General features: G+C 68.6%; 58 protein-coding genes, 1 tRNA gene and 1 riboswitch. Of the genes, 33 read left to right on the top strand and 26 right to left on the bottom strand.

Translation table 11 applies throughout. The features are described 5' to 3' along the window. Nucleotides 1-11: 11 nt before the first annotated feature. Both Q5H91_RS10855 and Q5H91_RS10850 read right to left on the bottom strand, forming a co-directional pair. Complete coding sequence (locus tag Q5H91_RS10855; protein WP_305173425.1) at nucleotides 12-1838, bottom strand: AsmA family protein; 1827 nt, start codon at nucleotides 1836-1838, stop codon at nucleotides 12-14. Between the two features lie 82 nt (nucleotides 1839-1920). After that, entirely contained in the window at nucleotides 1921-2082 is a 162-nt protein-coding gene (locus Q5H91_RS10850) for a DUF1674 domain-containing protein (protein ID WP_305173424.1), read from the bottom strand. Between the two features lie 75 nt (nucleotides 2083-2157). Between Q5H91_RS10850 and Q5H91_RS10845 the strand changes: the two genes are divergently transcribed. From Q5H91_RS10845 to purH, 4 genes are all read left to right on the top strand, one after another. Then, complete coding sequence (locus Q5H91_RS10845; RefSeq protein ID WP_305173423.1) at nucleotides 2158-3402, top strand: RsmB/NOP family class I SAM-dependent RNA methyltransferase; 1245 nt, start codon at nucleotides 2158-2160, stop codon at nucleotides 3400-3402. Nucleotides 3403-3567: 165 nt separating this feature from the next. Then, nucleotides 3568-4227, top strand: coding sequence for a ribulose-phosphate 3-epimerase (gene rpe / locus Q5H91_RS10840; RefSeq protein ID WP_305173422.1), 660 nt, complete (start codon nucleotides 3568-3570; stop codon nucleotides 4225-4227). After that, nucleotides 4224-5960, top strand: a complete 1737-nt coding sequence (locus tag Q5H91_RS10835) for a heparinase II/III family protein (protein WP_305173421.1) — start codon at nucleotides 4224-4226, stop codon at nucleotides 5958-5960. The genes rpe and Q5H91_RS10835 overlap by 4 nt, the downstream gene beginning before the upstream one ends. Nucleotides 5961-5979: 19 nt before the next feature. Then, on the top strand, nucleotides 5980-7575 hold the full coding sequence (gene purH, locus Q5H91_RS10830) for a bifunctional phosphoribosylaminoimidazolecarboxamide formyltransferase/IMP cyclohydrolase (RefSeq protein ID WP_305173420.1): 1596 nt from the start codon (nucleotides 5980-5982) through the stop codon (nucleotides 7573-7575). Nucleotides 7576-7732: 157 nt separating this feature from the next. On the opposite strand, the gene Q5H91_RS10825 is transcribed toward purH, so the two are convergent. The 3 genes from Q5H91_RS10825 to Q5H91_RS10815 all read right to left on the bottom strand — a co-directional run bounded on the left by Q5H91_RS10825 (nucleotide 7733) and on the right by Q5H91_RS10815 (nucleotide 12959). Further along, entirely contained in the window at nucleotides 7733-9247 is a 1515-nt protein-coding gene (locus tag Q5H91_RS10825) for a lipopolysaccharide biosynthesis protein (RefSeq protein WP_305173419.1), read from the bottom strand. Nucleotides 9248-9495: 248 nt separating this feature from the next. Next, nucleotides 9496-12261, bottom strand: coding sequence for a DNA polymerase I (gene polA / locus Q5H91_RS10820; protein WP_305173418.1), 2766 nt, complete (start codon nucleotides 12259-12261; stop codon nucleotides 9496-9498). Between the two features lie 368 nt (nucleotides 12262-12629). Further along, a complete protein-coding gene (locus Q5H91_RS10815) occupies nucleotides 12630-12959 on the bottom strand; it encodes a glycine zipper 2TM domain-containing protein (protein ID WP_305173417.1) in 330 nt (109 codons plus the stop codon). Nucleotides 12960-13103: 144 nt separating this feature from the next. Between Q5H91_RS10815 and Q5H91_RS10810 the strand changes: the two genes are divergently transcribed. Then, on the top strand, nucleotides 13104-14075 hold the full coding sequence (locus Q5H91_RS10810; protein ID WP_305173416.1) for an esterase-like activity of phytase family protein: 972 nt from the start codon (nucleotides 13104-13106) through the stop codon (nucleotides 14073-14075). Nucleotides 14076-14291: 216 nt separating this feature from the next. Here the strand turns inward: Q5H91_RS10810 and rpmB are convergent, their stop codons facing one another. Further along, nucleotides 14292-14594, bottom strand: coding sequence for a 50S ribosomal protein L28 (gene rpmB / locus Q5H91_RS10805; RefSeq protein WP_305173415.1), 303 nt, complete (start codon nucleotides 14592-14594; stop codon nucleotides 14292-14294). Nucleotides 14595-14744: 150 nt separating this feature from the next. Between rpmB and Q5H91_RS10800 the strand changes: the two genes are divergently transcribed. Further along, nucleotides 14745-14963 (top strand): hypothetical protein, encoded by a 219-nt coding sequence (locus Q5H91_RS10800; RefSeq protein ID WP_305173414.1) that lies wholly within the window; start codon nucleotides 14745-14747, stop codon nucleotides 14961-14963. Nucleotides 14964-15021: 58 nt separating this feature from the next. Continuing rightward, nucleotides 15022-15450, top strand: coding sequence for a nucleoside deaminase (locus Q5H91_RS10795; RefSeq protein WP_305173573.1), 429 nt, complete (start codon nucleotides 15022-15024; stop codon nucleotides 15448-15450). A 69-nt stretch (nucleotides 15451-15519) separates the two neighbouring features. Here Q5H91_RS10795 and Q5H91_RS10790 read toward each other — a convergent pair whose 3' ends face one another. Next, a complete protein-coding gene (locus Q5H91_RS10790; protein ID WP_305173413.1) occupies nucleotides 15520-16194 on the bottom strand; it encodes a YiaD family glycine zipper/OmpA-like lipoprotein in 675 nt (224 codons plus the stop codon). 137 nt (nucleotides 16195-16331) lie between these two features. Here Q5H91_RS10790 and Q5H91_RS10785 point away from each other — a divergent pair, with 137 nt between their 5' ends. From Q5H91_RS10785 to Q5H91_RS10775, 3 genes are all read left to right on the top strand, one after another. Continuing rightward, entirely contained in the window at nucleotides 16332-17633 is a 1302-nt protein-coding gene (locus Q5H91_RS10785) for a hemolysin family protein (protein WP_305173412.1), read from the top strand. Between the two features lie 122 nt (nucleotides 17634-17755). Then, a complete protein-coding gene (locus tag Q5H91_RS10780; protein WP_305173411.1) occupies nucleotides 17756-18325 on the top strand; it encodes an SAM-dependent methyltransferase in 570 nt (189 codons plus the stop codon). A 91-nt stretch (nucleotides 18326-18416) separates the two neighbouring features. Beyond that, nucleotides 18417-18806: an NUDIX domain-containing protein gene (locus Q5H91_RS10775; RefSeq protein WP_305173410.1), complete on the top strand. Its 390-nt coding sequence runs from the start codon at nucleotides 18417-18419 to the stop codon at nucleotides 18804-18806. A 90-nt stretch (nucleotides 18807-18896) separates the two neighbouring features. Here Q5H91_RS10775 and Q5H91_RS10770 read toward each other — a convergent pair whose 3' ends face one another. Further along, complete coding sequence (locus tag Q5H91_RS10770) at nucleotides 18897-19448, bottom strand: hypothetical protein (protein ID WP_305173409.1); 552 nt, start codon at nucleotides 19446-19448, stop codon at nucleotides 18897-18899. A 264-nt stretch (nucleotides 19449-19712) separates the two neighbouring features. On the opposite strand from Q5H91_RS10770, the gene Q5H91_RS10765 reads away from it, so the two are divergent. The 7 genes from Q5H91_RS10765 to Q5H91_RS10735 all read left to right on the top strand — a co-directional run bounded on the left by Q5H91_RS10765 (nucleotide 19713) and on the right by Q5H91_RS10735 (nucleotide 27005). Further along, the gene (locus tag Q5H91_RS10765; RefSeq protein ID WP_305173408.1) at nucleotides 19713-20534 is read left to right on the top strand and encodes a sterol desaturase family protein; all 822 of its coding nucleotides are present in this window, start codon (nucleotides 19713-19715) and stop codon (nucleotides 20532-20534) included. Continuing rightward, complete coding sequence (locus Q5H91_RS10760; RefSeq protein ID WP_305173407.1) at nucleotides 20491-20889, top strand: DUF2141 domain-containing protein; 399 nt, start codon at nucleotides 20491-20493, stop codon at nucleotides 20887-20889. The genes Q5H91_RS10765 and Q5H91_RS10760 overlap by 44 nt, the downstream gene beginning before the upstream one ends. Nucleotides 20890-20959: 70 nt before the next feature. Further along, nucleotides 20960-21832 (top strand): MipA/OmpV family protein, encoded by an 873-nt coding sequence (locus tag Q5H91_RS10755; protein ID WP_305173406.1) that lies wholly within the window; start codon nucleotides 20960-20962, stop codon nucleotides 21830-21832. A 204-nt stretch (nucleotides 21833-22036) separates the two neighbouring features. Then, nucleotides 22037-23089 (top strand): ferritin-like domain-containing protein, encoded by a 1053-nt coding sequence (locus Q5H91_RS10750; RefSeq protein ID WP_305173405.1) that lies wholly within the window; start codon nucleotides 22037-22039, stop codon nucleotides 23087-23089. 58 nt (nucleotides 23090-23147) lie between these two features. Then, entirely contained in the window at nucleotides 23148-24176 is a 1029-nt protein-coding gene (locus tag Q5H91_RS10745) for a ferritin-like domain-containing protein (protein ID WP_305173404.1), read from the top strand. A gap of 90 nt (nucleotides 24177-24266) precedes the next feature. Next, nucleotides 24267-24375, top strand: a riboswitch (TPP riboswitch). Between the two features lie 54 nt (nucleotides 24376-24429). Further along, on the top strand, nucleotides 24430-26298 hold the full coding sequence (gene thiC / locus Q5H91_RS10740; RefSeq protein ID WP_305173403.1) for a phosphomethylpyrimidine synthase ThiC: 1869 nt from the start codon (nucleotides 24430-24432) through the stop codon (nucleotides 26296-26298). A gap of 239 nt (nucleotides 26299-26537) precedes the next feature. Further along, a complete protein-coding gene (locus Q5H91_RS10735; RefSeq protein WP_305173402.1) occupies nucleotides 26538-27005 on the top strand; it encodes a hypothetical protein in 468 nt (155 codons plus the stop codon). 277 nt (nucleotides 27006-27282) lie between these two features. On the opposite strand, the gene Q5H91_RS10730 is transcribed toward Q5H91_RS10735, so the two are convergent. Next, nucleotides 27283-27621 carry a Txe/YoeB family addiction module toxin gene (locus tag Q5H91_RS10730; protein WP_305173401.1) on the bottom strand — a complete coding sequence of 113 codons (339 nt, stop codon included), beginning with the start codon at nucleotides 27619-27621 and terminating at the stop codon, nucleotides 27283-27285. Beyond that, complete coding sequence (locus Q5H91_RS10725; protein WP_305173400.1) at nucleotides 27587-27835, bottom strand: type II toxin-antitoxin system prevent-host-death family antitoxin; 249 nt, start codon at nucleotides 27833-27835, stop codon at nucleotides 27587-27589. Before Q5H91_RS10725 ends, Q5H91_RS10730 begins: the two co-directional genes overlap by 35 nt. 134 nt (nucleotides 27836-27969) lie before the next feature. Between Q5H91_RS10725 and Q5H91_RS10720 the strand changes: the two genes are divergently transcribed. Beyond that, a complete protein-coding gene (locus tag Q5H91_RS10720) occupies nucleotides 27970-28653 on the top strand; it encodes a hypothetical protein (RefSeq protein ID WP_305173399.1) in 684 nt (227 codons plus the stop codon). 26 nt (nucleotides 28654-28679) lie between these two features. Here the strand turns inward: Q5H91_RS10720 and ung are convergent, their stop codons facing one another. Together ung and Q5H91_RS10710 are read right to left on the bottom strand one after the other, a co-directional pair. After that, the gene (ung, locus tag Q5H91_RS10715) at nucleotides 28680-29375 is read right to left on the bottom strand and encodes a uracil-DNA glycosylase (protein ID WP_305173398.1); all 696 of its coding nucleotides are present in this window, start codon (nucleotides 29373-29375) and stop codon (nucleotides 28680-28682) included. 213 nt (nucleotides 29376-29588) lie between these two features. Next, nucleotides 29589-31028: a S41 family peptidase gene (locus Q5H91_RS10710; protein ID WP_305173397.1), complete on the bottom strand. Its 1440-nt coding sequence runs from the start codon at nucleotides 31026-31028 to the stop codon at nucleotides 29589-29591. A gap of 137 nt (nucleotides 31029-31165) precedes the next feature. Here Q5H91_RS10710 and Q5H91_RS10705 point away from each other — a divergent pair, with 137 nt between their 5' ends. Further along, nucleotides 31166-31540: a hypothetical protein gene (locus tag Q5H91_RS10705; protein ID WP_305173396.1), complete on the top strand. Its 375-nt coding sequence runs from the start codon at nucleotides 31166-31168 to the stop codon at nucleotides 31538-31540. A 151-nt stretch (nucleotides 31541-31691) separates the two neighbouring features. On the opposite strand, the gene Q5H91_RS10700 is transcribed toward Q5H91_RS10705, so the two are convergent. From Q5H91_RS10700 to ftsE, 4 genes are read right to left on the bottom strand one after another with little or no spacing between them, the layout of a single operon-like run. Then, a complete protein-coding gene (locus Q5H91_RS10700; RefSeq protein WP_305173572.1) occupies nucleotides 31692-32375 on the bottom strand; it encodes a lysophospholipid acyltransferase family protein in 684 nt (227 codons plus the stop codon). Beyond that, nucleotides 32375-32908, bottom strand: coding sequence for a YdcF family protein (locus tag Q5H91_RS10695; RefSeq protein WP_305173395.1), 534 nt, complete (start codon nucleotides 32906-32908; stop codon nucleotides 32375-32377). Before Q5H91_RS10695 ends, Q5H91_RS10700 begins: the two co-directional genes overlap by 1 nt. Next, nucleotides 32909-33799: a cell division protein FtsX gene (locus Q5H91_RS10690; RefSeq protein ID WP_305173394.1), complete on the bottom strand. Its 891-nt coding sequence runs from the start codon at nucleotides 33797-33799 to the stop codon at nucleotides 32909-32911. It abuts the gene before it with no gap. Then, a complete protein-coding gene (gene ftsE, locus Q5H91_RS10685; protein ID WP_305173393.1) occupies nucleotides 33796-34500 on the bottom strand; it encodes a cell division ATP-binding protein FtsE in 705 nt (234 codons plus the stop codon). The genes Q5H91_RS10690 and ftsE overlap by 4 nt, the downstream gene beginning before the upstream one ends. A 132-nt stretch (nucleotides 34501-34632) precedes the next feature. Between ftsE and Q5H91_RS10680 the strand changes: the two genes are divergently transcribed. The 3 genes from Q5H91_RS10680 to Q5H91_RS10670 all read left to right on the top strand — a co-directional run bounded on the left by Q5H91_RS10680 (nucleotide 34633) and on the right by Q5H91_RS10670 (nucleotide 37098). Continuing rightward, nucleotides 34633-35493 (top strand): MJ0042-type zinc finger domain-containing protein, encoded by an 861-nt coding sequence (locus tag Q5H91_RS10680; RefSeq protein WP_305173392.1) that lies wholly within the window; start codon nucleotides 34633-34635, stop codon nucleotides 35491-35493. A gap of 108 nt (nucleotides 35494-35601) precedes the next feature. Further along, nucleotides 35602-35688, top strand: a tRNA-Leu gene (locus tag Q5H91_RS10675). 123 nt (nucleotides 35689-35811) lie between these two features. After that, a complete protein-coding gene (locus Q5H91_RS10670; RefSeq protein ID WP_305173391.1) occupies nucleotides 35812-37098 on the top strand; it encodes a DNA/RNA non-specific endonuclease in 1287 nt (428 codons plus the stop codon). Nucleotides 37099-37371: 273 nt separating this feature from the next. On the opposite strand, the gene Q5H91_RS10665 is transcribed toward Q5H91_RS10670, so the two are convergent. Together Q5H91_RS10665 and fghA are read right to left on the bottom strand one after the other, a co-directional pair. After that, nucleotides 37372-38598 (bottom strand): NAD(P)/FAD-dependent oxidoreductase, encoded by a 1227-nt coding sequence (locus tag Q5H91_RS10665; RefSeq protein ID WP_305173390.1) that lies wholly within the window; start codon nucleotides 38596-38598, stop codon nucleotides 37372-37374. After that, nucleotides 38595-39434, bottom strand: coding sequence for an S-formylglutathione hydrolase (gene fghA / locus Q5H91_RS10660; RefSeq protein WP_305173389.1), 840 nt, complete (start codon nucleotides 39432-39434; stop codon nucleotides 38595-38597). Before fghA ends, Q5H91_RS10665 begins: the two co-directional genes overlap by 4 nt. A gap of 66 nt (nucleotides 39435-39500) precedes the next feature. On the opposite strand from fghA, the gene Q5H91_RS10655 reads away from it, so the two are divergent. The 9 genes from Q5H91_RS10655 to Q5H91_RS10615 all read left to right on the top strand — a co-directional run bounded on the left by Q5H91_RS10655 (nucleotide 39501) and on the right by Q5H91_RS10615 (nucleotide 46346). Continuing rightward, nucleotides 39501-40112: a TetR/AcrR family transcriptional regulator gene (locus tag Q5H91_RS10655; RefSeq protein ID WP_305173388.1), complete on the top strand. Its 612-nt coding sequence runs from the start codon at nucleotides 39501-39503 to the stop codon at nucleotides 40110-40112. Between the two features lie 120 nt (nucleotides 40113-40232). Further along, nucleotides 40233-40631, top strand: a complete 399-nt coding sequence (locus Q5H91_RS10650) for a hypothetical protein (protein ID WP_305173387.1) — start codon at nucleotides 40233-40235, stop codon at nucleotides 40629-40631. Between the two features lie 45 nt (nucleotides 40632-40676). Beyond that, on the top strand, nucleotides 40677-41267 hold the full coding sequence (locus Q5H91_RS10645) for a cysteine hydrolase family protein (RefSeq protein WP_305173385.1): 591 nt from the start codon (nucleotides 40677-40679) through the stop codon (nucleotides 41265-41267). Nucleotides 41268-41342: 75 nt separating this feature from the next. Beyond that, nucleotides 41343-41810 (top strand): hypothetical protein, encoded by a 468-nt coding sequence (locus tag Q5H91_RS10640; RefSeq protein ID WP_305173384.1) that lies wholly within the window; start codon nucleotides 41343-41345, stop codon nucleotides 41808-41810. A gap of 49 nt (nucleotides 41811-41859) precedes the next feature. Then, nucleotides 41860-42873, top strand: a complete 1014-nt coding sequence (locus tag Q5H91_RS10635) for a LacI family DNA-binding transcriptional regulator (RefSeq protein WP_305173383.1) — start codon at nucleotides 41860-41862, stop codon at nucleotides 42871-42873. Between the two features lie 54 nt (nucleotides 42874-42927). Continuing rightward, nucleotides 42928-43767 carry a 5-dehydro-4-deoxy-D-glucuronate isomerase gene (gene kduI, locus Q5H91_RS10630; RefSeq protein WP_305173382.1) on the top strand — a complete coding sequence of 280 codons (840 nt, stop codon included), beginning with the start codon at nucleotides 42928-42930 and terminating at the stop codon, nucleotides 43765-43767. After that, nucleotides 43764-44519, top strand: a complete 756-nt coding sequence (gene kduD / locus Q5H91_RS10625; protein ID WP_305173381.1) for a 2-dehydro-3-deoxy-D-gluconate 5-dehydrogenase KduD — start codon at nucleotides 43764-43766, stop codon at nucleotides 44517-44519. Before kduI ends, kduD begins: the two co-directional genes overlap by 4 nt. A gap of 162 nt (nucleotides 44520-44681) precedes the next feature. Continuing rightward, nucleotides 44682-45689: a sugar kinase gene (locus Q5H91_RS10620; RefSeq protein WP_305173380.1), complete on the top strand. Its 1008-nt coding sequence runs from the start codon at nucleotides 44682-44684 to the stop codon at nucleotides 45687-45689. A gap of 141 nt (nucleotides 45690-45830) precedes the next feature. Next, on the top strand, nucleotides 45831-46346 hold the full coding sequence (locus Q5H91_RS10615) for a YciE/YciF ferroxidase family protein (protein WP_305173379.1): 516 nt from the start codon (nucleotides 45831-45833) through the stop codon (nucleotides 46344-46346). Nucleotides 46347-46477: 131 nt separating this feature from the next. Here Q5H91_RS10615 and Q5H91_RS10610 read toward each other — a convergent pair whose 3' ends face one another. Then, nucleotides 46478-46888, bottom strand: a complete 411-nt coding sequence (locus Q5H91_RS10610) for a DUF1810 domain-containing protein (protein WP_305173378.1) — start codon at nucleotides 46886-46888, stop codon at nucleotides 46478-46480. A gap of 73 nt (nucleotides 46889-46961) precedes the next feature. Here Q5H91_RS10610 and Q5H91_RS10605 point away from each other — a divergent pair, with 73 nt between their 5' ends. Next, nucleotides 46962-47465: a hypothetical protein gene (locus tag Q5H91_RS10605; protein ID WP_305173571.1), complete on the top strand. Its 504-nt coding sequence runs from the start codon at nucleotides 46962-46964 to the stop codon at nucleotides 47463-47465. 10 nt (nucleotides 47466-47475) lie between these two features. Continuing rightward, the gene (locus tag Q5H91_RS10600; protein ID WP_305173377.1) at nucleotides 47476-48108 is read left to right on the top strand and encodes a YbhB/YbcL family Raf kinase inhibitor-like protein; all 633 of its coding nucleotides are present in this window, start codon (nucleotides 47476-47478) and stop codon (nucleotides 48106-48108) included. Nucleotides 48109-48746: 638 nt separating this feature from the next. Here the strand turns inward: Q5H91_RS10600 and Q5H91_RS10595 are convergent. The 7 genes from Q5H91_RS10595 to Q5H91_RS10565 form a co-directional block, all read right to left on the bottom strand. Continuing rightward, the gene (locus Q5H91_RS10595; protein ID WP_305173376.1) at nucleotides 48747-49772 is read right to left on the bottom strand and encodes a GGDEF domain-containing protein; all 1026 of its coding nucleotides are present in this window, start codon (nucleotides 49770-49772) and stop codon (nucleotides 48747-48749) included. A gap of 90 nt (nucleotides 49773-49862) precedes the next feature. Continuing rightward, nucleotides 49863-50144, bottom strand: a complete 282-nt coding sequence (locus tag Q5H91_RS10590; RefSeq protein WP_305173375.1) for a hypothetical protein — start codon at nucleotides 50142-50144, stop codon at nucleotides 49863-49865. Nucleotides 50145-50248: 104 nt separating this feature from the next. Then, entirely contained in the window at nucleotides 50249-51610 is a 1362-nt protein-coding gene (locus Q5H91_RS10585; protein ID WP_305173374.1) for a transporter, read from the bottom strand. Between the two features lie 11 nt (nucleotides 51611-51621). After that, nucleotides 51622-52353, bottom strand: a complete 732-nt coding sequence (locus tag Q5H91_RS10580) for a hypothetical protein (RefSeq protein ID WP_305173373.1) — start codon at nucleotides 52351-52353, stop codon at nucleotides 51622-51624. A 2-nt stretch (nucleotides 52354-52355) separates the two neighbouring features. Continuing rightward, nucleotides 52356-53075, bottom strand: coding sequence for a C39 family peptidase (locus tag Q5H91_RS10575; protein WP_305173372.1), 720 nt, complete (start codon nucleotides 53073-53075; stop codon nucleotides 52356-52358). A gap of 11 nt (nucleotides 53076-53086) precedes the next feature. Beyond that, the gene (locus tag Q5H91_RS10570) at nucleotides 53087-53449 is read right to left on the bottom strand and encodes a hypothetical protein (RefSeq protein ID WP_305173371.1); all 363 of its coding nucleotides are present in this window, start codon (nucleotides 53447-53449) and stop codon (nucleotides 53087-53089) included. A 77-nt stretch (nucleotides 53450-53526) separates the two neighbouring features. Further along, a partial coding sequence (locus Q5H91_RS10565) for a hypothetical protein (protein WP_305173370.1) occupies nucleotides 53527-54690 on the bottom strand: 1164 nt, incomplete at its 5' end.

Here is a 54690-nt window from a genome sequence, read left to right as displayed (position 1 = left end):
GGCGATGCCCCTCACCGCAACGCCGCCCGCGCCAGCCCCGCGCAGTCGGCGTCGGTCGCCACCGGGCCGCTGTTGCCGCTGATGCGTCGTCCGATCGCCTTCAGGATATTGCCGAACGACTTCATCTGCGGCGGGACGACCAGCTCGGGCTCGCGCAGCGTGCCGGTGACCGAGACGGTGCCGGGAATGCGCAGGATGACGTCGCGCTTGGGCGCGCCGGTCAGCGTCAGGGCGAGGCGTTCGGCGGGGAAGGACAGCGTGCCGGTGCCGCGCATCCGGCTGATCGCGGTATCGACGGTCAGCGGGTCGACGCGGGCGGTGCCGTCCTTCACCGCCAGCTCGGCGATCATGCAACGAAGCGCAGCGCGGTCGTCGCGCCCGGCCAGCAGCGCGCGGCCCGCGTCGAAGCCGAGCGCGGCGGCATAGCGGGCGGGCAGGCGACCGTCATGGACGACGAAGCCGATCATCCCGCGCGACCGGCCGACCGCGGCACGGATCGTCTCACCGCGCCCGGTCAGCCGCACGCGCGCGGCCATGCGCCCGGTAAATGCGCCACCCTCCGCAAAGGCGGCGACGTCACCCCCGGTCAGCCGCAGGTCGAGCGTGACGAGCGGCGCCGGCGCGCCGTCATGCTGGTCGACGACTGCGCGCCCGGTGACCACGCCCTGCGACAGCGTCAGCCGCAGCGGCGCGAGCGTCAGGCGGCGATGGTCCATCACGAGGGTGCCGGCCAGCCCCAGCACCGGCGGCGCGCTGGTACCGATGATGCGGCCGACGGTGAAGGTCAGGCGGCCGTCGGTGGTGTCGATCTTGCCGATGTCGATACGCGTGTCGGGCACCAGCTTCGGGCCGATCCGCGCCTCCAGCGCGGCGGATCGGGCACGCCCCTCGGCAGAGGTCAGGTCGTTGAAGTCGAACGCCTTTGCCGCGAGGCGACCGTCGATCTTCGACCGGCCGTCGACCTTCAGGACGGTCAGGTCACCGGACAGGTCCGACCGGCCGATGCGGCCCTTCAGCGCCGCGATGCGCCACTGGCCGGGATCGTGGCGGACCTGCGCGGTCAGCGTGACCGGGCGGGTGCGGAACAGCCCCGCCTCGATCACCGCGTCGATCAGCTTCAGGTCGGCGGCGCGAGCGGTGACGGCGAGGGACATGGCGTCGGTATCGAGCGGGCGGTCCATGCTGCCCTTCGCGCGCATCGCCAGGTCGGCGCCGGCGATGCGCGCGGCGAAGGGCCAGGCGCTGCCCGCGACCGGCGGCGCGCCGGCGACGGCGAGGCGGACCGGGGTGCCGCGGATCGTGCCGACGCCGTAGGCGCGCAGGCCGGCGGCGTCGATATCGACCATCATGCGGACGGCGCGGTCCTGCTTCGCGTCGGTGTAGGTGATCGTCGCGTCGCGGATGGCGAGCCCGGCGAGATCGGGCGCCGCGCCGCCGCTTTCCTGCTTGCCGGGGCGCTGCCAGTTCGTGCGGCCGTTCGCGTCGCGGGCGAGGGCGAGGTGGAGGCCGTCGACCGTGACCTCGCGCGGATCGATGCGGCCGAGGAGGAGCGGCCAGACCGGCAGGCGCAGCGTCACCGCGCCGATGCGGGCGAAGTCGCCGGTGCCGGCCCAGTCGGCCTGCGCGATACGGACGTCGCGGATCGCGAGCCGCGGCATTAAGCCGAACCGGTCGAGCCGCTCGACGCTGCCGATCGCGACAGGACGACCGAACCGCTCCCCCGCTTCCCGCGCGACGATGCCGGCAAGCAGGCCCCAGGGAAAGGCGGCGAGGACGAGCAGCAGCAGGGCGACGATGCCGCCGGTGATTGCCAAGCCGATCCGCCATCTGCGCGTCATGGAGGCGGGACGATCGGTGGTCGTTCCGGTTCCGTCAGGAGCGCGCCGATTATCTCCCCGCCATCGCGGGAGCACGGGAGCGTCAGAAATCGACCGCGACGCCTTTCAGCTCCCAATCCCCGTAGCGGGTCGGGTCACGGTCGTCCGGGTTCGCCGTGCTGGGTTCGAGCGGCTGGGGCTCGGGGACCGGCGGGTTGGGGGAGAGGTGCGCGGGCGGCTTCAGATGGGCGGGGCGCTGGGCCATGATCGTCTCCGACGCCCCGATTGCCTGTTGGGGGCCAAGAGGCCACATAGGCGCGATGAGGACCGATCCCAAGTAATGGCGCGCACCGACACCGTTCATAGCCATGCGCCCGAGCCGCTCGGCGTGCCGACGCGGCGCGCGGCGATCAAATTGCTCGACGCGGTGTTGCGCCGGGGCGAGGCGCTGGAGGCGGCGCTGCCCGCCGCGACGCGGATGGTGCACGGCCCTGACCGCGGACTGGCGCACGCCATTGCCGCCGAGACGCTGCGCCGGCTGCCCGATCTCGACGCGCTGATCGACGGCGCGACCGAGCGGGTGCTGCCGCCCGATGCCAAGGCACGCATGGCGCTCCGCATCGCGTTGGTCCAGGCGCTGGTGCTGGGCACGCCGGCGCACGCGGCGATCGCGACGGTGCTGCCGCTGGTCGATGGTGGCCCGCGCAAGCTGGTCCATGGCGTGTTCGGCACGCTGATCCGCGGTGGTCAATTGCTGCCCGAGGTGCCGGCGCTGCCCGCCGATGTCGAGGCGCGCTGGGCGGCGGCGTGGGGCGAGGCGATGGTCGAGGAGGCGGAACGCGCCATCGCCGCGCCGCCGCCGCTCGACATTACCCTGGCCGATCCCGCGCGAACCGACGAGTGGCAGGGGGTGCTGGGCGGGACCAGCCTGATGCCCGGCCATCTGCGGCTGGACGAGCATGCGCCGGTGCCGGACATGGCGGGATTTGGCGAGGGTGCGTGGTGGGTGCAGGATGTCGCCGCGTCGCTGCCCGCGCAGCTGTTGGGCGCGGGGGACGGCAGGACGGTGCTGGACCTGTGCGCGGCGCCGGGCGGCAAGACGATGCAGCTGGCCGCCGCCGGCTGGCGCGTCACGGCGGTCGACCAGTCCGGGAGCCGGATCAAGCGGCTGCGCGAGAACCTGTTCCGCACCCGGCTGAAGGCGGAAGTGGTGCAGGCGGACGTGCTGGCCTTTGCGCCCAACGCACCGGCGGACGCGGTGCTGGTCGATGCGCCGTGCAGCGCGACCGGCATCTTCCGCCGGCACCCTGACGTGCTGCACCGGGTACATCCGGCGCTGATCGCCGATCTGGCCGCCTTGCAGGGACGCATCCTGAAACGCGCAGCGGACTGGGTGAAGCCCGGCGGGCGACTGGTGTTCGCGACCTGCTCGCTAGAGCCGGCAGAGGGCGAGGCGCAGCTGGCTGCGTTCCTGGAGGCGCGGCCGGACTTTGCAGTGGCGGATGCGGCCGACCGGGTGCTGCCGGGCCGGTATGCGGGTGGGAATGACGGGTTCTTCGTCGTCGGGCTGGTGCGGGCGGGGTAAGGACGCACCAGACCCCGCGCGTCATCCCGGCGTTCGCCGGGATGACGATGAAGGAAAGTCGTACCGTTCTTCAGGACCACAATGATGGCAAGACCTTAGCCGCCGCCCGATAATTATGGTGAACGCGCATCTTGCCGCGTTCATCTTCGCTGGTAATGACGGATCATGCAGCCTGTCCGTATCGCACCCTCCATTCTCTCCGCAGACTTCGCGAAACTGGGCGACGAAGTGCGCGCGATCGATGCCGCCGGGGCGGACTGGATCCATATCGACGTGATGGACGGGCATTTCGTGCCCAACATCACGATCGGTCCGGCGGTGGTGAAGGCGCTGCGCCCGCACACCGCCAAGCCGTTCGACGTCCATCTGATGATCGCGCCGGTCGACCCGTATCTGGAGGCTTTCGCCGAGGCGGGGGCCGACTGCATCACCGTGCATCCCGAGGCGGGGCCGCACGTCCACCGCACCGTCCAGCACATCAAGTCGCTGGGCAAGCGGGCGGGGGTGGTGCTGAACCCGGCGACGCCGGCCAAGATGCTCGACTATCTGATCGACATGGTCGACCTGGTGCTGGTGATGAGCGTCAATCCCGGTTTCGGCGGGCAGAGCTTCATCGACAGCCAGCTTAAGAAGATCGCGGCGATCCGGCGGATGATCGAGCAGTCGGGCCGCGCTATCGACCTGGAGGTCGATGGCGGGGTCGATGCGGTCCATGCCCGTCGCTGTATCGAGGCGGGGGCCGACGCGCTGGTCGCGGGAACGGCGGCGTTCCGGGGCGGGCCGGACTGCTATGCCGCCAACATCGCGGCGCTGCGAGGCGGATGAGGGACGAGGGCGCCATCGCTCCCGGCGCCGACGGGATCGACGAGGGTAAGCGGCTGGTGCGCGTCGGCGGCGACAAGGGGCTGTCGCTGGCCGAACGCCTGTCGGAACGGCTGTACCGGCTGACATGGCGCACGCCGCTCCACGCGATGCGGCTGAAGGGCCGCTATCCCCTGAAGCTGATCGCGGTGCCGGACGACCCGATGATGGGCGACGTCGCGCGCGGGCGGGCGCTGATGAGCGGGACGCTGAACGTCCGCGGCGAGGTGCGCGCGGTCCATGCGCTCGACCTGAACCGGCCCGACTGGAGCCCGGCCTTCTCGCACTATCTGCACGGGTTCGACTGGCTGCGCGACCTGTCGACGGTGGCGACGCGGGCGGAAGGCGCTCCCCGCGCCGAGGCGCTGATGGCCCGCTGGCTGGCCGCGCATGGCGAGCGGGTCGACGGCGTCGCCTGGGCGCCCGACCTGTGGGGGCGGCGCATCCTGGCCTGCACAGCACACGCGCCGCTGATCCTGTCGTCCACCGACCTGATCTATCGCAGCCGCGTGCTGAACGCACTGGCGCGCGGCGCGCGGCACTTGGACCGGGGGGCGGACAAGGCGCCGCCGGGCGCGCCGCGGATCGCGGCCTGGTGCGGGATCGTCGCGGCCGGGCTGCTGATCCCCGGCGGCGAGCCGCGCCGTGCGTTCGGCGAGGGTGGGCTGGCGCGCGCGATCGCGGGCGGGCTGTTCGAGGATGGCGGATCGGTGTCGCGCAGCCCGGCGATGCTGATGGACACGATCGTGCTGCTGTCGTCCCTGCGCGCCTGCTACGCCGCACGGCGCATGGCGATGCCCGAGGTGGCGAGCCACGCGCTGGCCAAGATGGTGCCGGCGCTGATGGGGGTGATGCACGGCGACCGCGCGCTGTCGAGCTGGCAAGGTGCCGGCCCCTCCACGCCCGAGCATGTCGCCGCAGTGATCGCCGCCAGCGGGGTGCGAACCCGCCCCCTTCGCCAGTCGCGCGAATGGGGATATCAGCGCCTGGCCGCGGGCGGTGCGGTGCTGATCGTCGACGCCGCGCCGCCGCCGATCGCGCGGCTGGTCGAGGGTGGCTGCGCCTCGACATTGGCGTTCGAGTTTTCCGATGGCGAGCAGCGCCTGGTGGTCGGCTGTGGCGGTGCGCGCGAGGCGGCGGCGCTGCCACTGGCGCTGCTGGAGGGGCTGCGCACCACGGCGGCGCACTCGACCCTGGTGGTCGGCGACAGCAACTCGACCGCGATCCACGGCGACGGGATGCTGGGGCGCGGCGTGTCGGCGGTGGAGCTGTCGCGCCAGGAATCGGACGCCGCCAGCCGGATCGAGGCGAGCCATGACGGCTATGCCCGGCGCTGGGGCTTCCTCCATCGCCGCCAGCTGGTGCTGACCGGCGACGGGCGCGAGTTGCGCGGCGAGGATGCGCTGCTTCCAGCCGGGCGGCGCTTTCGCCGGGGCGGGCGGACGCCGTTCGCGGTGCGCTTTCACCTGGGCGTCGGAGTGCAGGCGTCGCCCACCGCCGACGGGCAGGCGGCGCTGCTCAGGCTGCCGGGCGGGGCGCTGTGGCAGTTCCGCTGCCGGGGCGGCGCGCTGGGCATCGAGGAGAGCCTGTGGATCGACGGCGCGGGCAAGCCGCAGCCGATCGCGCAGCTGGTCGTCACCGGCGAGGCGCCCGCCGGCGGCGCCAGCGTCAGCTGGGCCTTGAAGCGCGCGCTGTGACGCGCCACAGGGCGCGGCCATGACCCCAATCTCCGACTCCGTCATTCCCGTGACTCGCGCCCTCCTGTCGGTTTCCGACAAGACGGGCATCGTCGACCTCGCCACGGCGCTCAGCCGCCACGGCGTCGAGCTGGTATCCACCGGCGGCACCGCCCGCACCCTGCGCGAGGCGGGTCTGGCGGTGAAGGACGTCGCCGAGCTGACCGGCTTTCCCGAGATGATGGACGGCCGCGTCAAGACGCTCCACCCGACCGTGCATGGCGGCCTGCTGGCGGTGCGCAACGACCCGGCGCATGTCGCATCGATGCGCGAACACGGGATCGGCGCGATCGACCTGGTGGTGGTGAACCTCTATCCGTTCGAGGCAACCGTGGCCAAGGGCGCCGCCCGCGAAGAGGTGATCGAGAATATCGACATCGGCGGCCCCAGCATGGTGCGCTCGGCGGCGAAGAACCACGCCTCGGTCGCGATCCTGACCGATCCGGCGGATTACGGCGCGGTGCTGGCCGAGGTAGCGGCGGGCGGCACGACGCTCGACACAAGGCGGCGACTGGCGGCGAAGGCCTATGCGGCGACCGCCGCCTATGACGCGGCGATCGCGCAGTGGTTTGCCTTTGCCGACCAGGGCGAGCATTTTCCGGCGACGCTGCCGCTGGCGTTCGCGAAGGCCGCCGACGAGTTGCGCTATGGCGAGAACCCGCATCAGGCGGCGGCGCTCTATCTGCCGCGCGGGCCGCACGCGCGCGGGATCGCGCAGGCCGACCTGATCCAGGGCAAGGCGCTGTCGTACAACAATCTGAACGACGCCGACGCCGCGCTGGAGCTGGTGTCCGAGTTCCGTGACGGCCCGCCGACGGTGGTGATCGTGAAGCATGCCAACCCGTGTGGCGTGGCAACGGGCGAGACGCTGCTCGACGCCTATCGCGCCGCCTTCGCGTGCGACACGGTGTCGGCGTTCGGCGGCATCGTTGCGGTCAACCGCCCGCTCGACGGCGAGACGGCGGAGGCGATCGCCGCGATCTTTACCGAGGTGGTGGTGGCACCCGACGCGGATGATGCGGCGAAGGCGGTGTTCGCGAAGAAGAAGAACCTGCGGCTGATGCTGACCGGCGCACTGCCCGTTCCGGCGCGGCCGGGCCTGATGGTGAAGTCGATCGCGGGCGGGCTGCTGGTCCAGTCGCGCGACAATGGCACGCCGGGCGAACTGAAGGTGGTGACGCAGCGCGCGCCGACCGAGCGGGAACTGGCGGACTGCCGTTTCGCCTGGACGGTGGCCAAGCACGTCAAGTCGAACGCGATCGTCTATGCCAAGGACGGCAGCACCGCGGGGATCGGGGCGGGGCAGATGAACCGGCTCGAGTCCGCGCGCATCGCGGCTTGGAAGGCGAAGGACGCCGCCGACAAGGCCGGCTGGGCTGAGCCCCGGACGATCGGCTGCGCGGTGGCGTCGGACGCGTTCTTCCCGTTCGCCGACGGGCTGCTCGCGGCGGTCGAGGCGGGGGCGACGGCGGTGATCCAGCCGGGCGGCTCGATCCGCGACGACGAGGTGATCGCTGCGGCGGATGCGGCCGGGCTGGCGATGGTGTTCACCGGCATGCGGCACTTCCGACACTGACCGAAAATCCTCCCCTGCAAGGGGAGGGGGACCGCCCGGCGCAGCCGGGTGGTGGAGGGGTGTCGCCGGTGGTTGGGGTAGGCTGCAGTCCCGACCGGGGACACCCCTCCGTCATGGCTGCGCCATGCCACCTCCCATTGCAGGGGAGGATTTAGGATCAGCGGATCGGCGCGCCGACGTTTGGCAGGGTGGCGTCCTGGGTCTTGGGCACACTCCCGAACAGCGCCCGATCGGCCGGTCCGAACGCCCAGCGCCACAGGATGAACAGATAGGTCGCGGCGATCGCCGGTTCGCCGATCAGCAGCTCGGCCCATTCGTAGCGCTTGGGCAGCGCGGTGAAGGCCCCGCCGACCGCCAGTGCGGCCAGCCCCGCCCAGAGCAGCGGCCAGCGCAACGGCGACACCGGCGCCTTCAGGATATGGCGCAACAGCCGAGCCTTGATGATCGAGGTCAGTCCCAGGCTGATCGCCAGCGCCACCGCAACCCCCGCCGCCTGCCACGTCACCGGCCAGGCGAGCGCGCGCATCCCCAGCACCAGCGCGAAGCTGAGCCCGATCTGCACCCCCAGCATGAAGATCGAGATCAGCAGGTTGCGGTGCCGCGCGGTATAGACCAGCGCCGATTCACACACCGCGCCGGGCGAGGCCAGCACCTCGCCCGCGAGCAGGAAGGCGAGGGCAGCGGTGCCCGCGACGAACTGCGGCCCGACGACGCCCATGACCGCCTCTCCCGGGATCGCGCCCATCAGCGCGAGCAGCCCCTGCGCGGCCATGATCCAGAAGGCGACCTGGCGCACCTGCTGCGCGACGGCGGCGCGGTCGCCTTCCGCCAGCGCGCGGGTGATGACCGGCCCCAGCACGGGGTCGAAGCTGGTCTTCAGCTTCTGGGGCAGCGACGACACCTGCTGCGCCATGTAGTAGATGCCGACCACGCCCGGCGTGAACAGCAGGCCGAGGATGAAGCGGTCGACGTTGCGGCTGCCCCATTCCAGCGCGTCGGCACCGGCGAGCGGCGCATTTACCCGCGCCATGCGGACGAGCACGCGCAGCTGCGGCGACCAGCCATGCGGCAGGCCGTAGCTGCGCAGGAACGGCACGATGCTGGCGATCAGCGCCGCGGTCATCGACGCGACGTAAGAGAGGACAAGCCCGTCGCGGATCGTGAAGAACGAGAAGACGTACGCCGCCGCCGAGATCGTCCACGGCTCCACCACGGCGCGCGCGGTGACCGCCGCCTTGACGTTCAGGCGGTACGCCAGCGCCGCCAGGCTGACGTCGGACCAAGCGATCGCGACGACGATCAGCGGCAGCCAGCGGTCGAGCCCGGTGATCGGCGTGTTGGGGTACATGATCTGCGGGAACGCGCAGAGCAGCGCGCTGGCGAGCAGCGAGGCGATCAGCGCCATCGCCATCGCGTCCCACACGACATGGACGTGCGGGCGGTCAGTCTCCGACAGGGCCTGCGCGAGGCCCCGCTTCAGCCCGAGCGTGGCGAGCAGCGCGGCGAGTTCGACCACCACGACCGCGATGGCGAAGCGCCCGACCAGATCGGGTCCATAGGCGCGGCCGGCGATGAACAGGAACGGGATGCGCGCGGCGAGGCGCAGGATGAACCCGGCGATGTTGGTCCGCCCGCCCTTGGCGAGCGCGTCGATGTCCTTGGTCTGGGTCACGTCAATTTCGCAGAAGCCATACGCTTTTCGCGCCTGCCTTCCGAAGGCCAAGTTTGCCTGATTTCCTCAATGAGTCTGCGGCCCACCGGATATCATACTGCCAAGTGTAGAAAGCGTCGCCTACTTCTACGATATCGGCCTCGTGGTTGGCCCATACCCTTTTGACAACGTCGAGGATTGAGCCCTCACCGCCCAGCTCGGCGAGCGCCTCACGCACCCAGAGCTGAAGTTTTTCCCGGTAATGCATTTTAGTGCGCCGCTCCCCAGCTCTGGCCGGTGCCGATCTCCACGCCGAGCGGTACCGACAGCTTCACCGCCGGTTCCGCCGCCGTCTCCATCACCCCGCGGATCACCGCGCTCGCCGCCGCGACGTCGTCCTCGGGCAGTTCGAACACCAGTTCGTCATGGACCTGCAGCAGCATCCGGACATGGCCTAGGCCCGCCGCCGCCAATGCCGGTTCCATGCGGACCATCGCGCGCTTGATGATGTCGGCGCTCGTTCCCTGGATCGGAGCGTTGATCGCGGCGCGCTCGGCGCCTTGGCGCTCGCCCTGGTTCTTCGACTTGATGCGCGGGAACCAGGTCTTGCGACCGAACAGCGTGGTGGTGAAGCCTTGGTCGCGCACCGCCTCCAGCGTCTCGGCCATGTAGCGGTTGATGCCGGGGAACCGCTCGAAATAACGGTCGATCATCGCCTGCGCTTCGTCGGGCGTCACCTCCAGCCGGCCGGCCAGACCCCAGCGGCTGATGCCGTAGAGGATCGCGAAGTTGATCGTCTTGGCGCGCGCGCGGGTATCGCGGTTGACCTCACCGAACAGCTCGGTCGCGGTCAGGCTGTGGATGTCGTCGCCATTGGCGAAGGCATCGCGCAGCGCCGGTACGTCGGCCATGTGCGCGGCGAGCCGCAGCTCGATCTGCGAATAGTCAGCAGCGAGCAGGACGTTACCCGGCTCCGCCACGAACGCCTCGCGGATCTGGCGGCCGACCTCGGTGCGGATCGGGATGTTCTGGAGATTGGGCTCGGTCGAGGACAGGCGGCCCGTCTGCGCGCCGGTCAGCGAGTAGCTGGTATGGACGCGGCCCGTGCCGGGGTGGATCTGTGCCTGGAGCGCGTCGGTATAGGTGTTCTTGAGCTTGGTCAGCTGGCGCCAGTCAAGCACCTTGCGCACGATCTCGGCCCCCGGCCCCTTGTCGCGGGCGAGGCGTTCGAGTTCGGTTACATCGGTGGAATAGACACCCGATTTACCCTTGCGCCCGCCCTTCAGGCCCATCCGCTCGAACAGGATATCACCCAGCTGCTTGGGGCTGCCGATGGTGAAGGGGGTGCCGGCGAGCGCGTGGACCTCCGTCTCCAGCCCGGCGATGCCGGCGGCGAACTCGGCCGACAATGCCGCCAGCCGCTCGCGGTCGACGCGGATGCCGTGGCGCTCCATCCGCGCGATGACGGGGACGAGCGGGCGGTCGACCATCTCGTACACCCGCGTCGCCTGCTCGGCCGGCAGGCGGGCGCGGAAGCGCTTCCACAGCCGGTACGTCACGTCGGCATCCTCGGCGGCGTAGCGGGTCGCCGCCTTCAGGTCGATCTCGTGGAAGCCGCGCTGACTCTTGCCGGTGCCAACCACGTCCTTGAACGCGATGCAGCTGTGCGAGAGATGGGTCGCCGCCAGCTCGTCCATGCCGTGGCCGTGCAGCCCGGCATCGAGGTCGAAGCTCATGACGATGGTGTCGTCGTGCGGGGCGACATCGATCCCGCGCATGCCGAGCACGATCATGTCGAATTTCAGATTGTGGCCGATCTTCAGGACCGACGGATCCTCGAACAGGTCCTTCAGCCGGGACAGCGCGGCGTCGCGGTCGATCTGGACCGGCACCTCGGCGAGCAGGTCGGTGCCGCCATGGCCGAGCGGGATATAGCAGGCGAGGTTGGGGTGGAGCGCCAGGCTGACGCCGACCAGCTCCGCCTGGGTCGCGTCGGTCGAGCTGGTCTCGGTATCGATCGCGATCCAGCCCTGGTGACGCGCGATGGTGATCCAGCGGTCGAGCGCGTCCAGATCCTGCACCGTCTCGTACCCGTCGAGGTCGCAGGGCGGGTCGGCCTCCATCGGCTCGGCCGGCGTGCCGGTCGGGGCGGCAGGCACGGGCGCGTCGGCAACCTGACCGAGCTTCGTCAGGAGCGAGCGGAAGCCGTGATGCTCGAGGAAGGCGCGCAAGGGCGCATCAGGAATACCCTTGAGTTCCAGGTCGTCGAGCGGCTCGGGCAGGGCGACGTCGCAGCGTAAGGAAACCAGCTCGCGGCTGAGGCGCGCCATGTCGGCATGCTCGATCAGGTTGTCGCGCAGCTTGCCCTTCTTCATCCCCTCGGCTGCGGCGAGGACGGACGTCAGGTCGCCATGCTCCAGGATCAGCTTGGCCGCGGTCTTGGGTCCGACGCCGGGGACGCCGGGGACGTTGTCGACGCTGTCGCCCATCAGCGCCAGCACGTCGCCCAGCTGCGTCGGGGCGATGCCGAAGAATTTCTCGGCGACATGCTCCGCACCCAGACGCCGGTTGTTCATCGTGTCGTAGAGGTCGAGCCCCGGCTCGATCAGCTGCATCAGGTCCTTGTCGGACGACACGATCGTGACCTGCCACCCCTGCGCCAGTGCCGCCTTGGCATAGCAGGCGATGATGTCGTCGGCCTCCAGCCCCTCGGTCTCAATACAGGGTAGCGAGAAGGCGCGGGTGGCGTCGCGGATCATCGGGAATTGCGGGACCAGATCCTCCGGTGGCGGTGGGCGGTGCGCCTTGTACTGGTCGTACAGCTCGTTGCGGAAGGTCTTGGACGATTTGTCGAGGACGACCGCCATGTGGGTCGGCCCCTCTGCGGCGTGAAGCTCGTCGACCAGCTTCCACAGCATCGTCGTATAGCCGTACACCGCGCCGACCGGCTCGCCATGCTTGTTGGTGAGCGGCGGCAGGCGGTGATAGGCGCGAAAGATATAGCCGGAGCCGTCGACGAGATAGAGATGGGGCATGGTGGCGGCCGATGTAGCGGTTTACGCGGGCGACGGCATCCCCCTGCTTGGCGAAGGAATGTTCGCGCGAAGGCGCTAAGACGCGAAGAGAAGAACGGGTTCACGCGGAGACGCGGAGCCGCGGAGGATGTATCGTGCGCGGCAGCGCACCTGCATTATCATCGGCCAGCGATTAAGGGCCGCTGCCGCGGCGAGGCGCAACCCCTCCGCGCCTCCGCGCCTCCGCGTGAACAATCTCTTCTTCCTTAGCGTCTTCGCGCCTTAGCGCGACTATTCTCGCCTGCAGCGCGACCCATGAACAAGAGGACCGGCGCCTCGCGGCACCGGCCCTCCGCCCTCGTTACGCTACGCGAGGGAACCCTGAAACCTTAGCGGCAATAGCCGGGGCGCTCGCCGCGCTCGACGGCGCGGCCGGCCAGCGCGCCGGCACCGGCGCCGAGCAGCGTGCCCATCGTGCGGTCGCCGCGGGTGTCGATCGTGCGGCCCAGCAGGCCACCCGCGATCGCGCCGACGACGGTGCCGGTGCTGCCGATGCCCTTGCGGCGGCACGCGTCGCGATAGTCGCGCCGGTCGTACCGCTGCTCGTAGCGGTCACCGTGCCAGTGGCGACGCGGACGCGCATCGGCGGCACTGACGGGGACGACGGCCGAGGCGGTCATGGCGACGGCGGCGGCGGCGAGGGTGAAAGTCTTGAACATGCTGGTTCTCCCGATCCTGCTCGGCGGCGGGAAACCCGTCGTCGATGAAAGCCTTCTCGCCGATTCGCGTTGAGCCGAGCCTGAATGTGTCCGTTATCGGCGGTTCAGCCTTTTCGCCGCGCCGCCCGCCCCTATGAGGAGCGCGTGAAGCGTGCCGCCGCCCTGTTGTCCGCCGTGCTGCTGCCGCTGCTGCTGGGCACCGGCTGGGCAGGCGAGGAGCGGCGCAAGCTGCTGCGCGCCGTGCCTGATATGACGGTGACGCCGGTAGCACTCGACGCCGGCGATCCGGCGCGGCGGCGGCTGGGAGCGTTGATGTATCTGGGCGGCGCGGTGCTGACGAGCCGCGACCGGGCGTTCGGCAGCTTCTCCGCGCTGGCGGTGGAGGGAGACCGATTTCTCCTGGTCAGTGACGGCGGCCACGTCGTCCGGTTCCGGATGGGCAGCGACTGGCGTGCGAGGGATGTGCGCTTCGCCGAGCTGCCAAGCGGTCCGCGCACCGGCTGGGAGAAGCGCGATCGCGACGCCGAGTCGCTGGCGCGCGACCCGGCGACCGGGCGGACCTGGGTGGGGTTCGAGAGCGTCAACCAGATCTGGCGCTACGGACCGGGGGGTACGCGGATGGCGGCACCCGCGGCGATGGCGCGGTGGCGATCGAACGGTGGGGCCGAATCGCTCGCCCGGCTGGCAGACGGGCGCTTCGTGGCGCTGAGCGAATCGCCACCCTATGGCACGGCGATGCGGGTCGGCCTGGTCTGGGCGGGCGATCCGACCGAGCGGCCGGAGCCGGCCTTCCGGTTCTCCTACATCCCCGCGCCAGGCTATGACCCGTCGGACCTGACCGAGCTGCCCGACGGGCGGCTGCTGGTGCTGGAGCGGCGGCTGGCGCTGCCCTTCACCTGGTCGGCGCGGCTGGTGGTGGTGGAGCGCGGGGCGATCCGGCCGGACGCGACGGTACGGGGACGCGAGATCGCTATGCTGGCCGCGCCGGTGCTCGCGGAGAATTTCGAAGGCGTCGCTGTGGTGCGTGAGAGCGGCGCCACGATGCTGTGGCTGGTGTCGGACGACAACTGGCTGCCGATCCAGCGGACCTTGTTGCTGAAGTTCCGTCTGGATTGAGCGTCGGCGGCGGAGGGGCCCGGACCGATCCCGTCATTCCCGCGCAGGCGGAAACCCATAAACGCCGACGTTCACGGCCAGAGTCGCGGTGTCAGCGTGTCTGGATCGCCACCTGCGCGCGGATGACGGACAGGAAGGGGCGGGCGAAGGCAAGAACACCAAAACCCCCGCCGATGGCTACCGGCGGGGGTCTGGAAACCCGGCAGAGACGGTCGCTTAGGCCGCGACGGCGGCGGTGGCGGCGCGCTTCTTCAGGATGTCGCGCTTCAGGCGGCGGCAGCGCAGCGACAGCTTGTCGTCGCTGGTCTTGGCCAGCCAGTTGTCCAGCCCGCCATTATGCTCGACCGAGCGCAGGCCGTGGGTCGACACGCGCAGGCGCACGCCCGTCTCCAGTGCGTCCGACAGCAGGGTCACGTTCTGCAGGTTGGGCAGAAAGGTGCGCTTGGTCTTGTTGTTGGCGTGGGAAACGTTGTTGCCCACCTGCCGGCCCTTGCCGGTCAGCTCGCAAATGCGCGACATGGTCTATATCCTGGTTTCAGGCGGATGCCCGGAAAGGCCGCGCGCTTAAACAACGGTGTGGCCCACGTCAACCGCAAGTCGATGCAACGGGTCGGTGCGAGCGGCGTTGTTACGCCAGCGAATCGCTTCAGCAATGAAAAAGGAACGGACATGCGCGCGCTTCTGGTCATCCTCGCCCTGGTCGTGCTGGTCGCGGCGGCGGCGATGCATTTCGGCTTCCTGTCGATCGACCAGACCCGGCCCGGGGTGGTGCAGGCCCCCGCCTTCCAGGCCGATGTCGCGCGGGTGTCGGTCGGCACCGAGAACAAGACGGTCGCCGTGCCGACGCTGCAGGTCGAGCGCCCGGCGAACGCCCAGGGCACGAACTGAGCTTTACGGCTGCGCGCCGCAGGGGCATCGCGGGACGGTGATCCCGCTGCCCCTGCCCATGCGCCACGCGCTCGACGCCGCTGCCGCCGCGGGCCGGGCTGGCGAGGTGCCGGTGGGCGCGGTGGTGATGCGGGGCGCCCGGGTGCTGGCGGTCGCCGGCAACGCGCCGCGCACCCTGCACGATCCGACCGCCCATGCCGAGATGCTGGCGATCCGCGCGGCCGCCGCGGCGTTGGGGGCGGAGCGGCTGGAGGATTGCGACCTCTACGTCACGCTGGAGCCGTGCGCCATGTGCGCAGGCGCGATCGCGCACGCGCGCATTCGGCGCCTGTTCTACGGCGCCAGCGATCCCAAGGGGGGCGGGGTGGAACACGGCGCGCGCGTCTTCGCGCAGCCGACCTGCCACCATCGGCCTGAGGTGTACCCGGCGATCGGCGAGGGAGAGGCGGGGGCCTTGCTGCGCGACTTCTTCGCGGCGCGGCGATAGGGGTACCCGCAGCATTCCGCCCTGTCCGTCATCCCCGCCTGCGCGGGGATGACGGGAGTGGGGTAACTCCTACCCCCGAACGTCGTTCTGCGTGACCGGCACGATCTTCACCTCGACCCGGCGGTTGGCGGCGCGGCCGTCCTCGGTGTCGTTGGAGGCGATCGGCTGGGTTTTGCCATAGCCGCGGGTGCCGATGCGCGCAGTCTGGACGCCGTGCCCCGCCAGATAGTCGGCGACCGCCGTCGCACGGCGTTCGGACAGCGCCTGGTTGTACGCGTCGCTGCCGGTCGAATCGGTGTGGCCGTACACGTCGATATAGGTCTGGTTATATTCGGACAGCGTCGCGGCGACCTGGTCGAGCGTGCGCTGGAACTGCGGCTGCACCGCCGCGCTGTCATAGGCGAAGGTGATGCCCGACGGGATATTGAGCACCAGATCGTCGCCACGGCGGATCACCTGGACGTCGGTGCCGGCGGTACGGGCGCGCAGGTCGCGCTCCTGCTTGTCCATGTAAGCGCCGATGCCCGCCCCGGCGAGGCCGCCGATCCCGGCGCCGACGATCTTCTCGGTCCGGTCGCGCCGCCCGCCGACGACGTCGCCGAGCAGATAGCCGCCCAGCGCCCCGCCGATGCCGCCGATCGCGGCCTTGGAGATGCGGCGCTGCCCCGTCTCGGGATCGGTGGTGCAGCCCGACGCGGCGAGCGTGGTCGCGGCCAGCGCGGCGATGAGGAGGCGGTTCGGCATGACATTCCCTTTCGTCTGACCGGAACAACCCGGCAGGGCGGCTCCTGTTCCGGCAGCGTATCGACTGGCGGAGCCGAACAGGAGCAGATGGAAGTTGTGGCGCGGCGCATTTGCCGCCATTAGGAGGGGGCACGCCAATGGCACCGCTCCCTCCCTTTCCCTGGATCGACGTCGCGATCATCCTGGCGCTGGTCGCGCTGAACGGCGTCTTCGCGATGAGCGAGTTGGCCGTCGTCTCGTCGCGCAAGGCGCGGCTGGAGGCGATGGCGCGCAGCGGCCGGCGCGGCGCGCGCGCGGCGCTGGAACTGGGGGCGGATCCCGGCAAGTTCCTGTCGACCGTGCAGATCGGCATCACCCTGATCGGCATCCTGGCCGGCGCCTATTCGGGCGCCAGCCTGGGCACGCCGACCGCGGCACGGCTGCAAGCCGCGGGCGTGCCGGCGGACACCGCCGAGACGCTAGGTTTCGTGCTGGTGATCGGCTTGACCACCTATGCCTCGCTGATCGTCGGCGAGCTGGTGCCCAAGCAGTTCGCGCTGCGCGCGCCGGAGACGGTCGCCTCGTTCGTCGCCGGGCCGATGCGCCGGCTGGCGTGGCTGACCGCGCCGATCGTATGGGTACTCGATTCGTCCAGCGCGCTGATCTTCCACCTGCTCCGCCTCGACCGCGAGAACGAGGAGCAGGTGACCGCCGAGGAATTGCAGCTGATCGTCGCCGAAGCGTCGAAATCGGGTGTGATCGAGGAGCATGAGCGCTCGATCATCTCGGGCGTGGTGCGGCTGGCCGACCGGCCGGTGCGCGAGATCATGACGCCGCGGACCGAGGTCGACTGGCTCGACTGTCGCGCGGGCGAGGACGAGATCCGCGCCAAGCTGGCGGCGACGCAGCACACCCGGCTGCCGGTCGGCGACGGCTCGATCGACAGCGTCGCCGGCGTGGTGCAGGCGCGCGACATCGCCGCGGCGCTGCTGCGCGGCGAACCGCTCCACCTGCCCGCGCTGATGCGCAAGGCGCCGGTGGTGATCGACCGCATCGACGCGCCCGACGCGCTCCTGGCACTACGCGGGGCGGAGGTGCCGATGGCGCTGATCCACGACGAGTACGGCCATTTCGAAGGGATCGTGACCCCGGCCGACCTGCTGGCGGCGATCGGCGGTGCCTTCGCCTCCGACGCCGACCCGGACGAGGCGCCCGACGTGGTGACCCGCGACGACGGATCGCTGCTGGTCGCGGGCACCATGCCGGCCGATGGCCTTGCCGAGCGGCTGGGCATCGACCTGCCCGAGGACCGCGACTATGCCACCGTCGCCGGACTGGCGCTGGCCGTGCTCCGCCGGCTGCCGCAGGAAGGCGAGAGCTTCATCGAGCAGGGCTGGAAGTTCGAGATCGTCGACCTCGACGGCCGCCGCATCGACAAGCTGCTGGTGAGCGTGGTCTGATCCAGGCGGGACGGTCGTTTGTGCTGCCCGCTGCTTTCCCTTTACCCCGTGTCGATCAGGCCGTTTCAGGATGATGCAATCGGGAACAGGTTTCGGGAAAGCGCAGGTCGCAGGCGTCCATCGTGCTATTAGCGCAGGAGGCTTCTCGTAACTGGTTCGCTTTTGGAAGCGATCCGTACTCCCCAGCGCAGACCGATCGTGGCAATGACGGCCACCGATCGGAGGTGGCAATGACATTCACGATAGAACCCATAGGCCATGTTCGAGGCGGCCGCGCCGATCCCGTCGATGACGATTGGGGAAGCAGCCGGACCACGATCGAGCTGGACGCGACGCAGGTCGGGGCCGACGCGCTGGCGGGGTTGGATGCGTTCAGCCACGTCGAGATCATCTTCCTGTTCGATCGTGTGCCCGAAGAGAAGATCGAGCGCGGCGCACGTCACCCGAGAGGCCGTGAAGATTGGCCGCTCACCGGCATCTTTGCGCAACGGGGCAAGAACCGTCCCAATCGGCTCGGCGTGACCGTCTGCCGCGTGCTGAGCGTGGAAGGTTCGCGGCTGAGCGTCGAGGGGCTGGACGCCATCGACGGAACGCCCGTGGTCGACATCAAGCCGGTGATGCGCGAGTTCCTGCCTCGCGGCGAGGTTCGCCAGCCCGAGTGGGTGTCCGAGCTGATGGCTGCTTACTGGTAGCTGGCATCCTGATATTCGATCCCCGCGCGATGGCTTTTCCGTAACGATTACCGTGCCATAAGCGACGTGATGCCGGATGCCGGAGGATTTGATGGCTGATGTGGTCGGCGCAATGCTCGTGCGAAACGGTGAGATCCTGCTTGGATTAAGGGCCGCACACAAATCATTTGCCGGTGACTGGGACATCATCGGGGGGCACATCGAAAGCGGGGAGACGGCATGGTCGGCTCTTCGCCGCGAGTTGATTGAGGAGATTGGGGTAGAATGTGTCGCTGGCGATCACCTTGGCACTCTGAACATCGGTAGCGATCCGTCCGTCCTGCACGTCTATTCCGTGTCATCGTGGGAAGGAGAAGCATCGCTTCGAAACGACGAGCATACGGAGATTCGATGGTTCAGATTGGATGACGCCGAGCGCCTTCCGAACCTCGCCACCCCGCTCTACCGAGCAATGTTTGCATCGTTATGCTGCCGATCGTAGCCGTTACGGCACTTTCCCAATATTCGATCCCTATTATGAAGGCCAATTTAGTTGTATCCGCATCCACACTGATTGGACGCCAAGAAAACCTCACTTTTCCTTGACCGTCACACGCACTGCCTTTTCACTCCAGCCCACATAAGACCATCGGTAACTATTGTGGCCGGTACTCTGTAGAATTGTCAGATTTCCTCCAAAAGTATCTGGCGCAGGAAGATATGAGATGCCAATCACCGGCTTGGCAGATTCTAAGATGGAAAATTGCGGAACGGTATCGCCGAGTCTGTAAGCCGCAATCATGGAGTAGCCGTCTCGAAAGCGCCAAACACCAACCTGCCAGTTTTCGACAGAAATCGAGGCCGATGCAATGAACTTGGCGTTCTTCATTGCTGGGCCAACAGGAACCTCAGGCCGCTCTGTCGTGGTGCCGACAGCTACGATAGTGCCGCCGACCGGTCGAATCACGCGACCATCAGACAGCAGGCCATTGTTGCTACCGCCGATAAGCGAGACAGAGCAGCCTTTAATGGGCCAGTCGACATCAGTACTGTTTAGCGGATCAAGCCCTTCTGTAAGGGGCTTAATGCCCATTGCAGCGAAAGACGCTGACCGTCTCAGAGCCACTGTTGCTGCGTCGGGCACCGATCCTTTAGGATAGTCCGGCCATGTGGAGCGATTAACGCTTTGAACGTGAGCAGCCGCGACGATCTTCTGGGTCGAGCAAATCTCAGTAGATGTGAGCGGCGAAGCAAGGGTGACTAGCGGTAGCATGGCTTAACCCAATACCTGATGGATTCCCAATATTCGATCCTGTCTGGGAAAATTCGAGCGGTAGCGCAGACACGCAAACGTCCCGATCGACCATCCCCGTTCCCGCCGCCCCCGCAATCGGGTACACCGCCCGTGATGCTCCTTGCCATCCTCCTGTCCGCGCTGGCGATGACCGTGATCGTCGGGGTCCGCTATCTCCTCGTGTCCGGCGCATTCGCAGCGGCGACGCGGTGGCGGTATCCGGGCTTGTACGGTGGGCTCGATCCGCAGATCCGGCGCGAGGTGCTGTGGAGCCTGGCGTCCGCGGCGATCTATGGCGTGCCGGCGGGCGTGCTGGCGTGGGGATGGCAGAACCGCGGCTGGACGCGCGTCTATAGCGACGTGCACGCGTACCCAATCTGGTGGCTACCGGTGTCGGTGCTGGTCTATCTGCTGGCACACGACACCTGGTTCTACTGGACGCATCGTTGGATGCACTGGCCGCGGCCATTCCGCCTCGCCCACGCCGTCCACCATGCCAGCCGGCCGCCGACCGCGTGGGCGGCGATGGCGTTCCATCCGATCGAGGCGCTGAGCGGGGCTGTGGCAATTCCGCTACTGGTTCTGCTGATTCCGATCCATGTCGGCGCACTGGGCTTCGTGCTGGCGGTGATGACGGTTATGGGGGTGACCAATCACATGGGATGGGAGATTTTCCCCCGGTTCATGTGGGCCGGGCCATTGGGGGGCTGGCTGATTACCGCGAGCCATCACCAGCGGCATCATGAGCAGTACGGGTGCAACTATGGCCTATATTTCCGCCACTGGGATCGGCTCTGCGGCACCGACCGCGGCATCGGCGATTTCGCGCGCAGCCATGAACGCGCCCGGGCCCGCGCGGCGCATCGCGGCGGTGGCAACGCTGGGCGCGGCGATGCTGGCGACGCTAGGCGGCGCGGCGCCGATCGGGCGGCTTGACGTCGCGGTCGACCGGATGCGCTCGTCGAAAGGCATGATCCGCGTCTGCCTGACCGCCGACCCCGCCAACTTCCCGGCCTGTGTCGACGACGCCGACGCGGTGACCCGCTCGGTGCCGGCCAGCACCCGCACCGTCCATTTCACCGGGCTCCCCTATGGCGGCTATGCGGTGGCGGTGATCCATGACGAGAACGGCAATTCCAGGCTCGACACCTTTGCCGGCATCCCGCGCGAGGGGTTCGGTTTCTCGCGCAATCCGGTGGTGCGGTTCGGGCCGCCGCGCTTCTCCGCGGCCCGTTTCCAGCTGGCGAGTGATGCGGAAACGCAACAGGTGAACATGCGCTACATCTTCTGACCGGTCGCTGCGGGAGCCAAAGCCGCGCAGCAGGCGTTGCGCGGCCGTAACTGTTCCGGAGTACCAGCCTGTGCGTTCCTTTTTCCTGGCCACCGCCATCGCCGCCGCGGTCGTCACGCTGCCGTCGTCCGCGCTGGCACAGGGGCAGACCCCGCCGACCAGCCCGCCGGGCGATCCCGCGCCCGACACCGGCGGCAACCGCATCACAGTGGGCGTCGGCGTCGCCAGCCTGCCCGATTACGAGGGTTCGTCGGACAACCAGTTCATCCCCGGCGCGATCGCGGTGGGAACGGTCGGCGGCTTCGACTTCTTCACCCGCGGCACCCAGCTCTATGTCGATCTGGTACCAGATGCCCCCGGGCCGGGGATCAAGTACGAGGCGGGGGTGATCGGCGGCGTGCGGCTGGACCGGACGAACAGGGTCGACAATCTTCAGGTCCGCGCACTGGGCGAGATCGACACCGCGTACGAGGTCGGCGGCTTCGTCGGCATCGGCAAGACCGGGGTCATCACCAGCGACTACGACACGCTGACCGCGCGCGTCGGCGTGGTGCAGGACGTGTCGAAAACCTATCGCAGCTACGTCGTCACGCCGCAGATCAACTATACGACGCCGCTGTCCTATACCACGCTGGTGTCGCTGGGCGCGTCGGCGGACTATGTCGGCAAGGGCTATGGCCGGACCTATTTCAGCGTCACGGGGCCGCAGTCGCTGGCGAGCGGCCTGCGTGCCTATGATGCGGCCGATGCCGGGTGGAAGCGGTTCAACCTGTCCTTCTTCGCGGTCCAGAGCCTGTCGGGCGACCTGCGCCGCGGCCTGGGGGTCGGTGCGGGCGTCCTCTACGGCAAGATGCTCGGCCGCTACAAGCGCAGCCCTATCGTCGAGGACGTGGGCGATGCCGACCAGTGGTCGTTCGCCGCGGGGCTGACCTACACGTTCTGAGCGCGATCACGCCCCCACCTCGTCCGAAAGGCTGGGTGGGGAGCAACCCCGGCATATTGATCGATTTTATTTTCCGCACCCCGCGTCCATTTGCATCGGCCCGTCGTTCCTTCCCCCGATGTCGCGTTCCCACCCTCTTCGGGCGGTGCGCGGCGATAACGCCGCCGGCACATCCCGAGCCGTCGGTTCACGAGGGGATCAGTGATGGCCGACAGCGTGCAATTGATCGAAGCACTGGATAGCCGCGTCCAGCGACGCGAGGAGCGTCGCGAATTCTTCAAGGCCGCCTTTGGTATGGGCGCGCTCGCCGTCGGCGGCGCCGCCGCGATGAGCTTCTCGACCAAGGCCGGCGCCCAGTCGACCAACATCGACGTCGACGTGCTGAACTTCGCCCTGAACCTGGAATATCTCGAGGCGCAGTTCTACGCCTATGCCGCCACCGGTGCGGGGCTGTCGTCCAGCCTGCTGACCGGCACCGGCCGTCAGGGCACCGTCATTACCGGCAACAGCCCGCACCAGGCGCGACAGGTGCAGTTCACCGATCCCGCCGTCCGCGCCTATGCGCAGGAGATCGCCGCCGACGAGATCGCGCACGTCACCTTCCTGCGCAGCTCGGGCGCGCTCGGCACCTCCGCCGTCTCGATGCCGACGATCAACATCTCGGGCGATGCCAGCGGGCCGTTCACCGCCGCCGCCTCGGCCGCCGGCGTGCCGCTGTCGTCGGACGGGGTGTTCGACCCCTATGCCAGCGACGAGAATTTCCTGCTCGGCGCGTACATCTTCGAGGATGTCGGCGTGACCGCGTACAAGGGCGCCTCGCCGCTCATCACCAACAAGACCTTCCTGCAGGCGGCGGCCGGCATCCTGGCGGTCGAGGCGTATCACGCCGCGATCGTGCGGACGACGCTCTATGCCAAGGGTATCCAGACGCCCGCGCTCATCACCGCGGCGCAGAGCATTTCGAACGCGCGCGACACGCTCGATGGCACCGGTTCGGCGGCGCTGGGCGTGGTCGACCGCTCGGCCGGCCGCAACAGCGGTGGCGATCTGGACCAGGGCATCACGCCGACCACCGTATCGGGTCAGACGGTGTCCAACATCGTCCCGCTCGACGCCAACGGCATCGCATACAGCCGTACGGCGGGCCAGGTGCTGAACATCGTCTATCTCAACCTGACGACGGCAGCGACGACGATGGGCGGGTTCTTCCCGAACGGCGTCAACGGCAACATCAACGCCAGCATCGGCACCGCATGACCGGGGCCTCCCCCGTCAGCCTATCGGATCAACGATTTTCCTCCAGGGAGGACCTGTCATGAGCGAAGAACGATTCATTCTCGACGTCATCGACGAAGCCACCGCCAAGCGTCAGTCCGACCGCCGCCGCTTCATGCGGATGGCCGGCGGTGCGGCGGTCGCGGCCGGCGGCCTGTCGATGCTGGCCGCCTGTGGTGACGGCGACGAGGATACGCCCCCCGTCGTCACGCCGACCCCGACCCCGTCCGCCGTTACCGAGGCGGACGTGCTGAACTTCGCGCTCCAGCTCGAATATCTGGAGGCGAATTTCTACAGCTACGCCGCGTTCGGGACCGGCATCGACTCGGCGATCCAGGCCGGCGTCGGCACGCAAGGCTCGGTCCAGCTGCCCTCCACCACCGCGGGCCGTCCGCGCCAGGTGCAGTTCACCGATCCGATCGTCGCGCAGTACGCCCGTGAGATCGCGTATGACGAAATCGCCCACGTCAAGTTCCTGCGCACCGCGCTGGGATCGGCGGCGACCGCGCAGCCTGCGCTGAACCTGTCGGGCGATTCGAGCGGGGCCTTCACGGCCGCGGCGCGTGCGGCGGGTGTGGTCGGCAGCAGCGGGACGTTCGATCCTTATGCCGACGACAACAGCTTCCTGCTGGGCGCGTACCTGTTCGAGGATGTCGGGGTGACCGCCTATATGGGCGGCGTGCAGCTGCTCTCGACCCCGGCCTATATCGAGGCGGCGGCGGGCATCCATGCGGCCGAAGCCTATCACGCCGGGCTGGTCCGCACCGTGCTGTACCGCAAGGGCCTGTCGACCGCGTCGCTGTTCACCGCGACCGGCCAGATCTCCGACGCGCGCGACGCGCTGGACGGGACGTCGAACACCGGTCTGCTCAACCAGGGCGGCGACCGCGACCAGAACATCATCGGCTCGTCGTCGACGGTGGCGAACATCGTGCCGACCGATGCGAACGGCATCGCCTTCGTCCGGTCGCCGCAGCAGGTGCTGAACATCGTGTACCTGAACGCGACCTCCACCAATGGCGGCGGCTTCTATCCGGCCGGTGTCAACGGGAACGTCCGCAGCTCCTGACCCCTCCAGGGCTGTATCGGATGGAAGGGCCCGCATGGCGACATGCGGGCCCTTTTCGTTTGTGAGTGGCGCGGCGTGCGCCTATGCTGGACCCATCCCCGGGGGAGCGTTGATGCACGCTTGAGAGGAAGGCAGCAGCCTTCGACCCGCTGAACCTGATCCGGTTGACACCGGCGGAGGGAGTGGAGGCACAAAGCCAGTCCGGGGGACTGGCGACTGCCGACACGGCCTCCGGTACTCGTAGGAGATCCTGATGGCCGACATTCCCGCCCGCACCGAGATCCCCCTCGCGGGCAGCGCCATCGGCGTCACCACCGGCCCGATCCGCGGATCGAAGAAGGTCCATGTCGGCCCGCTGAACGTCGCGATGCGCGAGATCCACCTCGACCCGTCATCCGGCGAGCCGCCGCTTCGCGTCTACGACACGTCCGGCCCCTATACCGATCCGGAGGCGCGGATCGACATCATGGCCGGCCTGCCCCAGCTGCGCCGCCAGTGGATCGAGGCGCGCGGCGACGTCGAGTCCTATGACGCGCGCGAGATCCGGCCGGAGGACAATGGCCAGCTCGGCCCCGACCGGTCCGGCGGCGTCCCGCAATTCCCGCGCCTCATCAAGCGCCCCCTGCGCGCGAAGGCGGGCCAGAACGTCAGCCAGATGCACTATGCCCGCCGCGGCATCGTCACGCCCGAGATGGAATATGTCGCCACCCGCGAGAATCTGGGGCGGCAGATGCTGAAGGAGTATGTCCGCGACGGCGAGAGCTTCGGCGCGGCGATCCCAGACTATGTCACGCCGGAGTTCGTCCGCGACGAGGTGGCGCGCGGCCGCGCGATCATCCCCAACAACATCAACCACCCCGAATCCGAGCCGATGGCGATCGGCCGCAACTTCCTGGTCAAGATCAACGCCAATATCGGCAACTCCGCGGTCGCCAGCAACGTCGCGAGCGAGGTCGACAAGCTGGTCTGGTCGATCCGGTGGGGCGCCGACACGGTCATGGACCTGTCGACGGGGCGCAACATCCACGACACGCGTGAGTGGATTATCCGCAACTCGCCGGTGCCGATCGGCACCGTCCCCATCTATCAGGCGCTGGAAAAGGTCGGCGGCATCGCCGAGGACCTGACCTGGGAGATTTTCCGCGACACGCTGATAGAGCAGGCCGAGCAGGGGGTGGATTACTTCACCATCCATGCCGGCGTCCGCCTGCCCTACATCCCGATGACCGCCAAGCGCGTGACCGGCATCGTGTCGCGCGGCGGCAGCATCATGGCGAAATGGTGCCTGGCGCATCACAAGGAATCGTTCCTCTACGAGCGGTTCGACGAGATCACCGAGATCATGAAGGCGTACGACATCGCCTATTCGCTGGGCGACGGCCTGCGCCCCGGCAGCATCGCCGACGCCAATGACGAGGCGCAGTTCAGCGAGCTGTACACGCTCGGCGAGCTGACCCACCGCGCCTGGGCGCAGGACGTGCAGGTGATGATCGAGGGCCCCGGCCATGTGCCGATGCACAAGATCAAGGAGAATATGGACAAGCAGCTGCAGGTCTGCGGCGAGGCGCCCTTCTACACGCTCGGGCCGCTGACGACCGACATCGCGCCGGGGTACGACCATATCACCAGCGGCATCGGTGCGGCGATGATCGGCTGGTACGGCACGGCGATGCTCTGCTACGTCACGCCCAAGGAGCATCTCGGCCTGCCCGACCGCGACGACGTGAAGGTTGGCGTCGTCACCTACAAGCTGGCCGCCCACGCCGCCGACCTGGCGAAGGGCCACCCCGCCGCCAAGCTCCGCGACGATGCGCTGAGCCGCGCCCGCTTCGAGTTCCGCTGGCGCGACCAGTTCAACCTGTCGCTCGATCCCGACACGGCGGAATCCTACCACGACCAGACCTTGCCGGCGGAGGGTGCCAAGACGGCGCATTTCTGCTCGATGTGCGGACCCAAGTTCTGCTCGATGAAGATCACGCAGGAAGTGCGCGAGTTTGCCGCGAAGCAGAATGCGCCGGTGGAGACGTTCGTCGCGGCCGAGGATGCCGAAGCCGGGATGGCCGGGATGAGCGAGCGTTTCCGCGAGCGGGGAAGCGAGGTATATATCTCCAATCCGGGTTGACTCTCGAGTGATAGGGGATTCTCAGCGAGTCGCTTCGGGCGTATACCCGCCTCGTTAACGCGAGGCAGAATATGCAAAACCGATCCCATGCCGTCATGTCTCAGCGTGTTGAGCCAATCGACAGCACCGATAATTTTCCTACACCGCCATGGGCAACGCGTGCGCTAATCGAGCATGTCATACGACCGGATAACGTCCGTGGCTTGACGTGTCTTGAGCCGGCGTGCGGACAGGGGCACATGGTTAAGCCGCTCAGCGAATACTTTGCTAGCGTTAAATATGCTGACGCATTTGACTACGGCTACGGTCCAGTCCGCGATTTTTTATCTTATCCTTATGAAACAAATGCAGCGGATTGGGTAATAACAAATCCTCCTTTTAGGCTTGCAGAAGAATTTATTCTTCGGTCATTTGACGTAGCTCGACATGGAGTGGCCATGTTGGTGCGGACCGTTTTTCTTGAAAGCGTTGGTCGATATAACAGATTGTTCTTAAATGACCCTCCTTCTGTGTTTGCTCAGTTTGTTGAACGTGTTCCGATGGTGAAGGGGCGACTGGACCAAAAGGCTACTACAGCCACGGGATATGCGTGGCTTATATGGGAGCATCAAAAGCGAGATGCATCCAAGTTGGCGTGGATTCCGCCTTGTCGACGCCAGCTGGAGCGGCTTAGTGACTATAGCGATGACCAGCCGGCTCTATTCTGATTCGTAGGAGGGGTAATGCCAAAAAACTCTAAAGGTATACCCGCGTTGCGTGATCGACTCCGCGCTCTTGCAGCAGAGCATGGAATCGATGAACTTAACGAAATCGCTGACCAGATGTATAGGCGATCTCATACTCGAAGGGCGTCAACTCGCAGTCCGAAGCTAACGCCGGAGCTAGCAAAAAAGATTCGTGACTATGCTGCTGCCCACCCCGATGATCATCTGCAAGACATTGCAGAGCACTTCGGTGTTAATCATGGACGAGTCTCGGAAGCCCTCAATAACGAGATATAACTGTTCGCTGCGGCGCGATCAATAATGATACCGACACTGCGCCACATCCAGTACCTGCTCGGCGCCGCTGCCTGCCACCCTCATACACTAGCCGGTGCTCTTGGCTAATCCGTCTGGACCACCAGCCTGACAGGTTGCCACCCAGCGGCTCGGGCTTGCCGGTGCCCTTGAACGGGTGGCGGCGGCATTCCTCGATCAGGGCGTTGAGCTTGGCGAACAGCTTGGCGTCGTGGGTCTGCAGGGCGAGATATTCCGCCCCTGACTGCGACGGGAGCGGATATTCACGGCTAGATCGACTCGTGAACCTCACCCTTGCCTGCATCCATCCCCGCGATGCTGTCCAGCAGCCGCCTCGCATTGGCGGGTGAACGCAGCAGATAAAGCGTCTCCTTGATCGACACCCACTCACTCGCCGAGATCAGCACCGCGCCTTCGCCGCGCTCGAGCGTGATCGCCAGCGGCGCGCGGTCGGCGACGACCCTGTCGATCATCGCATCCAAATTCTCGCGCGCCTCGGAACAGCTGACGGCCTGCATGCGCCAGAGATGGACAGCATCCCGCCGGTGTAAAGAACCGCTCCCACCCCTGATGGATGCCCCCGCGCCACACCGCCCGCCCGAACGCTCCCCACCCCTGTCCTACACCCCCCGCTTCATGGTTCCCTCGCGCCATGACACGTCGCACCCCCGCTTCGCCGCGCGCGCCGATGGCCGCGTTTCCCCCTGTTGCCGTGCGCGCCCGCTATGATGGCTGGACCGCCGACCGCCAGGCCGACTTCATCACCGCGCTCGCCGCCACCGCTAATGTCGAGGCGGCGGCGCGCTGCGTCGGCATGGGAACCTCCTCCGCCTATGAGCTGCGCGCCCGTCCGGACGCCGCACCGTTCCGGCGCGCGTGGCAGATCGCGCTCGATTACGGCATCCACCGGCTGGCGGAGGCGGCGTTAGATCGGGCGCTCAACGGCACCGTCACGCCCGTCTTCTACAAAGGCGAGCAGGTCGGCGAGCGGCGTCGCCATGACGAGCGGCTCGCGATGTTCCTGCTCAGGATGCGCGATCCCGAGCGGTTCGGCAGCTGGCGCGAGGGGCGGATGCCGGTGCCCGACCATGACAACCCGGCGCTGCGGCTCTCGCTCGCGACGCTGGAGCTTCGGGCCGAGCGGGCGGCGCCCGGCGCGGGGATCGCCAGGCTGCTCGCCGACCCGCCGCTTCTGTCGAAGGAGGATGAGCGCCTCTACGGCATCGTCCACGCCGAGGCGACGGTCAGGGCTGCCCGCCATGACGGCACCCTGCCACCGGACGGGCAGGACGATGGCGACGATCCGTCGGAACCGGACACGGGAGGGGGGATGTAGTGTCCGGTTCCGCGATTTCGGCCCGCTCAGGCTGCCGGCAGCGCCCAGTCGATCGTGCCGCGGCCTTGGCTTTCCAGAAAGGCGTTGGCGCGGCTGAACGGGCGGCTGCCAAACCAGCCGGTATGCGCCGACAGCGGCGAGGGGTGGGGCGCCTTCAGCACCAGGTGCCGCCCGCCGCGCGCGACGTCCTGCACGAACGCCGCCTTTTTCTGGGCGTAGCTGCCCCAGAGCAGGAACACGATCGGGTCCTCGCGCGCCGCCACCAGCCGGATGACCGCATCGGTGAATCGCTCCCACCCGCGCGCGCGGTGCGCGGCGGCGCGGCCTTCCTCGACGGTCAGCACGCTGTTGAGGAGCAGCACCCCCTGCCGTGCCCAATGTTCGAGAAAGCCGTGCGCGACCGGCGCGATGCCGCAGTCGCTCGCCAGCTCCTTGTAGATGTTGACCAGGCTGGGCGGCGGCTTCACGCCGGGGCGGACCGAGAAGCACAGGCCGTGCGCCTGGCCGGCGCCGTGATAGGGGTCCTGCCCAAGGATAACTACGCGCACCGCGGGCAGCGGCGTCAGCTCCAGCGCGCGGAACCAGTCGGCGGACTGGGGGAAGATGCGTTTCCCCGCCGCCTTCTCCGCCGTCAGGAACTCGCGCAGCGCGGCCATGTAGTCGGCAGCGAACTCGCCCCGGAGCGGTTCGAGCCAGCTGGGATCGAGGTGCGGGTCGGCCATACGCGTGGCCCTATCGCGTGGGGGCGGGGGCGGGCAATCCGTGTCGTACCGGATTGACGGCGTGCCGATTGGTGCCTGCTCTCAGCCGACATGCCGTCATCCCCGCGCAGGCGGGGATCCAGACGGGCTGACCTTCGCGGCTGGGGTCGCAGCGTCAGCGTCCATGGATCCCCGCCTGCGCGGGGATGACGCAGAGGGGCGGCGGGGTGTCGCTCAGAACAGCCCCGGCACCTCGCGCTGCGCCGTGGTTGGCCGTTCCGGGGTCAGAAGCTCGCGCCGGCCGGTGCTGCGCGCGCTCTGCGCCGTCGCGTCGGTCGACGCGATCGGCGTGCAGGTCCGCCCCGCCAGGAAGTCGAGCGCCGCCCTGGTCGACGCCTCGCGCGGGTCGCCCAGCGGATAGGTGGTGTCGTCGCTCGCGCGGCAGCTCGCCTCCACCCGGGTGGCGAGGCCGTCATAATAGTCGCCCTGCCGTGCCGCATTCTGGGTGGCGAAGGCGATCACCCGCAGCCGGTCGTCGCACGCCGACTTGTCGAGCGCGATCTGGCCGACCGGCTTGCCATAGGTGTTGCTGCCGATCAGCGCGGCGCTGGTGTGCAGATAGGGGGTGAAGGCGTTGATGAGCAGCTCGCTGGCCGAAGCGGTGCCGCCCGTGCCGATGAACGCGATCCGCGTCGGCGCGATCGACTGCGACTGGGGCGAGAAGAAGCGGGTCTTGTTGTTCGACGCCTTCTCCGGGCGGAAAGCCGTGTAGCTGAACACGTCGCTGGTGCTGCGATTGCCGCCGAGCAGGTCGCCCATCAGCTCCGCCGTGTTGACCAGCCCGCCGCCATTGTAGCGCAGGTCGATGATGACCTGCGTGATCCCCGCCGCGCGGAAATTGGCAAAGGCGGTGCGCAGTGCCGGATCGGCGGTCGAGATGAAGGTGCGCAGGTTCAGATAGCCGATCTGCTGCCCGCCATCGGTCAGCGTCTGCACGCCGTACCGCGACGAGATCGGGCTGAGCGAATAGTCGGTCTTGCTCACCGTCACCTCGCGGGTGCCGGCACGGTCGGCGATGCGCAGGACACGCGTGGTGCCCGCGGTGGAAGGCCCGAGCGCGTCGGTCACGGCAGAGGCGCCGCCCATGGCCATCAGGTCGGCGACGGTGCGCAGGGCGGCGCTGCTGGTGCCGATCGCCAGGATCTCGGTGCCGCGATCGATCCCCGCGGCCAGCGCCGGCGCATTCTCGAACGCCTCGGCGACGAAGACGCGGTTGGCGGCGGTGTCATAGGACAGGCGCACGCCGAAACCGGCGCTGGCGCCCGAGTCGTAGAAGGCGTTCTCCTCGGCGATCGAGGTGACATAGGTGAAGTACCGGTCCTTGCGCTGGCTGCGCGCGGTCGCGGTCAGCGCGTCGACATAATCCTTCACGGTCGAGTAGCCGGTCGGGTCGAGCGTGGCGGGCAGCGTATCGGGAAACAGATACCATTCGCGCAGCTGCGCCGCCGCCCAGTTCTGCCGATCGAGCAGCGAGCAGCCGGTACTCGCGGTCGGGGTCGGCGTGGCCGAAGTCCCGGGCGTCAGGCTGCCACCGGCTCCGCCGCCGCCATCGCTGCCACCGCATCCCGCCAGCAGCGCCGCTGCGCTGATCGCCGCAACCAACCTGTTGTTCATGAACGCAAAAACCTCTCCGGCCTGCCATAGCGCATCGCCGCGTGCCTGTCATCGGCCGAAGATGTGCTACGAAGCTGTCCGGACGGCCGCAACCGGGTGTCGGAACGCTCGTTGTCCGTCGCGAAGGAGATGACCCGATGATCCGCTACTGCGCCGCGTCCTTGCTTCTGCTGCCGCTGCTCGCCGGATGCGACCGCCAGCCGGTCCCCGCCGCCAACACCGCCGCTGCCGCCACCAACGAAGCCGCCGCGCCGGAGGAGGGCTATGCCGCCAAGATCCGCGCGCTGCCCGCCGGCCAGCGCGACGGCGTGTTCCTGCGCGCCGTCCGCGACAGCAAGGAGAGCTGCCAGGAAGTGACCAACGAGTATGAGATCAACCCGATGCAGGGCAAGGATTCCTGGGCGGTGACCTGCGACAAGACCAACCACTGGGTCATCGCGATCGACGGGGACGGCAACGCACAGGTGACGAAGGTGTCCGCCACGTCGCGCCTTCCGGCCAAGGGGAGCTGAGGCTTTCGCATACCCCTCGTCATCCCGGCGAACGCCGGGACCCATGGTTTCGATGTGGCCGATGGCAGCATGGCCACGTTGCCGACACCGTGTCCGTGGATCCCGGTGTCCGCCGGGATGACGAGGAGGTGTGGTCCACCTCGGCTTCCGCTCACCGCTCCAGCGCGTTCATCCCGGCATGGATCGCCGCCTCCGCCACCCGGCGCGGCAGGCCCGGCGGGATGACGTCGCCGAAGCGCAGCGTCACGACGCCCGGCCGCTTCAGTCCGCGCCGTGGCCATAGCAGGCCGATATCGGTGGCGATCGGCACAGTCGGCATCGCCAATATCCGGTAGAGCCCGGCGAAACCCGGTTTCAGCGGCGGCTGCTCGCCCGGCGCGACGCGCGTGCCCTCGGGAAAGATCAGGATCGAGCGGCCCTCCAGCCGTGCCGCCTCCGCCTCGCGCATCATGCCGCGCATCGCCGCGCCGGCCGCCTCTCGGTCGACCACGATTGCGCCGTAGCACCGCGCCGACCAGCCCCAGACCGGAATGTTCGCCAGCTCGCGCTTCAGCACCATCGCCGGGCCGCCCAGCCGGCATTGCAGCTCCAGCGTTTCCCACATCGACTGGTGCTTGGCGGCGTAGAAGACGGGGGTCGTCGGCTGCACCCCCTCCACCTTCACCCGAATGCCGAGCAGGTGGCGCACCGCCCAGCGATGGACCAGCGTCCAGGCGGTGGCGTGGCGCACGATCGCGCGGCGCCCGAACAGCGCGCTGATCGGCGCGGTCGCCACGATCGGCACCGACAGGCCCCAGAACACGATCGAAAACGCGATGTTGCGCAGCAGGACCATCATCCCCCCCAACCGATCCACAGGGCGATGCGGCGCAGCACCAGCTTGTTGTATTCGTTGACCAATGTGGCGAGGCGGGCATTGCCCGGCACCCCATCGCCCAGCACCACCACGCGCGGGCCCAGCGCCGCGCTCAATTCCATCCGCGCCCGCGGCAGGTGCCAGTCCGACGTCACCAGCCGCACGGTGGTATAGCGATGCTCGCGCACCCAGCGCGCGGTTTCCTCGGCATTGGAGCGGGTATCGACCGCGTCGGCGCCCAGGTCGATGCAGCAGGCGAACAGGGCCTCCGGCGCGCGGTACGTCCGCGCCAGGTCGCGCGGGCGGACGCCGGGGCCGACGCCCGTCACCAGCATCCGCTTGGCCTGATGCTCCTGCAGCAGCGCGATGCCGCGATCGATCCGGCCCGCGCCGCCGGTCGGCACCACGATCGCGTCGGTCGTCGTTCCCTCCAGCGGGCGCGGCAGCAGCAGCATGAACGCCGCGAACCCCAGGGACCAGCCGATCACCAGCGTCGAGAGCAGGCGCAGCATCTATAGCACCCGGCGCAGCGCGCGCGTCACCGCCAGCCGCGCGGCGATCATCGCCAGCAGGATGAAGACCAGCGGCACCGCCGCCAGTGCCGCCCACTCGCCCGCGCCCAGCAGCACGCCGCTCGCCAGTTCCGACCTGAGCGCTGCGACCCGTATCCCGATCACCGCCGCCACGGCCGCCGCCGCCGCGCCGCCGACCATGCCGCCCAGCATCGCGTCAAGCGCGATGCGCCGCTGGAACAGCCGCGCCAGCTGCCGGTCGGTCGAGCCCAGCATGTGCATCACCTCGATCGTCGCGCGGTGCGCGTCGAGCCCGGCACGCGCCGCCAGCACCACCACCGCGGCGGTCGCCGCCGCCAGCATCGCGACCAGCGCCAGCGCGACCAGCGCCAGGGTCTGGAGCAGGCCGCTGACCGGGGACATCCAGCCCTGCTGCCGATCGACCCGCACCGCCGGCGCCACCCCGCGCGCCACCTCCGCGACCCGCGCCGCCACCGCGTCGTCGGCCGATGCCAGGTCGACGTCGATCAGCGCCGGCACGGGCAGGGCGGCGTCCGTCGCCTCGGTTCCCAGCCAGGGTTGGAGCAGCCGCGCGATTTCCTCGGGGTCCACCGGCGTCGCGCGCGCGACGCCCGGCGTGGCGCGCAGCACTGCCAGCACCCGCGCCGCCAGCCGGTCGCGGCGAACCGCTTCGCCCTCGACCACCTGCACGGTCAGCCGGCCGGACAATTGCCGCTCCAGCTGGCGCCCGGCGGACAGCGTGCCCAGCCCCATCGCGGTCGCCAGCACGGTTAGGAACACCAGGATCGCCAGCACCGCGGTCATCGCGCGGCGCCCGCGCGACCCCTCCAGCAGCGGCGCCGCACCCCTGTTCCATGCCAGCCACCTCATGACCGCAACGCCGGCGGATAGCGCAGGATGCCGGTCGGATCGAGCAGCCGACCGCCGTCCAGCTGCATCATCCGCGCCGTCGGCACCCGCGTCAGCAGGTGCAGGTCGTGGGTGGCGACGACGACGGTGGTGCCAAGGTTACCCAGCGACCCGAACAGGTGCATCAGCCGGTCGGCCATGTCGGGGTCGACGTTTCCGGTCGGCTCGTCGGCGACCAGGATCTCGGGCCGGTTGATGACCGCACGGGCGATCGCCACCCGCTGCTGCTCGCCGCCCGACAGCGTCGCGGGGCGCGCATCGGCGCGCTCGGCCAGCCCGACCCAGGCCAGCATCTCGCGCACCGCCGTCTCGATCTCGTCCATCGGCAGGCCGGCGATGCGCAAGGGAAGGGCGACGTTCTGCGCCGCGGTCAGGTGCGGGACGAGCCGGAAATCCTGGAACACCACGCCGATGCGGCGGCGAAAGCCCGGCAGGCGCTGGCGCGGCAGCACCACCGCGTCCTCGCCGAACAGGCGGATGATGCCGCGACTGGGCCGCTGCGCCAGATAGATCAGCTTCAGGAGCGACGTCTTGCCCGCGCCGCTCGACCCGGTCAGGAAATAGAAGGTGCCGCTCTGCAACGAGAAACTGACGTCACTCAGCATTTCCGGTCCCGAGCCGTAGCGCAGGCCGACATTCTCGAACTGCACGATCGTGGTCATCGGTGGCGGTGCCTTCGCACGCCGGGCGCGGCGCATCAAGCCGCGCGCTAGATACTTGCCACGTCCCGCCGGTGCGTGGCACATCGTTCCGAGGCCAGCTCCGGCCGACCGGCGAAGCGGGCATCCCGACCCATGATCCTCGAATGTCCCGAATGCCGCACCCGCTACCTGGTTCCCGACAGCGCGATCGGGGCAGAGGGGCGCACCGTGCGCTGCGCCAATTGCCGCCACAGCTGGTTCCAGGAACCGGCGATCCTCGACCTGTCGCGTCCCGTCGCGCCGCCGCCGCCCGCACCGCCTCCTCCTCCGTCTCCTCCGTCTCCACCACCTCCGTCCGAGCCGCGTTACGACGCGGAGGACGAGGAGCGCGCGCTTGCGGTGGAGCCGGAGACGGCAGCGGAGCCGGTCGCCGCGCCGCTGCCGCCGGTCGCACAGCCCGTCGCCCCGTCGCCTGCGCAGACGATGCCGATACCCGCGCCGGCCCGGGTCACACCGGGCTATGCGGCGATGGACGCCTATGGCAGCGACTATGACGCCTTCGCGCACCGCCCGCCGTTCAAGGCGCGGCGCAATCCCGCCAAGCGCTGGACCGCGCTCGCCTTCGCCGCCGGCATCCTGATGATGCTGGGGGTGGCGGCGATCATCTGGTCGGGCGCGCCGGGCCTCGCCTCGCGCTTTGGCCTGTCGCTGGGCGCGGCGGAAAGTCCGCTGCGGCTGCGCGACAACCCGATCGAGCGGCGCGAGCTGGAGAATGGCTCCGAACTCTTCGCGGTCAGCGGCCAGGTCACCAATCCCTCCTCGACCCGCCAGCGCGTGCCCGACATCCGCGCCGAGCTGCGCGATGCGCAGGGACGGCTGGTCTATAGCTGGACGATCACGCCCGAGCGTCGCACGCTGGCCCCCGGCGCCGCGATCGACTTCAACTCCGCCAAGCTTGATGTGCCGTCCAATTCCAAGCGGCTGGAGCTGAGCTTCGCCGGCGAGGGCGGCTGATAACGCTTCTGCAGGGCAGCCAACGACAAACAACCCGTTGCAGCCCCTGCGCGACCCTGCTAGGGGCGCTCGCCTACCGGCCGCCGGGTCCTTCGGCGGTAGGCACGTGCGGCCGTGGCGGAATTGGTAGACGCGCAACGTTGAGGTCGTTGTGGGCGAAAGCCCGTGGAAGTTCGAGTCTTCTCGGCCGCACCACATTCCCGTTCGATCCGTTGAGAACGAAGCTGGAACACAGCCCGCGGCCAGCGGCTGGTTTCGGCTTGACTAGTTGGAAAATGTTGCTCAGATGTTCTCGCCGTCAGCAGGAGGCGAGGCGGCATGACGACATTATCGACGGACGATCGACGACGCGCATTCGGGGTGTGGCTGCGCACCGGCAGACTACCGGCGATCCGCGGTGAAGACGGGCTCGAACTCAAGTTCAATCCCTGGCACGATCCGGAAAACGGGCGCTTCACCTTCGCCGGAACGGGGCGAATGGGCGTGGGCATGGCCGACACCGCGGGCTTGGTACCCCGGCCCTCTCGACCGGTACCACGGAATCCGACAGATCGTGCCGCCCGCAAACCTGCTCCGGGGACATGGGGCGGCGGCGGATTTACCGGCGGTGGCGGCGGTGATTTCGGCGGCGCGGGAGCGACAGGAGCAGGGTGGGACGGGCCCATGCGGACCTATCCCCCGTCGCCTCCGGCAGTCAGTGCGCGTTCTCAATCCTCGGCAGCGAAGAGCGGTGCGTCCGCACGGCCTGCGCCCGCGCCGGGTGAGCCGTTTCGTACCATCGTCCGCAATGGCTACACCTATCAGATCGATGGGCGAGCGCGGACCCGCGACGTCTCCGGTACGCTGACGGTCGCGACCGTACCCATACGGTCTCGCGCTGCCCAGCGACAGGCGGGCGGGGCGGAGCGTCGGGCAGGTGACGATGGCGGCCACTATATCGCCGCGCGCTTCAACGGCCCGACCGAAGCGTTCAATCACTTCGCCCCGGACGCTCATTTCAATCGGGGCAAGTATCGGCTCGTCAAAGACGAATGGGCGCGCGACAAGCGCGCCAAATGCGCAGTCACGGTCAGGATCGGTCCAAGGTTCAATGGCGAACTCAGGAGGCCATCGGCGCTCGACGTGCGATGGACGGTCAACGGCGTTAATAAGAGTATCAAATTCCCAACGAACGGTCGGAGAAGAGTCGTGGCAAATAGTGAAACGGAGGATCTGCTGAACGAGATCGGTCAGCGGCTGACCATGGATATCGAGTATCCGACCGAACCGACCCTGCTCTATGCTGAGCTTGGCGATAACTGGATCGGCGAGTCAATCTTCAAGGAGCTTGGCAACCAGGTCTTGTATCGTGATCCCGACGATCAACGACTGCCATACGCCCTTCTCGAGTTGTGGGAGGCACAGGAGGGAGATAATCGTTGGATGGAGATCGAATATCTGCTTCGTGACGGAAAGTTCAACGCTCGCTTTATATACAGTGACGAGATCGACCCGGAGGAAGACATCGTTGAGCGTCGAGCACGATCGGTGCGAAAATATTTCGGAGAGAAGCCGATTGTCTATGAGCCATGGTCCGATGACAATGCGGAAGACTTTCGCTTATAGATCGTCGCCCGATCGACATGGCGTGTCGTTCGCTCTGCGATGATCCGATCGCGCGGCCTCGCTGCAGGGCCGCATCCTCCATACCGCCTCTGGTGCCTGCACGAGAGGCGGGTTCCACATGCGCACGGGCGTGTGGATCGTCAGATCAGGACGATATCGACGGCAGGACCGGTGGGACCCCCGCAGCGCGGTCGTGCGGGGCTAGAGTGTGATCCGCCCGGGTTGAACCGGCCACTTTGCCGGGGAGGTGCTTCGGTTTCGGTGGACCACGCCCTACACCAGCCCCTTCAGCGCCACGCCCGGATCGGCGAGCGCCGCCATATCGACCACCGCCCGCGCCGCTACCAGCGCGCGGGCCTGCGCATAGTCGCGGACCATGTTGACGCAGTCGAGCGCGATCACCGCACCGTCCTTCAGGTACACGACCGAGAAGGCGCGCGTCGCCGGGTCGCCGCGCACCACCACCGCGTCGTGCCCGCGTGACAGGCCGACCGTCTGCAGCTTCAGGTCGTACTGGTTCGACCAGAACCACGGCACCGCCACGTAATCCTCCGGCCGCCCGGCGATCGCCTTCGCCGCGACCGCCGCCTGGTCGTTGGCGTTCTGCACCGATTCGAGCCGCACCCAGTCGCCGCGGGCATGCACGTTGCGATGCTCGGCACAGTCGCCGATCGCGAAGATGTCGGTCAGGCTGGTGCGGCACTGGGAATCGACGCGTACGCCGTTGCCGCCCTCCGCCCCGACATCGAGCAGCGGCTGAACCGCGGGGACGATGCCGATGCCGACGATCACCATCTCGGCCGGCAGCACGCTGCCGTCGGCCAACCGCACGCCGGTCGCGCGACCGTCCGCCTCCTCAATACATTCGACCGTTGCGCCGAAGCGCAAGTCGACGCCGTGGGCGCGGTGTTCGTCGGCGTAGAAGCGCGACAGCGCCTCGCCCGCGACCCGCGCCAGCAGCCGGTCGAGCGCCTCCAGCAGCACCACCTGCTTGCCGAGCTTGGTCAGTACCGCCGCCGCCTCCAGCCCGATATAGCCGCCGCCGATCACGACGACGCGGGTGGTGGCAGGCAGTTCGGCGATCAGCCGGTCGACATCGGCGCGGGTCCGCACGCTGTGGACGCCCGCCAGATCGTGCCCCGCGCAGGACAGCCGCCGGGGCGCGCCGCCGGTCGCCCAGATCAGCCGGCCGTAACCGGTCGTCGCGCCATCCGCGGTCGTGACGCTGTGCGCGACCGGATCGACCGCCACCACCCGCCGGCCGAGCAGCAGCGCGACGTCGCGCTCCGCCCACGCCTCGGCGGTGCGGAACGGCAGCCGCTCCCACGGCCGCTCGCCGGCCAGATATTCCTTCGACAGCGGCGGGCGTTCGTAAGGCAGTTCCGGCTCGTCGCCCAGGATGGCGATCGATCCGGCGAACTTCTGCTGGCGCAGCGCCACCGCCGCCTGCGCGCCGCCATGGCCGCCGCCGACGATCAGCACATCGTAGTCCATCGTCATGCCCCCAGCCGCGCCGCGTGCCAGCGCAGGTGATCGGCCATGAAGGTCGCGATGAAGTAATAACTGTGGTCGTAGCCCGGCCGCAGCGTCAGCGTCAGGTCGATGCCCGCCGCACCGCAGGCGTCCCCGAGCAACTCCGGGCGCAGCTGCTCGGTTAAGAACGGATCGGCGTCGCCGACATCGACCAGCAGCGCGTCGACCCGCGCGCCGTCCTCGATCAGCGCGACCGCATCGTGCGCGCGCCACGCTGCTCGATCCGCGCCCAGATAGCCGCCCAACGCCTTCTCTCCCCACGGCACCTGCGACGGCGCGGCGATCGGCGCGAAGGCCGAAGCCGCACGGTACGTCTCGGGATGGCGCAGCCCGATCGTCAGCGCGCCGTGCCCGCCCATCGAGTGGCCCATGATCGACTGGCGCGCCATGTCGGCGGGAAACTCGGTCGCGACCAGCGCCGGCAGGTCCTGCGTCACATAGGACCACATCCGGTAATGGTCGGCGAACGGCGCCTCGGTCGCGTCGACATAGAAGCCGGCGCCCAGGCCGAAGTCATACGCGCCTGCCGGATCGTCGGCCACGCTGTCGCCACGCGGCGAGGTGTCGGGCGCGACGAGGATCAGCCCCAGCTCCGCGCAGGCGCGGCGATACTCGCCCTTGTCGGTGACGTTGGCATGGGTGCAGGTCAGGCCGGACAGGTACCATACCACCGGCAGTCGCGCGCCTTCTGGATGGGGCGGGACATAGACGGAGAAGGTCATGTCGGTGCCCGTCGCGCGCGACGCGTGCCGGTACACGCCCTGCACGCCACCAAAGGCGCGGTTGGTCGATAGCGTTTCCATGCCCCGTCTTTCGCCGCGCCTGCCGCGCTTGGCAATCGCTTGTATCGCCATTATATACCGGTCGTTATGGAAGCTATGGTCAGCGTCGCGCCCAAGGGCCGGCCCCGGGAATTCTGCACCGATCGCGCACTGGCGGCGGCGCTGCGCGTGTTCTGGACGAAGGGCTATGAGGGCGCCTCGATGGCCGACCTGACCGAGGCGATGGGCATCACCAAGCCCAGCCTCTACGCCGCGTTCGGCAACAAGGAAGCCTTGTTCCACAAGGCATTGGACCTCTACGAGGCGGAGAAGCTCGCCTATGTCGGCGTCGCTCTGGAACAGCCGACCGCGCGCAGCGTGGCGGAATGCTTCATGCGCGGCGCGGTGGCGACGCAGACCAGCAGCTGCGATCCCAAGGGCTGCCTGGGCGTGATCCACTCGATGGCGTGCGGGGCGGAGGCCGAGTCGATCAAGGCCGACGTGATCGCCCGCCGCGCCTCGTCCCAGGCGGCGCTGGTCGCGCGGTTCGAGCGTGCCAAGGCAGAGGGCGACCTGCCGCCGCACGTCGATGTCGGCGGGCTGACCAGCTATCTCTACGCGATCCTGCAGGGGATGGCGGTGCAGGCCGGCTCGGGCGCGTCGCGCGAGGAGCTGGAGCGGTTGGTCGATACCACGCTGGCGATCTGGCCGAGCGCCTAGCAAGAAAAATACCGGTCGGTACAGAAAGTCGTTGACGAGCATTTCCAACGTTAATATACCACATGGTACAGAACGGGTGGCGGCGAAGGCGCCGACCCGGACCGGATCAGGGAGTTCGCCATGGCCTATGTCTCGTTCGCCGACGCCGGCACCGCTGCCACCGGAGAGGTGACGACCCGCCCCGTCGCTACCCAAGCGTCCTCCGCCGCGAAACCGCATCTGTCGGCGCTGGAATGGTCGGTGGTCGCGATCGCCCGGACCGATCGGCTGGCATCGCTGCGCACGCCGGGCCGCATCGCGATTGCGATGGGGGCGCTGTTCGGCGGTCGCCGCGACCCGCGCCTGGCCGATCCACGGCTGGAGGCGCTGCGTCGCATCGCGGTGCTCAGCTGGCATTATGGCTATACCGTGCCCTCGCATGCGGTGCGCGACTTCCTGTCGGCGGGCTTCTCAGCCAGCCAGTACGAGCTGCTGGTCGACAGCATCGACGTCGCCCGCGCGGCCGCCGCCCACCGGTAGATTTGCGTCAAGGCGCGCCGCATCGGGTGCGTCTATGGTGCCGGGATGGACGGACGGATCACCGCTCCCGCACCGGGGCAGACGGCGCTGCTGATCGTCGACATGATAAACGACCTCGACTTCGACGATGCCGAGGCGATCCGGCAGCCGGCGCTCGCCGCGGCAGAGGCGATCCTGGCCCTGCGTGATGCCGCGGATGCGGCCGACGTGCCGGTCATCTACGTCAACGACAATGGCGATCGCTGGCATTCCGACCGATCGGCGCTGGTCGCGCGGGTGCAGGACCATGGCGGTCCCGGTGCCGATATCGCGCGCCGGCTGACCCCGCGCGACGCCGACTATTTCGTCATCAAGCCGCAATTCTCGGGCTTCTATGCCACCAACCTGCCGGTGCTGCTGCCCCGGCTGGAGGCGAGCCGGCTGATCCTGACCGGCATCGCCGCCGACATCTGCGTCCTGTTCACCGCCGCCGACGCGCATATGCGCGAATATGGCCTGTGGGTGCCGGCCGACACGGTCGCCAGCTTCGACCAGCAGCGAACGCGCTGGGCGCTCGACATCATGGCCGGCACGATGGGTGCCGATGTCCGCGCGACCACCGACCTGTCGCTGGAAGACTGGTTGCAAGCCATCTGAACCGTTAGACAATCGTCGAACGATGGATCGCAACGGCAGAACCCGTTAACCGCCCGCTCCATAGTCCATCGGGTCATGAACACTGACCATGCGCTGGATCGTCTGCACGATCACCAGCAGGGCATATTGGATCACTTGGCCGCGGCGCTCGACCTGATGCGCCGGCGGCCCGACGATGTCCGCGCGGCGCTGGCGAAGTCGCGGCTGGAACTGTTCCGGTTGCTGCGCGCCTATCAGCTGTTCAAGCACCACGAGATATTCGACCCCGTCCTCCGCCGCGGCACCGCGACCCAGATTGCCGCCGCCACCCGGATGAAGGCGAATTGCATCGCCGCCGGCGACGCCTATCGCACCTATATGAACCTGTGGGCGTCGCAGGACGTGGTCGAGGCGTGGAGCAGCTTTCGTCCCGCGACGCTGGCCATGGCGCAGCGGACCCGCGCCCACATCCTGGTCGAGCGCGCCGGCGTGCCGCAGCTGTTTGCCGGCACCGGCAACATCCGCCGTACCGCCGCGGCGGTGTGGGGGCAGGCGCCCGCATGATGCTCCTGCTGGTTTCAGGGCACACGCACCGCCATGGATCGAAGCGACGATGAGGAGCGGGCAGCCGACCATCAACGACGTGGCACGGCTGGCGGGCGTGTCGAAGAAGACGGTCAGCCGCGTCATCAACCGCTCGCCGCTGCTCGGTCCCGACACGCGGGCGCAGGTCGAGGCGGTGATCGGCCAGCTCGGCTATGTTCCCAACCCGCAGGCGCGTGCGTTGGCGTTGCGGCGCAACTTTTTGGTTGGGCTGGTTCACGACAATGCCAACGCGCAGACGGTGATGAGCGTCCAGCGCGGCATGCTGGAGGGGCTGCGCGGCACCGAGTTCGAGATGGTGGTGCGCCCGCTCGACCGCGACGCCGCGACGATGTCCGCCGACCTGCGCCACTTCCTGGAACGCCAGCGCCTCCATGGCGTGCTGCTGCTGCCGCCGATCAGCGAGGACGACGCCGTCGCCGCGCTCTGCGCAGAGCTTGGCTGCCGCTATGTCCGCATGGGCTCGGCCCCGCTCGACGATGCCGCGCGCAGCGTCGCCTCCGACGATCGGGCGGCAGTCCGCAGCGCCGTCGCGTTCCTGATCGAACAGGGGCATCGCCGCATCGGCCTGATCGCCGGCCCGCCGGGCTTTCGCTCAGGCACCGAGCGGCGGCTGGGGTTCGAGGACGCGCTCGCCGACGCTGGCCTGGCGGTAGCGGAGGAGCTGGTGGCGCCGGGCCGCTACACCTTCGCCTCGGGACTAGAAGCGGCGGAGCGGCTGCTCGATCGGGTGCCGCGCCCGACCGCGATCTTCGCGTGCAACGACGAGATGGCGGCCGGCGTCATCCACGCCGCCCATGACCGCGGGCTGGCCGTGCCGCGCGACCTGTCGGTCGTCGGCTTTGACGACACGCCGACCGCCGCGCAGGCCTGGCCGCCGCTCACCACGGTGCGCTGGCCGGTGGTGGACATGGCCCGTGCCGCCGCGCGCAAGTTGATCGCGACGCCGGATGCACCCGACGAGCCGGCGCTGTTCCCCTCCGCCCTGGTCCAGCGCCGATCCGTGTCCATCCCGGCCGCCTGATGGGTTGCGACGCGATCTGACCCCGGTTACCGATCCGGTCGCAAGGGAGCCCGCATGTTCGACCGGACCTACTACGCCACCCATCCCGACATGATGGCGGGCGCCGCCAACCAGGACCTGCGCGACCGGTACCTGATCGATCGGCTGTTCCGTGTCGGTGAGTGCGTACTGACCTATACCCATGCCGAACGCTTCGTGATCGGTGGCGTCGTCGTCGCCGAGGCGCCCGTCCGCCTGCCCGACCAGAGCGAACCCGCGTCCGCGGCCGGCCACCCCTTCCTCGAACGGCGCGAACTGGCGATCGTCAATGTCGGCGAGGCGGACGGCAGCGTTACCGTCGACGGGCAGACGTTCGCGCTCGGCCGGATGGATTGCCTCTACGTCACGATGGGCGCGCGCGACGTGATCTTCGCGGGCGAGGGCGCCCGCTTCTATCTCGCGTCCTGCCCGGCGCATCGGGCCTTCGCCACCCGCAAGCTCGGCATCGCCGACGCCAATGCGCTGGAGCGCGGCTCGCTGGGGGAATCGAACGCGCGCACCATCTATCAGCTGGTCATCCCCGGCGTCTGCGACTCGGCACAGCTGGTGATGGGCCTGACCGTGCTGAAACCCGGCAGCGTCTGGAACACCATGCCGCCGCACGTCCATGAGCGGCGCAGCGAAATCTATTTCTATTTCGGCCTGGGTGGCGAGAACGACCGCGTCTTCCACTACATGGGTGAGGGCGAGGGACTGCGCCACATCGTCGTCGCCGACGAGCAGGCGGTCATCAGCCCGCCCTGGTCCGTGCACATGGGCTCGGGCACGAAAGCCTATGCCTTCATCTGGGCGATGGCGGGCGAGAACCAGGATTATACCGACATGAACGTCCTCGATATCTGTCAGCTGGCATGAGCAATCCGTTCGATCTGACCGGAAAGGTCGCGATCGTCACCGGCGCCAATACCGGTATCGGCCAGGCGATCGCGCTGGCGCTCGCCGCCGCCGGTGCCGACGTTGCGTGCGTCGGCCGCACCCCGGCGGAGGACACCGCCGCGCAGATCCGCGCGCTCGGCCGCCGCGCCGCGATCGTCGCGGCCGACCTGTCGACGATCGAGCCGGTCGGCCGCGTCGTCGACGAGACGCTCGCCGCGCTCGGCGGCCTCGACATCCTGGTCAACAATGCCGGCATCATCCGCCGCGCCGACGCGGTCGACTTTACCGAGGCGGACTGGGACGCGGTGGTCGACACCAACCTGAAATCGGTCTTCTTCCTCTGCCAGGCGGCCGGGCGGCACATGATCGCGCAAGGGGCGGGGCGGATCATCAACATCGCCTCGATGCTGACGTTCCAGGGCGGTATCCGCGTGCCGAGCTACACCGCCTCCAAATCGGGCATCGGCGGGCTGACCAAGCTGCTCGCCAACGAGTGGGCGGGCAAGGGCGTGACCGTCAACGCCATCGCGCCCGGCTACATCGCCACCAACAACACCGCCGCGCTGCAGGCCGACGAGACGCGCAATCGCGCGATCCTCGACCGGATACCCGCCGGCCGCTGGGGCGATCCCGCCGACCTGGGCGGGGCGGCGGTGTTCCTCGCCAGCCGCGCGGCGGATTATGTCCAGGGCCATATCCTCGCCGTCGATGGTGGCTGGTTGGCGCGGTGAACGTGGGTGGGCTTTAACCACTTCCGTCATCCCCGCGCAGGCGGGGATCCAGACGCGCTGACGCCGAGGCTCTGATTGCATCGTCAGCGTTTATGGATCCCCGCCTGCGCGGGGATGACGGATTAAAGCGCGTACTCGGGACGCTTTGGGGGAACGAACAAGATGCCCAAATTCCTGGCCTTCGGCGAAGTCATGCTCCGCCTCTCTCCCCCGGGGCGCGAGCTGCTGCTCCAGACCCCGCGGCTCGATGTGTGGGTCGCGGGGGCGGAGGCGAACGTCGTCACCCAGCTCGCCCGGCTCGGCCATGACACGGGCCTCGCCACCATGGTCCCCGACAACGATCTCGGCCGTGCGGCGATCACGACCCTGCGCGGCCACGGGGTCGACACGCGCACGGTCGCGCTCGGCGGCGAGCGGATGGGGCTTTATTTCGTCACCTCGGGCGCGGGCCTGCGCGCGACCGAGGTGATCTACGACCGCGCCTGGTCCGCCTTCGCGCAGGCGCCGGCTTCCGCCTGGGACTGGGACGCGCTGCTCGCCGGGGTCGACCGGCTGCACCTGTCGGGGATCACCCCCGCGCTCGGCCCCGTACCGGCCGAAAGCGCCATCGCCGCCGCCGAAGCCGCGACCGCGCGCGGCATTCCGGTGTCGTTCGACGGCAACTGGCGCGGCAAATTGTGGGAGCGTTGGGATTCCGATCCGCGCGCCATCCTGACCCGGCTGGTCGCGCATGCCGACCTGATGTTCGGCAACCACCGCGACATCGCGCTGCTGCTCGACCGGCGATTCTCGCACGACGCCGAGGATCGCCGGCGCGAGGCGGCCGAGGCGGCGTTCGCGGCGTTCCCGCGCCTCCGGACCATCGCCTCGACCGCCCGTCACGTCGAGCATGTCGACCTTCACCGCCTGTCCGCGCGCGTCGACACCCGTGAGGGGCATGCCCAGACCGAGGAAGTGGTGCTCGCCGGCATCGTCGACCGGATCGGCGGCGGCGACGCCTTTGCCGCCGGCGTCCTCCACGCGCTGCGTGACGGGGGCGACGCCGGTGCGGCGGCGGCGACCGGACTGGCGCTCGCCGTGCTCAAACACTCGCTGCCGGGCGATGCCGGGCTGTTCCGCCAGGCCGATGTCGACGCCTACTTGGCCGGCGGACTCGACGTCCGCCGCTGATCCCGCGCGTTTGATCGAGATGATACGGATTTCACCCCGTCGCGATGAAACCCGCGGGGCCGGCGGTCGTTGACCGGACACACCACGCGACGGTCGAACGCGCGTGGTGCCCAATCCCATCATCGGCGAGAGGAACCCGTCATGGGTCTGTTTTCCAAGGACATCGCGACGCTCCAGGACCTGTACGTCCACCAGCTCCAGGACGTCTATTATGCCGAGCAGCAGATCACCAAGGCGCTGCCCAAGATGATCGAGAAGGCCACCGACCCCGAGCTGCGGCAGGGCTTCGAAACCCATCTGCACGAGACGGAGGGTCAGATCCGCCGCTTAGAGCGCGTCTTCGAACTCGAGGGGCTCAAGCCCAAGGGCGTCACCTGCCCGGCGATCGACGGCATCATCAAGGAGGCCAACGAGGTCGCAGGCGAGGTCGCGGACAAGGCGGTGCTCGACGCCGCGCTAACCGCCTCCGCACAGGCGGTCGAGCATTACGAGATCGCCCGCTACGGCACGCTGATCGCCTGGGCGGAGCAGCTCGGCCGTACCGAGTGCGCGCAGATCCTGTCCGAGACGCTGGCCGAGGAAAAGGCCACCGACGACAAGCTGACCAAGCTGGCCAACGCCAAGGTCAACAGCCGCGCGGAACTGGCGCAAGCGTAAGGCGCGTCCCACCGCCGTCATTCCCGCGGCAGCGGGAATCCAGATACGCTGACGTTCGCGAAAGAGCCGCTCCGGCAGCGTTTATGGATCCCCGCCTCCGCGGGGATGACAGGGGAGGGAAGGGAAGCAGGTCACAACAGCCGCAGCGTCGCGGCATCGCGCGCACCACCGAAGAACCGTGTCAGCGCTGCCTCGAACACTTCCGCATCGTCCGCCACCGCAGCGAACAGCGTCATCGACGACCGCAGCTTCATCGCATCGATCGCTCCCATGATCGCCTCCGCACTCCCCGGCGCCGCCGTTACCGCCTGCGTCGCCTCGACCAGGCGCGGCCCCAGCACCGGATGCGTCAGATAGGCCCGCGCCTCCGCCGCCGACCCGATCGCGTAGACGCGCGCCGTTTCGCTCCGCCCGAGCCCGGCGATCTGCGGAAAGATCCACCACATCCAGTGACTTCGCTTGGCCCCGCGCCGCAGCTCGGCCAGCGCCTGCTCGTAACTGTCGGCCTGTGCCGTCACGAACCGCTCGAGATCATGCTCCATGACCGACGCAACCTCCTGACGCGTCGGGACGTTCCCGGTGGACGGAGGAGACGGTAGGATGAGATGCGTGGCGATGGCAGGTCTGGCAATCCTCGCACTGGCAGCCTGCAACCGCGATCCCGACCGTTCCGCCCAGACCAACGAGGTCGCCGCCAGCGGCTTCGTGCCGCCCGTTACCCAGGCGCCCGAACCGGTCGCGGGCCAGCGCAACGGCACGCCGCTGACCGCCTATGTCGGCCATTACCCGCGCGACGCGGTCGACGGGGTATCCTTCTACGACCGGACCGAGGTCGCGAACGCGATGCTCGACGCGCTGCCCGACGAGAAGATCCGGCGCGAGATCGTCGGCCGCGACGTCACCAGCGTGCCGATCTTTCGCCAGGGCAGCATGATCGCGTCGCATGGCTGCGCGCCGCACAACTGCGCCGCCCGCAACTGGACCGTGCTGATCGCCGAGGACGGCAATGTCGAGAAGGCGCAGGTCTGCGTCCATGACACCGCGACGATGAACGCCGCCAGCCGCTGGTCGACCCGCCGCGAGACGGTCACCCGCCCCGGCGACTGCCCGCAAGCGTAAGAGGTTCTCGATGCTCGAACATATCCCCCAATGGCTCGGTCAGGCGCTGCGCGGCGTGCGTGCGGGCACCGACAAGCTGGCGATCGCCGATCCCGCGCTGGGCGGCGCGCCGGGGCAGGGGTTTGCGCGACTCGACCTGACCAGCACGGCCTTTGCCGATGGCGGGCGCCTGCCGCCGCGGTTCACCGCCGATGGCGAGGGGGTGTCGCCGCCGCTCCTGTGGCGCGATCCGCCCGCCGGCACGGCATGGCTGGCGCTGCTGGTCGAGGATGCCGATTCGCCGACGCCGCAGCCGCTGGTCCATGCGGTGGTGCGCGGCCTGCCGGCAACGGCGGGGCAATTGGCCGAGGGCGCGATCCGCGCCGACGGAGAGGGCAGCGATGGCGGCGACGTCGGTCGCAACTCGTACCGGCGCGAAGGCTGGCTGCCGCCCGATCCGCCCACCGGGCACGGCGAGCATCGCTATGCCTTCCAGCTGTTCGCGGTGGATGCGGGCGCCGCCGATCCGGGCGTCGACCCCGGGCGGTCGGCACTGGTCGCGGCGATGGCGGGTCATGTACTGGCCGCGGGGCTGCTCGTCGGCACCTATTCGCGGTCGGAAGACGCCCCGGTGGGGCCGGTCGGGGCGGCGGTGGCGGGCTGATCGCCTTACGCGATATGGTCTGCCGCCCGCCCCGTACCTGATGTCAGATCGTCAGTGCCGGCGCATTCCCCGCGATCATGGCGGCGGTCGACACGAAGGCGATCAGGCCCAGCAGGATGCTCTGTTTCATATTGGTCGTTCCCGTGTTCGGCGCCGCGATCAGACGATCGGCAGGACAGGCGCCGCGGTGCAGATCGCGATGCTGGCGAGCAGCAGCGCGGCGACCGAGCTGAGGACGATGCGCTGGGCGGTTTCGAAGGTGGCGGTCATGTTGGTCTTCCCTGTTGGTCGGGGCCGAACCATCCGGCTCCGATGCCAACAGCATTGCAGCCTCCGTGCCAAACTCGTAAGGCATTGAAATACCTAGAGCTGATTTGTTGCCTGAGGCAGAGTTGGCGAATTTTCCCGAATTTCTGGGTGCTACGCGCCACATTTCGGCGGAGCCGATCCGTTACTGAACGCGTCGGGTAGGAAAAGACGGATTCGGTTCGCGCGAAGGCGCGAAGGCGCGAAGATGTCCCGTGCGCGTCCGCGCGCGCCTGTCATCATCGGACCTGAGATGGAGCGCCGCTGGCGCGGCGATTGCAACATCTTTGCGTCTTCGCGCGAAGATTATCCTGCCCGTGGGCGGAGCCGGCTCACCCCGCGCAGACCCGGTCGCGCCCCTGCGCCTTGGCGGTGTAGAGCAGGCGGTCGGCGCGATCCATCGCCTCCTCGGCGGTTTCGCCGGTGCGCAGCGCCACCACCCCGGCGGAGAAGGTGATCTCACCGATCGGCGCGTCGGTATCGCGGTTGCGCAGGCGACGGGCGCTGGTCGTGGCGCGCGCGCCGTCGAGCATCTCCGCCGCCTTGGCCAGCGTCACACCGTTCAGCAGCACCGCGAACTCCTCGCCGCCGTAACGGCAGACCAGATGTCCCTCGAACGCCTCGGCCAGCGTCTTGCCGATCATGCCCAGCACCCGGTCGCCGACGCCGTGTCCGTGCTGGTCGTTGATCCGCTTGAACCGGTCGATGTCGCACAGCGCCAGGCAGTGCGGGCCGGCGCCCGGCCGTGCGCTGAAACCTTCCGCCAGGGCCAGCCTGTTGGGCAGCCCGGTCAGCGGATCGCGCCGCGCCGCGTCGCGCGCCTCGGCCAGCTTGGCGCGCAGCGCGTCGGTCTCGTCGGTGGCGCGCGCCAGCCGCTGCTCCGAATCATGCACCCGCGCCAGCATCTCCGTGGCGAGCCGCGACAGGTTGCCGCCGCCCGCCGGTCCGCTGTCGACGATCTGCGCGGCGCTGACCGCCAGGTCGCGGCCGAAGCCGTGCGTCTCGTCCTTCATCTCGCGGACGATGTCGGCGAAGCCGTCGACCTGTGCCTGGGTTTGTGCGACCAGCTCCTCGGCCTGGCGCTGAAAGGCGGGCGGCGGCTCCACCGCGCGCGCCGGCGCGCTGGCGGCGGCGGCACCGATCTGGCAGCCCAGCCGCTCCAGGTCGTCGCGGCGCAGGCGGAACCCGCCGCCGGTGATCTCCGCCACCTCGCGCGCCAGCGTGCCGTTCGGCTCGCTGAGCACGGCATAGGCGAAGGCGTAATGCGGCGGCTCCGGGCTCAGGCCCTGCTCGGCCAGAAATGCCCCGATCCGATGGAACAACCCATCCGAACTGCTCGCCCGCACGGCGCTTGCCATAACGTCCTCCACTTTCCCCGCGGGTGCATTAGGAAGAAAGGGTTAGCAAGCCGTGTGCAGCCGCGATAGCAAAGCGTATCGCCGCGAAGGTCAGCGCCCCAGCGACGCCAGCTGATTGTTGACGATCAGCACCGCGCCTTCGTTGGCGAACCAGTTGTCGAAGGTCATGCGATTGACATCGGCCTGCAATTGCAGCGTCGACATAGCATTGGCATCGGTCATCACCCGCCGCGAGGCCATGCCGGGCCGGATGAAGCCGCCCCGTTCGCGGGCAAGTTCATGATCAGCCAGCGCCGGTGCGGCAAAGGCGAGGGCACGATCGGTCGTCGCAGGGGCGACGGACAGCATTGCGGCGATCAGCAGCGTGGACATCGACCATCTCCGTCATGTCACCCGCTTGATGGGTAGGACGGATAAGGGCAGGGGTTGGTTCCTTGCGGCGCCCAGATCCTCCCCTTGCAGGGAGGATCGATCCGTTACGGCGCAATCAGGATCAGCGGGATGCGCAGCACCGAGCGCACGTCGGCGGCGTCGTCGGTCGCGCCGACCTCGACCGACCAGTTGATGCTCGCCCGGTCGGTGGCGCGATAGGTAACGCCGAACAGGAAGCGCCCCAGCTGCAGGTCGCGCGACGTACTGTCGGCGACACTTGGCCCGCTCGCCGGCGGGTTGATGAGCGCGGTGCGCGTCCGCGTGCCGAATGCCCAGGTCTGCGCATAGCCCAGGTTCATCGACGTCCGCTCGTTCAGCGAGATGCCGATGCCCGCGCTGAACGACACCGCGTCGCCCGGCTTGACGTAGGTGATTCGCACCGGCGTGATGACCGTATCGACGCTGCGTCCGAAATTGTGCGTGTAGCCGATCGTGCCGAACAGCACCGCCGGATCGCTCGGCAGGATCGCGGTGACGCTGGGCGACACGCCCCAGAAACCCGCGCCGGTCGCGGCCTTGGTCGCCTCGCCGGTCGACAGGCGCGGCACGTCGAACGGGTTGCTGCCGGTCGGTGCCACCACCTGGAGGTTGCCGACGAGATAGGGTAGCCCGGCGCGCCCGGTCAGCAGCTGGTATCGCGCCGACAGCTCGATATCGCCCAGACCGCGGCCCTGCGCGGAACTGTCGACCTCGCGCGCGGCGTCGTTCGCGGTGCTGCCCTGCACCGGCACCAGCACCGACGTGTCCCAGCGCTGCACGAAGGGCAGGCGCACGCCCAGTTCCAGCCGGTCGGTCAGGCCATAGCGCGCCGCGACCGAGGCGGTGATGATGTCCTGACGGCTCTCGTTGATGTTGAACGCGCCGACCAGCACCGATTCGACGATCTCGATGCCGCGGAACAGCGCCCGGTTGCGGTCGGCGCGGGCATAGTCGACCTGCACCTCGGCGGTCAGCTGGCCCTTGCGGGTCACGACGCTGCCCTCGCTGCCCAGCACCGCGACTTCGGGCGGGCGGTCGCTGTTGACCGGGCGGGTGCCGACGCTCTCGACGGGGCTGCCGATCGGCCCCGACGGCGCGGCGGCGACGACGCTGGCGGGGTCGCCCGGCGTCGCCGCCGCGCTCGCCTGCGCCACCGCCCGCGGTGGCTGCGTGCCCTCGGAAGGCGGACCGGCGACCTGGCCGGCGGCGCCGATCCGCGCCTCCAGCGCGCGCAACCGTGCCTCCTGCGCCTCCAGCTGGCGGCGTTGTGCCGCGATCTCGGCCTTGGCCTGGTCCAGCTCGGCCTGCACACTGGCGGCGGGCCGCGATGTCGGCGGCTGTGTCTGCGCCGTGGCCGGCGTACAGGCGAGTGCCAAGCTCAGTCCCAGCAGCGCCGTCGATCCACTACCCGCTGCCGTTCTGCCCATGCCTGCCCCCATCAACGCACCATCCCACGTGCCACGTCGCTGACCAGCGCGTCCACCTTCATCGCCGCCGCGCCCATCGCCAGCGCGGTCGCGTCGTGCAGGTCGATGCCGATCGTCGTCACCGTGTCGATCGTGCGATCGTTGCCCGCATTGCTGATCGCGGTCGCCACAGATTGCCCGACCAGATGCGTGATGTCGATCTGGTCACCGGCCAGCGAGACACGCGAACCGTTCGGCAACTGGGTCAGCGTGACGGTGCCGTCGGCGGTTGCCACCGCCGGGCCACCTGCGGTCAGCACCAGCGGCACGACGCCGGCCGGCACCGGCTGCGCCCCCCCGGTGGTGCCGCGCACGGTGCCGACGCTCGGCATCACGATCTGTGTGCCGGTGCGCCGGTCGAACAGCACCGACACGCCGCCGGCCATCGTCGGCGTCGCGGCATTCTCCGTCCCGCCACCGCTACGCGCGCCACCCATCGGCTCGGCGTCGCCAGTGCGGCCGAATACCGTCAGGTTGCTTCCCTGATCGACGGTCAGCACCGTGCGCAGCACCAGCGCCCCGTTGACCAGCGTGTCGCTCGTCACCGACAGCGCCAGCGATCCGCCGCCGGGCAGCAGGAACTTGCCGGTCATCGTCGCCAGCTCAGCGTCGCTCGCCACCGGCGCGACGATGGCCGGCGTCTCCGCGGCTGCGGCGGGCACGCCCCAGGCGAGCAGCGCGAGCGAGAGGAGGCGAGCCAACATGGTCAGAAATCCCGATAGAAGGGCGCGCTCAGCGTCAGCGCCTGCTGGCTCAGCGGATCGAGGAACGGGCTGCCGATCGGCGCCCGTGCCAGCGCCTGCCACTGGCGCACCGCGTTGAAATTCTGCGTGCCGACCTCGGTCGCCGAGTTCAGCACGAAATAGATGCCGTTCCACATCGCCTGGAACTTGGCCCGCGACACGGTCTGCAGTCCCAGCGACGGGTCGCCCAGCAACACATTGTCGCCGGCGATGCCCTTCACCACGACGAAGTGGCGATAGCCGCGGGTGGTGATGAGCGCGATGCCCGGCAGCTTGCGCTGCTCGATCGCCGCCAGCGTCACCTTGTACCCGTCGGCGCGCAACCGGTTCTCCGCCAGGTAGCGCTTCATGTCGAGCAGCGAAAAGCCGACGCGCCGGATCTGCGCCTGGTCCCCCTCGCGCCACATGCCGGTAAAGACCTCGGTCTCCGACCGCGGCAGCCCATAGTGATAGTGGAGCAAGGTCGCCAGCGCCGCCGAGCCGCAGCTGAAGTCGTACTGCTGGCGCACCACCGTATTGAACTTGCGCGCCAGCATCGATGCGACGGGCACGGCATATTCGCTGGTTCCGGTGCTTGCGGTCGCGATGCGCGGGTCGCCGCCGTTGATCTTCGCGGCACAACCGCCGACCAGGAGCGCCAGCGGCAGCAGGGTGGCCGTCACGATACGGATCGGGCGAACCACGGCCGATCCTCCTATTGCGGCGCCATGTTGATGATGACGTTCATCGACGCGTTGATCGCGACGTTGTTGCCGCTGTTGGCGTTGATGACGGCCAGACCCGACATGTTCTGGAATGCCTGCCCGTCCAGCGTGACCGTGCCGGTCACCGAATTGCCGTTGACGCTGTTGTTCTGGACGGTGTTGCGCTGGTCGGCAGAGGCGACCTGCGCGCCGCGATCCTCGCGGCCGGCGATCGCGCCCAGATCGGCCTCGGCCAGCACGGCGTCGCCCGCGAAGGCGGATGAAGCGGCCGGCGCGTCCTGCGCGGCGGCGGGAAGGGCGGCGGCGGCCAGTGCCGCTCCGATGCACCCGAGCGTGACCTGTGTCGCACGCATATCGATGTCCCCTATACCCTGGAAACGAAAGAAGAAGGGGGCGGGCCGTCCCTGAAGCGGCCCGCCCCCCGTCACGATCAGCGCGTGATGTCGCCGGTCGTCACCGCGACACTGACGTTCGCGTTCTGCGAGGCGCCGGCACCGGTGTTCAGGTTGAGCGCGTTCATGCCCGCGAAGTTGCCGAAGGCATCGGCGCCGGTCGTCAGGCTGTTGTCGGTCGTGCTCGACTCGCCGGCCGTGCCCGCGAACGTCACCTTGACGCCCGAGACATAGTTGGAGAGCGCAGCCGTCGCGACCATCGCGCCATCACCGAACGTGCTGGACGGCGACACCGTCGAGGCACCACCGGTGGTGGTCTCGTTGGCGTTGTACGTCAGCTGCGAATTGTCGGTGTTGTAGGTCTGGTTGTTGTTGTTCGTGGTGTTGCCGCTGTCGTTGGTCGACGAGTCGGTGTTGTAGGTCTGGTTGTTGTTCGCAACGCTCGTCGTGTTGTTGCTGTTGTTGGTCGACGCGTTCGTGCGATACGTCTGGTTGTTGTTGTTTGTCGTCGAATAGGAGTTGTTGCTGTCGGCGACGGAGGTGTTGCCACCGTTGTTGCTGTTGTTGGTCGAGCTGTTGGTGTTGCCGCCATTGTTGCTGTCGGCGACCGACGTGTTGCCGCCGTTGTAGCTGTCGTTGGTCGAGTTGTTGCTGTTATCAGTGCGGGTGGTGTTGCCGCTGTCCGCCACCGAGGTGTTGGTGGTGTTGGACGTGTTGGTCGTCGTGTTGGTGTTCGTCGACGAGTTGCTGGCATCCGTCCGCGTGGTGTTGCCGCTGTCGGCGACCGAGCGGGTGGTGTTGCCGCTATCCGCGACCGAGGTGTTGGTCGTCGTGTTGGTGTTGGTCGAGTTGTTGTTGGCGTCGGTCCGCGTCGTGTTGCCGCTGTCGGCGACCGAGCGGGTGGTGTTGCCGCTATCCGCGACCGAGGTGTTGGTGTTCGTCGAGTTGTTGCTGTTGTTCGTGCGCGTCGTGTTGCCGCTGTCGGCTACCGACGTGTTGGTCGAACGGTTGCTGTTGTCCATCGACGAGCTGTTGCCGCTGTCCGCCACCGAGGTGTTGGTGGTGTTGTTGCCGCTGTCGGCGACCGAGCGGTTGGTCGAGTTGTTGCTGTTGTCGGTCGTGGAGCGGTTGCTGTTGTCCATCGACGAGCTGTTGCCGCTGTCCGCCACCGAGGTGTTGGTGGTGTTGTTGCCGCTGTCGGC

The organism is Sphingomonas aurea (assembly GCF_030678875.1).
Lineage (GTDB): Bacteria > Pseudomonadota > Alphaproteobacteria > Sphingomonadales > Sphingomonadaceae > Sphingomonas > Sphingomonas aurea.
This window is presented reverse-complemented; position numbering and strand designations above follow the sequence as displayed.

Bases quoted from the DNA above. Each gene is read 5' to 3' on its own strand.
- Q5H91_RS10615 (WP_305173379.1), top strand. From the start codon at position 45,831: ATGGGTCTGTTTTCCAAGGACATCGCGACGCTCCAGGACCTGTACGTC.
- Q5H91_RS10600 (WP_305173377.1), top strand. From the start codon at position 47,476: ATGCTCGAACATATCCCCCAATGGCTCGGTCAGGCGCTGCGCGGCGTG.
- Q5H91_RS10665 (WP_305173390.1), bottom strand. From the start codon at position 38,598: ATGACGATGGACTACGATGTGCTGATCGTCGGCGGCGGCCATGGCGGC.
- Q5H91_RS10850 (WP_305173424.1), bottom strand. From the start codon at position 2,082: ATGGCCCAGCGCCCCGCCCATCTGAAGCCGCCCGCGCACCTCTCCCCC.
- Q5H91_RS10730 (WP_305173401.1), bottom strand. From the start codon at position 27,621: ATGCAGGCAAGGGTGAGGTTCACGAGTCGATCTAGCCGTGAATATCCG.
- fghA (WP_305173389.1), bottom strand. From the start codon at position 39,434: ATGGAAACGCTATCGACCAACCGCGCCTTTGGTGGCGTGCAGGGCGTG.
- Q5H91_RS10835 (WP_305173421.1), top strand. From the start codon at position 4,224: ATGAGGGACGAGGGCGCCATCGCTCCCGGCGCCGACGGGATCGACGAG.
- Q5H91_RS10590 (WP_305173375.1), bottom strand. From the start codon at position 50,144: ATGTCCACGCTGCTGATCGCCGCAATGCTGTCCGTCGCCCCTGCGACG.
- Q5H91_RS10605 (WP_305173571.1), top strand. From the start codon at position 46,962: ATGGCAGGTCTGGCAATCCTCGCACTGGCAGCCTGCAACCGCGATCCC.
- Q5H91_RS10745 (WP_305173404.1), top strand. From the start codon at position 23,148: ATGAGCGAAGAACGATTCATTCTCGACGTCATCGACGAAGCCACCGCC.
- Q5H91_RS10795 (WP_305173573.1), top strand. From the start codon at position 15,022: ATGCGCCACGCGCTCGACGCCGCTGCCGCCGCGGGCCGGGCTGGCGAG.
- Q5H91_RS10705 (WP_305173396.1), top strand. From the start codon at position 31,166: ATGATCCGCTACTGCGCCGCGTCCTTGCTTCTGCTGCCGCTGCTCGCC.
- Q5H91_RS10790 (WP_305173413.1), bottom strand. From the start codon at position 16,194: ATGCCGAACCGCCTCCTCATCGCCGCGCTGGCCGCGACCACGCTCGCC.
- polA (WP_305173418.1), bottom strand. From the start codon at position 12,261: ATGCCCCATCTCTATCTCGTCGACGGCTCCGGCTATATCTTTCGCGCC.
- rpe (WP_305173422.1), top strand. From the start codon at position 3,568: ATGCAGCCTGTCCGTATCGCACCCTCCATTCTCTCCGCAGACTTCGCG.
- Q5H91_RS10725 (WP_305173400.1), bottom strand. From the start codon at position 27,835: ATGCAGGCCGTCAGCTGTTCCGAGGCGCGCGAGAATTTGGATGCGATG.
- Q5H91_RS10640 (WP_305173384.1), top strand. From the start codon at position 41,343: ATGAACACTGACCATGCGCTGGATCGTCTGCACGATCACCAGCAGGGC.
- thiC (WP_305173403.1), top strand. From the start codon at position 24,430: ATGGCCGACATTCCCGCCCGCACCGAGATCCCCCTCGCGGGCAGCGCC.
- ftsE (WP_305173393.1), bottom strand. From the start codon at position 34,500: ATGACCACGATCGTGCAGTTCGAGAATGTCGGCCTGCGCTACGGCTCG.
- Q5H91_RS10750 (WP_305173405.1), top strand. From the start codon at position 22,037: ATGGCCGACAGCGTGCAATTGATCGAAGCACTGGATAGCCGCGTCCAG.
- Q5H91_RS10670 (WP_305173391.1), top strand. From the start codon at position 35,812: ATGACGACATTATCGACGGACGATCGACGACGCGCATTCGGGGTGTGG.
- rpmB (WP_305173415.1), bottom strand. From the start codon at position 14,594: ATGTCGCGCATTTGCGAGCTGACCGGCAAGGGCCGGCAGGTGGGCAAC.
- Q5H91_RS10845 (WP_305173423.1), top strand. From the start codon at position 2,158: ATGGCGCGCACCGACACCGTTCATAGCCATGCGCCCGAGCCGCTCGGC.
- Q5H91_RS10800 (WP_305173414.1), top strand. From the start codon at position 14,745: ATGCGCGCGCTTCTGGTCATCCTCGCCCTGGTCGTGCTGGTCGCGGCG.
- Q5H91_RS10680 (WP_305173392.1), top strand. From the start codon at position 34,633: ATGATCCTCGAATGTCCCGAATGCCGCACCCGCTACCTGGTTCCCGAC.
- ung (WP_305173398.1), bottom strand. From the start codon at position 29,375: ATGGCCGACCCGCACCTCGATCCCAGCTGGCTCGAACCGCTCCGGGGC.
- purH (WP_305173420.1), top strand. From the start codon at position 5,980: ATGACCCCAATCTCCGACTCCGTCATTCCCGTGACTCGCGCCCTCCTG.
- Q5H91_RS10710 (WP_305173397.1), bottom strand. From the start codon at position 31,028: ATGAACAACAGGTTGGTTGCGGCGATCAGCGCAGCGGCGCTGCTGGCG.
- Q5H91_RS10765 (WP_305173408.1), top strand. From the start codon at position 19,713: ATGCTCCTTGCCATCCTCCTGTCCGCGCTGGCGATGACCGTGATCGTC.
- Q5H91_RS10855 (WP_305173425.1), bottom strand. From the start codon at position 1,838: ATGACGCGCAGATGGCGGATCGGCTTGGCAATCACCGGCGGCATCGTC.
- Q5H91_RS10735 (WP_305173402.1), top strand. From the start codon at position 26,538: ATGGTTAAGCCGCTCAGCGAATACTTTGCTAGCGTTAAATATGCTGAC.
- Q5H91_RS10785 (WP_305173412.1), top strand. From the start codon at position 16,332: ATGGCACCGCTCCCTCCCTTTCCCTGGATCGACGTCGCGATCATCCTG.
- Q5H91_RS10655 (WP_305173388.1), top strand. From the start codon at position 39,501: ATGGAAGCTATGGTCAGCGTCGCGCCCAAGGGCCGGCCCCGGGAATTC.
- Q5H91_RS10620 (WP_305173380.1), top strand. From the start codon at position 44,682: ATGCCCAAATTCCTGGCCTTCGGCGAAGTCATGCTCCGCCTCTCTCCC.
- Q5H91_RS10570 (WP_305173371.1), bottom strand. From the start codon at position 53,449: ATGCGTGCGACACAGGTCACGCTCGGGTGCATCGGAGCGGCACTGGCC.
- Q5H91_RS10580 (WP_305173373.1), bottom strand. From the start codon at position 52,353: ATGTTGGCTCGCCTCCTCTCGCTCGCGCTGCTCGCCTGGGGCGTGCCC.
- Q5H91_RS10635 (WP_305173383.1), top strand. From the start codon at position 41,860: ATGAGGAGCGGGCAGCCGACCATCAACGACGTGGCACGGCTGGCGGGC.
- Q5H91_RS10720 (WP_305173399.1), top strand. From the start codon at position 27,970: ATGACACGTCGCACCCCCGCTTCGCCGCGCGCGCCGATGGCCGCGTTT.
- Q5H91_RS10595 (WP_305173376.1), bottom strand. From the start codon at position 49,772: ATGGCAAGCGCCGTGCGGGCGAGCAGTTCGGATGGGTTGTTCCATCGG.
- Q5H91_RS10815 (WP_305173417.1), bottom strand. From the start codon at position 12,959: ATGTTCAAGACTTTCACCCTCGCCGCCGCCGCCGTCGCCATGACCGCC.
- Q5H91_RS10610 (WP_305173378.1), bottom strand. From the start codon at position 46,888: ATGGAGCATGATCTCGAGCGGTTCGTGACGGCACAGGCCGACAGTTAC.
- kduD (WP_305173381.1), top strand. From the start codon at position 43,764: ATGAGCAATCCGTTCGATCTGACCGGAAAGGTCGCGATCGTCACCGGC.
- Q5H91_RS10690 (WP_305173394.1), bottom strand. From the start codon at position 33,799: ATGAGGTGGCTGGCATGGAACAGGGGTGCGGCGCCGCTGCTGGAGGGG.
- Q5H91_RS10585 (WP_305173374.1), bottom strand. From the start codon at position 51,610: ATGGGCAGAACGGCAGCGGGTAGTGGATCGACGGCGCTGCTGGGACTG.
- Q5H91_RS10700 (WP_305173572.1), bottom strand. From the start codon at position 32,375: ATGGTCCTGCTGCGCAACATCGCGTTTTCGATCGTGTTCTGGGGCCTG.
- Q5H91_RS10775 (WP_305173410.1), top strand. From the start codon at position 18,417: ATGGCTGATGTGGTCGGCGCAATGCTCGTGCGAAACGGTGAGATCCTG.
- Q5H91_RS10695 (WP_305173395.1), bottom strand. From the start codon at position 32,908: ATGCTGCGCCTGCTCTCGACGCTGGTGATCGGCTGGTCCCTGGGGTTC.
- Q5H91_RS10760 (WP_305173407.1), top strand. From the start codon at position 20,491: ATGCTGGCGACGCTAGGCGGCGCGGCGCCGATCGGGCGGCTTGACGTC.
- Q5H91_RS10650 (WP_305173387.1), top strand. From the start codon at position 40,233: ATGGCCTATGTCTCGTTCGCCGACGCCGGCACCGCTGCCACCGGAGAG.
- kduI (WP_305173382.1), top strand. From the start codon at position 42,928: ATGTTCGACCGGACCTACTACGCCACCCATCCCGACATGATGGCGGGC.
- Q5H91_RS10645 (WP_305173385.1), top strand. From the start codon at position 40,677: ATGGACGGACGGATCACCGCTCCCGCACCGGGGCAGACGGCGCTGCTG.